Raw genomic sequence first — 56,119 nt, 5'->3', positions numbered from 1 at the left:
GAGCTTGGCCGATGCGCTCAAGACCATCTCCGGCGAGGTCGAGGATCAACACGGCGTGACGGTCCGTCCCATCACGGTCGGGGACGTGCATCTGTTGCCGGACGACGTCGAATCGGGGCTGTCGCGCGAGAGCTTCACCGCGCTGCTGGGGGCCACTCGTGAAGCTCTGGTCAACGCGGCCAAACATTCCGGTGAGACCAAAATCGATCTGTTCGCCGAAACCGAACCCGAGCAGGTCAGTGTCTTCGTCCGCGACCGCGGTACGGGCTTCGACGAGTCTGCGGTGCCCGAGGACCGACAGGGACTGGCCAAGTCCATCCGTGGACGAATCGAACGCCGCGGCGGTTCCGTACAGGTGCGGTCCACAGTCGGTAAGGGAACCGAAGTACGAATCTTCATGCCTCGCAACTGCGGGGCAGTGACCACCGAATCCGAATCCAATCATCAGGAGCAGCCGACGTGACCGACCCTTTCCGCGTTTTTCTGGTCGACGACCACGCGGTGTTTCGCTCGGGAGTACGCGCCGAACTGGGCCGTGAGGCGGATATCGACGTCGTCGGGGAAGCAGGCGGAGTCGCCGAGGCGGTGGCGGGGATCGATTCCACCAAGCCCGACGTGGTGCTGCTGGACGTGCACATGCCCGACGGTGGTGGAGTGGCCGTGCTCAACCGAATCGCCGAGGGTCCGGTGTGCTTGGCGCTCAGCGTGTCCGACGCAGCGGAGGACGTCATCGCCGTCATCCGGGCCGGCGCGAGGGGGTATGTCACCAAGACCATCTCCGGCTCGGAACTGGCCGATTCCGTCCGACGCGTAGCCGGGGGAGACGCGGTGTTCAGCCCGCGTCTGGCCGGCTTCGTCCTCGACTCGTTCACCGGCCGCAGCGCAGCTCCCGAGCCGCCGTTGGATTCGGAATTGGATTCTTTGACGCCCCGTGAACTCGAAGTGCTGAGGTTGCTGGCGCGCGGCTACACGTATCGGGAGATCGCCGAGGATCTGTTCATCTCCGTCAAAACCGTCGAAACGCACGCGTCCAATGTTCTTCGGAAGACCCAGCAATCGAACAGGAATGCACTGACGCGGTGGGCGCACAAGCGTCGAATCGACTAGGCCGTCTGCGTTGGGCTTGACCTTCGACCGACGCGAAGCTTCAGGATTTCGGCATGACTGATTCGGACGAAGAATTCCTGACCATCGGTGTGTTCGCGCGCGAGAGCGGGCTGACCCCCAGCGCGCTGCGGTTCTACGACGACTGCGGGTTGCTGGCCCCGGAGTCCATCGATGCACAATCGGGCTATCGCTACTACACCCGCGCACAATCGCAGCGGGCGAACATCATTCGCCAGCTGCGCGAGATCGGGCTGCCACTCGACAAGGTTGCCGCTGCCCTCGACGGCGATGGAACTGCCGCCATCGAAATCGTGGATCGACACGTCGAAGCTCTGGCTGCACAGGCGCGGGCGGCAGCCGAGGCAGCAGTGTCGATTCGCCGGTTGTTCGACGAAAAATACTGCACGGCAACGGTATCCGCCGAGGACTTGGCCTCGGCGATGGCGCAGGTCTCGTCGGCGGCCGGGGTGAGCGAAGAATTTCCGGTACTGCAGGGCGTACTGATCGAGGTGGACGGAAGCAGTGTCACCCTCACCGCGACGGATCGGTATCGATTGTCCACGCGCAGTTTCATCGCGCAGTGCTCGCCCGGATTACCGTGGTCGCGAATCGTGGCCGTCGGATCCCTCGAGGCCGTCCCCGCCTCGGGCACCCTCGTGCTGACGCGAACCGACGAGTCGATGGTGATCGACTCCGACGGTTCTCGGGTGGCGGTGAACACGGTCGACGGTGAATTCCCCGACTGGCGCACGATGATGGACGGTCTGGCTCCGACTGTGACGAGGGTTGTGCTGCAACGAGATTTCATTCCCGTTGATGGCGGTACCCTGCGCATCGAGGCCGGGCACGACGGTTTCTCGATCGATGGTGTTCCGGTTCCTGCACGGGTGACCGGTTCACAGAGTGTGGTGTTCTTCGATGCGGCCGTTCTGCAGGCCGCCGTCGCCTCGGCCGTCGGACCGGATCTGATGCTCGATATCGCTGCACCGGATCAACCGATGCTGGTGCGTTCCGCGGTCGACGGCGCTCTGACGACGTTGGTGATGCCGGTTCTCGGCTGAACGGACGGACTGCGCGGGAGTTGTTACAGCAACAGGACGACGGCCAGGATCAGAAGAATCACGACCACGACGAGTCCGGCGAGGATGGCCGTCGCCGGGATGGACGTCCGGTCGCCGATAACGTCCTCGATGCGCATGAGTGCGTCCTGGACCGGGTTCTTTCTCTTCTTCGGCAGGTCGAACGGCGGCGGTGAGTACGAGGAGGGAGTCGGATCCGTTCGGCTCTCTCCCGGTTGCACGGCGGGCAGACCGGCGATGGTGCGTCCGAATTCTCGGGACGGTCGACGAGATTCCGAGACGGGAGTCGACCGTCTCGCCCAGGCGGGGACGACGCCGTCCGCTGAGGTCAGAGGTACTCCGCGCAACTGAGAGATGGTGCCGCGCTTGCTTATTGCGGCAAGAATGATCTCGTCGCGGGCCTGCGCCATGGTGGGGCGTCGAGCTGGATCGGGCTCGAGCATGTGCAGTAGTGGGCCGGTGAGGTCTCCGCTGCGAGTGGGAGAGATGATCTGCCCCTTGGCAACTCGGTGCAGGAGCGCAATCGAATCGTGATCGATGCCGAAGGGCGGCGCACCTTCCATTGCGGTGTACAACGTGGCACCGAGGGAGAACACATCGCTGGCCGCAGTGGGGTCCTGGCCGCGGGCGACCTCGGGGGCGAAGTATGCGGGGGTGCCGGTGATGACGCTGTCGTCGGCTTCCTCCACGTCACCCTTGGCTCGAGAGATGCCGAAATCGCTGATCTTGACGATGCCCAGATCCTTGCCGCGGTCGGCGATCAGAATGTTGCCCGGCTTGATGTCGCGATGCACGATTCCGGCGTCGTGTGCTTCGGTCAGGGCGTCGGCGATCTGCGCACCGATCTGAGCGACCTCGAACGGTGGTAGTGAGTCGGTGGCGCCGAGCGCCTGCGCGAGGCTGCGTGAGGACAGGTATTCCATGATCAACCACGGCTCGCCGTCGACGAGAGCGACGTCGTGCATCGCGATGGCGTGGGGGCTCGACAGGCGGGCCGCGATCCGTCCTTCGCGCATGGCCCGGTTGCGCACGTCCTTTGCCTGTTCCGGGGTCAATCGGGTGGTGGAGGTGACCTGTTTGACGGCCACCTGCCGGTGCAGAAGGGTGTCGGTGGCGAGCCAGACCGCGCCCATGCCGCCACCGCCGAGCTTGCCGGCGAGACGGTATCTGCCGGCGAGGAGGTAGTCGGGCCCGACTCCCCGTCGAACACGCTGCTGATCGGTCACGTCCACAGGTTAGTGGACGATGCCGCGGTGTGCCCGCAGCAGCGGTACTACCGCCTCTACCAGGGGCTACGGCATCGCCTTGACGAGTTGCCGTCCGAACGGCTTTACTGGGTGCAGATCGAAATTGTGTTCGAATACGTCACTTCCCGCGTCCGTCGAACACCGGTGTTTCGGCTCGATTTTTCATGCAGTGAAGGGGAGTGACATGTCTGTTTCCGAGGCTGCAGCACAGGCTTCCGTACCGCCGGATGCGCTCGACGGGTTGTCGCTTCCCGAGCGGGTGGCGCTGCTGCGCAGTCGGATGGCTGCCGTACCGTCTCGCGGTGAAACGGCCTCGGTGCGGATCGAGAATTCTGCTCCCGTTCGTCCCCGCCCTACCGACCCCGATTCCGACCCCGAATCCGACGTCGTCGACAGCTCGGAACAGGTGTCGGTACCGACCCGTAGGCGGCCTGTTCTTCCGGTGCCGTCGGCGCTGATGGAGGTTCTTCCGCACGGTGGTCTGGTGCGCGGAACGGTGGCCTCGGTGTCCGGTGCCGGTTCGTTGTTGATCGGGTTGGTGGCCGCGGTGACCGGTGCCGGTGGCCATGTCGCCGTCATAGGTCAGCCCCGCTTCGGGCTGCTGGCTGCGGTGGAGATGGGCGCGCAACTGAGCAAGTTGGCTCTGATTCCCGATCCCGGCCCCGACCCGGTGGAAGTGGCGGCGATCCTGCTCGACGGCGTCGATCTCGTCGTCCTCGGTCTCGGTGGCCTGTCGGTACCACCGACTCGGGCCAGGGCCGTGGTCGCGCGCGCCCGCAGTAAAGGGTCGACGTTGGTGGTGACCGACGGGCACTGGGACGGAGCCGAGCTACGACTCGACGCGTCGGTGCACGGCTACGACGGCCTCGGCACAGGCCGTGAGCTGGGGCGTGGCCGGCTGCGCGGGGTTCGATTGTCGGTGTGCGCGCGGGGTAAAGCGATGCGTCCTCGTACGGTTCGATTCGACTTGCGTGCGGAGAACGGCCGCATCGAATGGCATGCCGAACAGCAGGAGTCGAATCCGTTGTCGATCGCGGTCTCGACATGAGTACCGGCCAGTCCAACCGTGTTCTGGCGCTGTGGTGTCCCGACTGGCCTGCCGTCGCCGCAGCAGCTCAGGCCGATCTACCGGCGACGCATCCGGTGGTCGTCACGTCGGCCAACCGGGTCGTCGCCTGCTCGGCCACGGCACGGGCGTCGGGCATCAAGCGTGGCCTACGTCGCCGGGAGGCGCAGGCGCGGTGCCCCGACGTGCATGTGGCCGTTGCCGATACCGATCGTGATGCACGCCTGTTCGAGCCCGTGGTCTCGGCTGTCGCGGCCATTGCCCCCGGCGTCGAAGTGCTGCGGCCGGGCCTGTTGGTTCTTGCAGCGCGTGGTGTCGGACGGTACTTCGGTACCGAGCATCGCGCCGCGGAGCGGTTGATCGACGAAGCGTCGGCTGCCGGTGTCGAATGTCAGATCGGGATTGCCGACGAGTTGTCCACCGCAGTCGTCGCCGCGCGGTACGCACAGGTGGTGCCGCGCGGCGGTGGTGCCGGGTTTCTTTCGCCGTTACCGATCGCCGAACTCTCGGCGGAGCCCAGTATGGCCGCGGCCGATCGTGGTGAACTCGTGGATCTGTTGCACCGCTTGGGTTTACGCAGAATCGGGGACTTCGCTGCCCTGTCTCCGTCGGATGTGGCATCGCGATTCGGTACCGATGCCGTACTGGCGCATCGCAGTGCCCGCGGTGAGCCCGAAAGGCCGCCGTCTGCCCGTGCTCTGCCTCCCGACCTGGATGTGGAGTATCTGTGCGATCCGCCGATCGATCGGGTGGATGCAGCCGCGTTCGCCGGGCGCGCATTGGCCGAACAGCTACACACCAAGCTCGCCGCGGCTGCTGTTGCGTGCACTCGGTTGCTGGTGCACGCCAGTACCGGCAACGGTGAGAATCTGTCGCGAATCTGGCGGTGCGCCGAGCCGTTGACGCCGGAGGGCACGGCCGATCGCGTGCGGTGGCAACTCGACGGCTGGATCACCGGACGCAGCGAGAACAAGCCGACGTCGGCGATCACCGTCCTGCGCCTCGAGCCGATCGAAGTGGTGGCAGCAGGGGAGTTGCAGCTGGGTTTGTGGGGCAGTGTCGGTGACGAGGACGACAGGGCGCGTCGGGCGTTGGTACGCGTTCAGGGTCTGCTCGGTGGCGAATCGGTGTTCGGGGGTGTTCTCAGCGGTGGACGCGGGCCGGCCGAGCGGATCACGTTGCGTCCACTGGGAGACGAGCTGGTGCCGCTGTCCGATCCATCGGCCCCGTGGCCGGGCCGACTACCCGAGCCGGCACCGGCAGCGGTGATCGAGACACGCCCGGCAGTGACGCTGATGAATCGAGCGGGTTCGGGAATCGGCGTCACCGACCGCGGTGTGTTCGATGCGCCGCCCAAGAGATTGCGGTGGGGGACCAAGGAATGGGAGTTGACGGGCCTGGCCGGGCCGTGGCCCGTCGACGAACGGTGGTGGGACAGCGGGCAAGGATCGACGGGGCCGACGGCGCGGGCACAGGTGGTACTCGACGACGAGAGGGCGTTGCTGCTGGTGTTCGACGACGGTCTGTGGCGGGTGGAAGGAATCTACGAGTAGGAACCGCTACCGTCGGGGAAATGCAGATGATGTCCGAGACGGTCGACCTCGATGGCGTCGACATCGCGTATCGCTCGTTCGCGCCGCAGGAACACACGAGTGCGGCGCCGGTGATGCTGGTGCACGGCATGGGCGGAGACAGCGGAACCTGGGATCGCTTCGCTCGGGCTCTGACCGCGCACGGTCGCCGGGTGATCACCGTCGACCTCCGAGGGCACGGCAAGAGTGCCCACACGCCCACGTACGAGTTCGACATGTTCGGCGGTGATCTCCTCGCCCTGATCGATCACCTCGGGCTCACCGAAGTCGATCTCGTCGGGCATTCACTCGGTGGATACGCGGTCTCGCTCGTGGCGCAGCGTCGTCCGTCTCTCGTTCGCCGTCTGGTTCTCGAAGAACTTCCGATACCGATCAGGCCGGGGGACGCCCCGCCGACCCTGACCGGTCGGATGCCGTCGGTCACCGAACTCTGGCATGCGGCGACCAGCGTTGTTCTGCATCCCCGTGCGGTACTCGCGTTCGATCGATCGATGACCGCCACTGCTCTCGAGCAGTTCCGTCGGCCGAACCCGCGGTGGTGGGAGTCGTTGGCCGACATCACTGCTCCGACGTTGGTACTTCGTGGAGGTCCGGGCGGCATGGTCGATCCGGTTCGGCTCGACGCGATGGTGGCGAGCATTCCGAACTGTCGAGTGGAGGCATTCAGGACCGGACACAGCATCCACCGCGATGGCTACTCAGCCTTCGAAGCGGTAGTTCGTCCATTTCTGGCGCAGTAATCTGCTCTCATGTCGCTGACTGTGCTGGATCGGAAGCTACTGGGATGGTCGGCGTTGTTCGTCGTCTCCCAGGCCAATATCGCCCGGTTGCTCGGGCCCGCGGCACCGAAAGTGCTTGCCGTGCAGACGGCCTGGTCCGAACAGCGGTACCGGCAGATTCTGGCGAGCATGGACGAGACGGAAATCGCCCGCTTCCGCAGTCATTATCTGCCCGACTTCGTCCACCCGGCCATCTATGCCATCGCACTGCGTGCGGGTGCGAGGAGTTTGGCTGCGAAGACTTCGCTGAGCCCTGCAGTAACGGCGGCATTGGCCGTCGCTCCGGTGGCCTCCGCTGCCGGTGACTACATCGAAAACGTCGTCGGGCTGATACTGGTGGACAACCGAGAACAGATCTCCGACACCGTTGTCCGCGCCACCACCGTGGTCAGCACCGTCAAATGGATACTGGCCATCGGCTCATTGACATACCTGAGTCAGGGATTTCTGCGAGTGTGGGCAAGAGCTCTGTTGCGCTGAGGAAAAACCAGGCTAGAAAACGAAGGGCACCAATCGTTTCGAGCGTGCCATGTAGTCGGCGTACGCGTCTCCCAATCCCTCGAGCATGGCCTTCTCCTCCGATGGGATTCTGCGTACGTATCCTCCGGCCAGAAATGCCACCATGGCGGGGGAACCGCCCACTCCATGGTCGAGTGTTGCTATGTCAGCGCGGTGAATCACCGACTGACAGCGTGAAGGTGGGCGGTCTATCGACTCCGCCCGAGCAACTCTTCCCCCAGCGATGTGCGTACGTACAACACCGATCGTCCCTGTCTGACGCGTCGCACCACCGCTGCTTCGCGCAGAACGCGAAGATGCTGGCTCGCTGCGCTGGGTGAGACGGCCAGTGCCGCAGCGAGTTCCCCGGTGGTGGTGGGCGCATCGAGCAGCGTGAGAATCGTTGCACGTTGGGTGCCGAGAAGATTGGTCAGCGCCCGGTTCGGAGCTGTCCGCCCCATGTCCCACACTGCGCCTCGCCCGCGGGCCGGATACACCAGGGAGGGAGCTCGCGTCGGGCTCGTCTGCGTGATCGCGCCGTGCACGAACACCGACGGAATGAGAGGAGGTCCACGTCCGTCGACGTCGACCCACACCTGGTCCTCTAGCCTGTCGACCCACAGCACGCCATCGTCCCATCGGACACGAGAATCGAGATGCTCGAACATCTTTCGTGCCCCGAAGTGCGAAAGCTGTTGCGCGCGGTAGTCCAGATCGCCATCCAAAACTGCTCGGATCCTGGACCAGTCGGGTTCGAGGCACGTTGCCCAGTAGTACGAGAGCGCATGGACTGCACGGGTACGCACCGCTCGGGCCGGACCGACGAGGACCGCAGGAATGTCAGCGGAGAAAGCGGCCGCGATATCGCGTCGCATCTCGGTTGCCGGTGTTGCCCCGACAACAGCGATCTCGTCGTCGAAAGCCGGCGACTGAGTGGGCGGTCGGGGTGCGAGGAAATCCGGGATTCTCCCATCGGGAGAGACCAGCGCCGTCAGCATCTCGGTGTCACACTGCTGCCATGCCGATCGGACGCGTCGTCGCCAGGGCTCGTGCAGTGGGTGCCGGTTCGGAGCGGTCCATGTGCGCAGGCTCAGGACCGTCTCGAACAGAGGCGAGACGGTCAGTGACGTGTCCGCCAAGTCGGCGGCCCGAAGATGCATAGCCAACATGTAGCCCCACACTAAATGGTGGACGCCCTCGGTGTGGCTCGCTGTACTCGTTCACATGCCTATCGACTTTCGTGATCCGCGCAACAACAACACCTACTCGAACCGTGAGGCCGACTCCTCTTGGATCGACGCCGTCGTCCGTATCGTCGATCCGGTCGGAGCGCACGTGGTCGATCTCGGGTGCGGCGGCGGAACCTATGCGCGGGCCTGGCGTTCGATGGGGGCGCGTGTGGCGGCGATCGATTCGAGTCCGCCGATACTCGAATCGGCCCGACGCTCGTCGCCCGAAGATATCGAATTCGTCTGCGCTGGTGCCGAGCACACCGGCTTGCCCGACGGACAAGCCGACATCGTGTTCGCTCGCGCCCTCGTTCACCATCTGCCCGACGCCTACACAGTGGCGCTCGAGTCTGCTCGGCTTCTACGACCGGGTGGGACGGTGATCATCCAGGACCGCACGGCCGAGGACGCCGGGCTGTCCGGCTCTGCAACCAACCCGCGCGGCTATTTTTCGACGCCTTTCCACGGCTGATGGACATCGAACTTCGACGACGGCATGGCGTCGACGATGTCCGTGACGCGTTGTCCCGAGCTGGATTCGTCGATGTCGCTACGCAGCAATTCTGGGAAACCCGTCGCCGCTACTCCGGCCTTGACGAATACCTCGACGAAATCGCGGGCAGAACAGGCCGCTCGATCCTGCACGAACTCTCCGACGTCGAACTTACGGAGTTGGTCGAGCATCTGAGGGCTCGCCTGGCCGAAGGTGAGTTGATCGAACGCGATCGCTGGACCCTGTGGACTGCCGTGGCCCCCTGACGTGCACGTCACCAACTGGTGCCGGGTACCAACCTGCCGATGCGGCGGACGACCTTGCCGATACGCGCGCTGGGGGTCGACGGGTCGTACGGCCGAACCCGATAGGGCACTTTCCCGTCCTCGACGGGTACCGGCGTTTCGCCCTTGGCGGCGGCCGACTCGGCGAATTTTCGGTAGTGCTGATGCATCGTGCGATCTTTGCCTTTGGGGCTGAAGATGGCCCCGAACTGTCCGAGTGTTCCCAGTGGGGTGTCGATTCGCTTCGGCTTGTCGCTCAATGCGCGGATGACGATCGCGGCTGCCTTCTCCGGTGAGAAGACAGTGCCGACGTTCTTGTCGCCCGTCGGGGTGATCATCGGGGTGTCCACCAGCGGCATGTGAATGGTCGTGTAGGTGATTCCATCCGAGAGCGTCTCTGCTGCAGCAACATCGGTGAAACCGTCGAGTGCTGCCTTGCTCGCCACGTACGCCGAGAACCGAGGAGGGTGCCCCAGCACTGCAGCGCTGGAAATGTTGACCACATGCCCGAAGCTGCGTTCGCGCATGTGCGGCAGTAGCGCCAACACCACACGAATCGCTCCGAAGTAGTTGACGGCCATGGTGCGTTCGTAGTCGTGCAGTCGGTCGGTGGAACGGTAGAGCGCGCGGCGAATGGATCGGCCCGCGCTGTTGACGAGCATGTCCACGTGCCCGTGGTCGTGCAGTATCGCTTTCACTGTTCGTTCGACCGACTCGCTGTCGGTGACATCGCACGAATACCCATGAGCGACATGGCCGTCGGCGCGAATCTGCTCGACGACCTCGTCCAACTGATCTTGGCCGCGCGCGAGCACGATGACCACCGCTCCTTTTCGCGCTGCGGCCTCGGCGCTGGCCCTGCCGATACCGGAGGACCCGCCGGTGATGACGATGTGACGTCCGAACAGCGGACCGCGTGGGTCGTCTCGGCGGTTGCGCTTGGGGTCGAGATTCTCGATCCAGTATTGCCACAGGCGGTCGGCGTACGTCCGCAGCGGCGGCGGTGCGATGGAGCTGCCCTGCAATGCTTTCTGTGTCGTTGCGGACTCCAAGACGGTCGGCAGAGTCAGATGATCGAGCATCACCGGCGGCACGCCCAGATCGCGAAGCGCAGCGTTGCGTTGTTTCCGAACCGCTGCGGATGTGGGTGACACCACGGGGGCAACCAGCTTCCCTGGGATGTCGACGATTCTGGCGCGGGATCCGGCAGCCGAAGAGAATGCGGAGTACACCTCGGCCATCGACTGAGGCTCCGGATTCACCAGGTGAAAAACGCTGCCGGACGGGGTGTCTCGGTGAACCAGTTCCACAATGGCGTCCGCGACGTAGTCGACCGGAACCAGGTTGGTGTGTCCGATCTTGGGTACCGTGATCGGCAGGACCGCAGGCAGTTTCGCCAGCTCGGCGAACAGTGGAAAAAAGTAGTACGGGCCATCGATCTTGTCTGTCGCGCCGGTCTCGGAGTGCCCGACCACGGCAGCAGGGCGGTACACCCGCCAGTCGGCGGAGCTGCCGCGAACCAGTTTCTCGGACTCGAACTTGGTGCGGTGATACGCCGTCGGAAAGTTCTGCCCCTTGTCGAAATCGTTCTCGGAGAACGTCCCTCGGTAGTCACCTGCCACTGCGATCGACGAGATGTGGTGCAGACGAGCGCCGGTCCTTTTCGCCAGTTCGATCACCGACGCCGTTCCGGCGACATTGGTCGGGGTTTGCTCGTCTCCCGCCGTGAGGTCGTAGACGGCACCGAGATGCAGAATGTGATCGACGTCGGCCGGAACGTCTTTCAGACCGAGCCCGGGTTCGACGAGATCGCCGATCAGTGGGCGGATTCTGTCGCCGCCGTCCAGAGCGTCGGCCAGCTTCTCGAGTCGAGCGACCGATTGCGGTCGAACGAGTACATGGACGAGGGCGTCCGCATCACGTCCGAGAAGTCGGGGCAGCACGTTCTTACCCAGAAACCCGGTACCGCCGGTCACGATGTAGCTCGCCATGCGAGGCGACCTTACTCCTCGGTAAGTTTGACGGCTAGTGCCCCATACCGGCCTTTTCGTGCACCTTCTTCATCCACGCCGGGGCCCACCAGTTGGCTTCGCCCATGAGCTTGACCAAGGAGGGCACCAGCAGCATGCGGATGATGGTGGCGTCGATGATCAGCGCCAGAATCACGCCGAAGCCGAGGAACTTCATGATCGACAGGCCCGAGATCGTGAACGCACCGGTGACGACGATCAGAATCAGGGCCGCGGCAGTGACGATGCGCCCGGTGCGTTGAGCTCCGAAAACAACGGCCTCCTCGGTGGAAGCACCTGCCGAGCGAGCTTCGACCATCCGAGACATCAAGAACACTTCGTAGTCGGTCGACAGGCCGAAGATGACTGCGAGGATGAGTACGACGAAGGTCGACTCGAGCGGACCGGGCGTCACTCCCAGCAGGCTTGCACCGTGACCTTCCTGGAACACCCAGGTCAGTGCTCCGAAGGTCGCTGCCAGGCTCAGCCCGGCCATGAGAACTGCTTTGATCGGCAGCACTATCGAGCCGAAGGCCAGGAACAGCAGGACCAACGTCGAGATCACCATGATCGCGATCATCACCGGCAGCCATTTCGCTATCGCGGCATTACCGTCGTCGACGTTCGCGCGTCCGCCGCCGACGAGGATTTCGGTGCCGTCCGGTGGAGTGATCGCTCGGAGGGCAGTCACCGCATTCGATTGGGACCGAGCCTCGGTCGTTCCGTCGCTGGGTTCGCTGTAGGACGCCTGGAATGCCACCAAATCGTCCTTGGATCCGAGGAATTCGGCTCGGGCCACGCCGGGGGTGGTGTTCATCGCTGCGGTCAGTTCCGCAACGGGCGGGCCCTGAGGCTTGACGCCGTCGAGACCCCGCAGCACCACGGTGGCACCGTCGCCGGTGGACTCGAAGTCGGTGGCGAGGGTTTCGAAGGCTGCCCGTGCCGGGTCGTTCTTCGGTAGTGCGGTGTAGTCGACCTCCCCCAGGGAGACCTTCAGAATCGGGGTGGCGACAATCAACAAGCCGGCGACGATGACGGCGGCGACGATTCCTGGATTCTTCATCACTCGGGTGACGACACCACCCCAGAACTTGTGTGCGCGTGCGTCGCTGCGGTCCGAGGCGGTACGCGACCAGGTCCAGGAGTTGATGCGAGTGCCGAGAAGGGCGAGCAGGGCGGGCACCGCGGTCAGGGACAGCAGGGCGGCGCTGGCCACCGCGGCCATGGCACCGAAACCGAGGGATCGGATCACCGCCTGCGGGAAGACCAGCATGCCCGCGAACGCGCAGATCAGGAGCAGTCCGGAGAAGACGACGGTGCGCCCTGCAGTGGACACGGTACGTACGGTCGCCTCCATCGACGACGACCCAGTGCGGAGTTCCTCGCGGAATCGACTGACGATGAACAGTCCGTAATCAATGGCCAAGCCGAGGCCGAGCAGCGACGCGACGTTGATCGAGAACGAGCTCACCTCGGTGAATTCGGTGAGCACCCGCAGGATTGCCAGCGAGCTGAGCACACTGAGAATCCCGACGAATACCGGTACCGCTGCGGCGATCACGCCACCGAAGATGAAGACGAGAAGCAGAAGTGTGATGGGGACGGCGATGATCTCCGAGCGCACGAGGTCTCGCTCGAGGGTTTGGCTGAGCGAGACTCCCACGACCGATGCGCCGGCGAATTGCGACTCGATGCCGGGGACGACGAGTTGTGGAGGTAGCTCACCGAACGTGTTGAACGTAACTCCCGATTTCGCACCGAGGGAGATGGTCACCAGCGCCTTGGTTCGGTCTTTCGAGACCAGGAATTCCTTGGTCACTGGATCCGCGGTCCAGTAGGAGTTCACGTTTCCGAGGGTGTAGCGGCTGCGGAATTCGTCGAGTGTCGACTGCACCTGTGGTCCGATGTCGTCGATCGTGCGTCCATCGGGTGCGGTGTAGATCGCGACGATGTCGGGGGTCGGTTGGCCGATGCCCTGGACCAGCCGCGCGACCTGTGACGATTCGCTGCCTGCGTCAGCGTATCCGCCCTCACTCAGTTTCGAGAAGACGCCCAGTCCCAGCACGCCGCCGACGGCTACGACCGCGACGACGACGGCGAGCACCCATCGCTTGTGCGATACGACGAACGATGCCCAACGCGTCACAACTGTGCTCCGGCTCTGTGGAAGGGGTGAGTAGCGATTCGACTGTAGTTGATCGTGTCGGACCCTCGTGTTCTCATTAGAACAAGTGTTCGACGATGTGTGTGACGGTGTGAAGGAGGTGGTCTCGATGGGATGGAACGACGGGCCGCCCACCTGGTCGGAAATGGAGCGAGTCCTCTCCGGGCGCCCCAAGCCGGTCGTCGAAGGCGATGGGGGCGACAGCCCGGCGTGGTCGCGCAAACGCGACGCCTACCAGGGTCGCCGGCCCGATTCGGTGGGGCCGTCCACACCGTACGCAGAACTGCATGCGCATTCTGCGTTCAGCTTTCTCGACGGAGCATCGCAGCCGGAGGAAATGGTCGAGGAAGCGGTGCGTCTGGGACTCGAATCCATTGCGATCACCGACCACGACGGCTTCTACGGCGTCGTACGTTTCGCCGAGGCAGCACGAGCCCTCGGCATCGGAACAGTGTTCGGTGCGGAGCTGTCGCTCGACACCCACCGGTCCAGGGCCGGAGCGACCGATCCCGACGGTACGCATCTTCTGGTGCTCGCTCGTGGACAGGAAGGGTATCGGCGGCTGTCGCGTCGGATCGCGGCCGCGCATCTAGCCGGCGGAGTCAAGGGTGAGCCGCGGTACGACGTGGACGAACTCACCGAATCGGCGGGAGGGCACTGGCAGATCCTGACCGGTTGTCGCAAAGGGCATGTCCGCCAAGCGCTCTCGCGGGGTGGGCCGGAGGCGGCCGATCTCGCGCTGCGTGATCTGGTCGATCGGTTCGGGGCCGAGCGCGTCACCGTCGAGCTCACCAGGCACGGCACTGCCGACGACGACGAGCGCAACGACGCTCTCGCGGCCCTGGCTCGCCGGTACGGTCTGCCGATGATCGCCACCACGGCGGCGCACTACGCCAGTCCACGTAGCCGCAGATTGGCCATGGCGATGGCTGCGGTACGTGCCCGGAGCAGTCTGGACGAGGCGGCAGGGTGGCTGGCACCGACGGGCGGTGCACATCTGCGGTCGGGGGCGGAGATGGCGGAGCTGTTCGAGCACTATCCCGGTGCAGTGCGCGGTGCCGTCGAACTGGGTCGAGAATGCACGTTCGATCTGAAACTGATTGCGCCTCGTCTCCCACCCTTCGAGGTGCCCGACGGTTACACCGAGATCAATTACCTGCGGCGGCTCACGTTCGAGGGTGCTGCCCGGCGGTACGGCCCGCAGTCGGCGAACCCGGCTGCATATTCGCAGTTGGAGTACGAGCTCGACATCATCGAGCGGCTCGAATTTCCGGGTTACTTCCTGGTGGTGCACGACATCGTTCATTTCTGCAAGACCCACGACATCCTGTGCCAGGGGCGAGGTTCGGCGGCGAACTCGGCCGTCTGCTACGCCATCGGAATCACGAACGTCGATCCGGTTGCCAACAAGTTGCTGTTCGAGCGGTTTCTCGCACCCGAACGCGACGGACCACCCGACATCGACATCGACATCGAGTCGGATCGGCGGGAAGAGGCCATTCAGCATGTGTACGCCAAGTACGGCCGAACCCATGCCGCTCAGGTCGCCAACGTCATCACCTATCGCGGGAAGTCCTCGGTACGAGACATGGCCCGCGCTCTCGGGTTCTCCCAGGGACAACAGGACGCGTGGAGCAAGCAGATCACCCGGTGGTCCGGAATCGGCGATCAGGACGGCGACGGGATCCCCGATTCCGTTCTCGACCTCGCCCGTCAGATCGAGGGCTTTCCGCGTCACCTCGGCATCCATTCGGGAGGAATGGTGATCTGCGACCGACCGATCGCCGACGTGTGCCCGGTGGAATGGGCGACGATGGAGAATCGCAGTGTGCTGCAATGGGACAAAGACGATTGTGCCGCAGTGGGTTTGGTCAAGTTCGACATGCTCGGGCTCGGGATGCTCTCGGCTCTGCATTACATGATCGACCTGGTCGCCGAACACAAGGGCATCGAGATCGACCTCGCCTCGATCGACCTGTCCGAACATGCGGTGTACGAGATGCTGCAACGGGCCGATTCGGTCGGTGTGTTCCAGGTCGAGTCGCGGGCCCAGATGGCCACTCTTCCGCGGCTCAAGCCGCGTAATTTCTACGATCTCGTCGTCGAGGTCGCCTTGATTCGTCCCGGTCCCATCCAAGGTGGCTCGGTGCACCCGTACGTCAAGCGGCGCAACGGACTCGAACCGGTCACCTTCGATCATCCGTCGCTGAAGAAAGCTCTCGATCGAACTCTCGGCGTGCCGCTGTTCCAGGAACAGCTGATGCAGATGGCCATCGACGTCGCGGGCTTCAGCGCCGCCGATGCCGATCAGCTGCGTCGAGCCATGGGATCGAAACGGTCTCCGGAGAAGATGGAATTGCTTCGTGGACGGTTCTACGACGGAATGCGTGATCTGCACGGCATCACCGGTGCAGCCGCGGATCGAATCTACGAAAAGCTCTCGGCATTCGCCAACTTCGGCTTTCCCGAAAGCCATTCGCAGAGCTTCGCCTCGTTGGTTTTCTACTCGTCGTGGTTCAAGCTGCACCATCCGGCGGCATTCTGTGCCGGTTTGCTACGCGCTCAGCCGATGGGCTTCTACTCACCTCAGTCTCTGGTGGCCGATGCCAGACGGCACGGCGTGGTCGTGCACGGTGCCGACGTCAACGCCAGCCTCGGCCATGCAAATCTCGAGGCAGACGGTCTCGAGATCCGCATGGGTTTGGCGGACGTGAAGTTCATCGGGACGACACTTGCCCAGAAGATCGTCGATGCGCGAGACGCACACGGGCCGTACACCTCGTTTCTGGATCTGACGGGACGCGTCGAACTGTCGGTGGCGCAAGCGGAAGCACTGGCCACGGCCGGCGCGCTGGGGTGTTTCGGCATCACTCGTCGAGAGGCGTTGTGGGCTGCCGGAGCGGCCGCGGGGGAGCGGCCCGGTCTGCTCCCCGGCGTCGGCGCATCGACGAAAGCGCCTGCGCTGCCGGGTATGACGGACCTCGATCTGGCGTCGGCCGATGTCTGGGCAACGGGAGTGTCACCCAATTCCTACCCCACTCAGTTCTTCCGGGATCGGCTGGATTCCCTCGGCGTGGTGCCCGCGAATCGGCTGCTGAAGATCCCCGATGGCGACCGGGTCCTCGTCGGCGGTGCAGTGACGCATCGTCAACGTCCGGCGACCGCGGGAGGCGTCACGTTCATCAACCTCGAAGACGAAACCGGCATGGTCAACGTCGTGTGCTCGGTGGGGTTATGGGCGAAGTACCGCAAACTCGCAATCACCGCTCCGGCGTTGCTTATTCGAGGCAAAGTGCAGAATGCCGAGGGGGCGGTGACCGTGGTGGCAGACCATCTGCAATTGATGGATCTGCGAGTTGCGTCCCGATCCAGAGACTTTCGCTGATGAACTCGGCCTGCCCGCGCGTCATCGAGCAGGACGCCGGTGCAGAATCGAGGCGTGAAGCTACTGATCATTGCGGACACTCACTTGCCCACCCGAGCGAAAGTGCTGCCCGATCAGGTGTGGGCCGCCGTCGACGATGCCGATGTGGTGATCCATGCCGGCGATTGGGTGAATCTCGCGACGTTCGAGGCACTCTCGCAGCGATCTCGTTCGCTGGTCGCTTGCTGGGGAAACAACGACGGCGACGAGCTGCGTGCGGTCATGCCCGAACGTGCCGACGTGGTACTCGGCGGCGTGCGCTTCACCGTCGTCCACGAGACCGGAGCCGCCACAGGACGCGAGCGCCGGATGGCGGCCGAATACCCCGATACCGACGTCCTCGTGTTCGGACACAGTCACATTCCGTGGGATACGACGGCCGACAACGGTCTACGGCTGCTCAACCCTGGATCTCCGACGGACCGGCGTCGGCAGCCGTTCTGTACCTACCTCACCGCGGTTGCCGATGGCGGCGGGCTGACAGACGTCGAGCTGCATCGACTTCGGCCTCGCTGATCGGCATGCCGAGTGTCCGTCACATCCCGCCTGCGACTCGGACGACCGTTCCGGTGGCGTAGCGCGCATCCTCGGACAACAGCCACGACACCGCGCCGGCGATCTCGTCGGGTACTCCAGGGCGGCCGAGGGGGATGCTCGACGCCATCTTCCGTGGTCGCTCACGATCTTTGTGAAACTCGGTCTCGATGACTCCCGGCGCGACGGCGTTGACACGAATGTTCTGCGCGGCAAGCTCTTTGGACAGACCGACCGTCAAGGTGTCGACGGCTGCCTTGGCCGCGGCGTAGTGCACGTACATACCGGGACTTCCGATGGTGGCTGCCGCGGAGGAGATGTTGACGATGGCACCGCCGTGGTCGGCCATCGCGTGTATGGCGTACTTGCAGCAGGTCAGGACGCCGAGCAGGTTGACGTCCAAGTCTGCCCTGATCGTCTCGATGTCGTTGTTCGCCAGGGTCCCTATTGCACGCGCCGATCCGGCGTTGTTCACCAATCCGGTGGCAGTGCCGATCTCGGCAGCAGCAGCGAACAGATCGATCACCGACCGCTCGTCGGTGGTGTCGGCACGTATCGCGACGACCGTTCGGTCGGCGCTCGACAGTTCGTTCACCACTGCGTCGGCGGCCGCAGAATCGGAGCGGTAGGCGATCACGACGTCCTGCCCATCGGCCACGAGACGCCGAGATACTGCGGCTCCGATTCCGCGGCTGCCGCCGGTCACGATCGTCAAAGGGGCATTCATCGTTCGACAATAGCGAGCGGCTCGGCGGCGACAGCTAACCGTCACTGCTGGGTTCTCACTGCTGGGTAGGTGCGGGCTCTCTGGCATGGTCGACCAAGTCGTGCACCAGTCCGATGATGACGTCCATCTGTTCGATGACCTCCACGCGCAGTCGGTCCTGTTGCTCGTCGGGCATGACCGGGGCATTCGGGCCGTCGAGGGACATCAACAGATCGATGTTGGTGCGCAGCGCGGTCAACGGTTCCATCAGTTCGGCACCGGCGTCGACTATCAACTGTCCCTGTCGTGCCCGCGACCGCGAAAGCGCAGCCAGCATCTCGTTGAAACTGTTGGCGAGAGACGCCAGTTCGTCGTCTCCGTTGACGTCGATGGGCTCGAAGTCACCCGTCCTGGCCACTCGTTCCGTTCCGGCGCGCAACCGTCTGACCGGACGAAGGCCGGTGCGAGCGACGGCTGCGCCGGCCACACCAGCGAGGGCGACGAGAAATGCCCCGACGAGGATCAGGGCAAGCGTGAGTTTTCCGAGCAGTGGTGAGGTACCGCTCAGGGCTTCGGCCACCATGATCGTCTCACCGGAATCGGTGCGCTCGGCGGAGATGTAGTAGCCGCGAACCTCCCGCAGTGACCGATCGGTGCGGCCCTCGGTGACCGCCTTCTCCGGATCGTCGAGCCCACCATCGGAGTTGGTGAAGGGGTAGGTGCCGTTGGACGAGGACACCAAGGTGCCATCGGTGGTCATCAACGCAACTTTGACCGCGGTTCCTTCTGTGTCTTCGATCCCGAACCCGAACAGATCGGCCGGCACTCCCGACGCTGCGCTGGCGATCAGCGCATCGCTGTTTCGGCCGACACGGTCGATGATCTGCGAGCGAAGCGACTGCTCTGCGACGAGGTAGATCGCCAGAGCGCTGACCGCAACGGCGAGCGCGGCCAGGCTCATCGTCAACACTCGAATCCGTCCGTGCAACGACAGCGCCCTCGGGCGGGTGTGCGCACGTGAATACCTCATGGATCGAGTATGCCGGTCGGCAGCGACCAGAATTCGCGAGGCCGCCATGAGTAGGCACTGCAGAGCGCACCGATACTCAGAATGGCGGCTCCTCGTCTTCTTCGTTGGTCGATTCTGGTTCGGGGGTCGGGTTGTCGGGTGGGTCGGGGTAGGCGATGATGCCGGATCGTTTGGGTTGGGTGGGGATGTGTGGCCGGAGGTCGTTGCCGATGATGGGTACTGTGGTTCCGTTGGCTGGCAGGGTGATTCGGGTGGTCTTCGAGGTGGAGGTCCATAGGATGGCGCCGCCGGGGAGCATGGCTGCGGTCCAGTAGCCTGCGGTTTTGACGCTGTGGTGGTATTCGCAGAGGCATTGGAGGTTGTTGACGGTGGTCCAGCCGCCGCCGAGGGGGTTGGCGTGGTCGAACGGGTTGACGTGGTCGAGTTGGCAGCGTGCGGCGGGTCGGTGGCAGCCGGGGAAGCGGCAGTGGAGGTCGCGTAGTCGGACGGCGGCGGTGGTGAGGGCGTCGGGTCTGTAGATCAGGGCTCGGTCGGTGAGTGGGTCGCGCCCGAAAGATGTTCCGAGGGTGGGGTCGGCGGCGATGGCGGCTTCGAGTGCTGCGGCGAGGGATGCATTGCCGAGGTAGATGCCGGAGGGGGTGCGGTGTGCGGGTCCGTGGGCTGAGGGTGTGTGCGCTGCTGGGTAGATCGTCTGGTCTACGCGCTGGATTGCGGACGGCAGGTCGAGGGCAGAGCTGTGCCGTGAGCCCCGGCCGACGGGTGTGTGGGTACAGAACAGGGCCGCTGCGGAGGCAAGGGCATTCCGACGCCCTTGCCGGGTGTCGGGATCGGCGGACGGCTCGGGTGGGGCGTCTGTGGTGGTCGAATGAGGTTGTGGTGCAACCGAACCCGAACCTGAACGGAGCTGTGGGCTCGAACATGACCTGGGGTGCGGTTCTGGGTCCGGTGGCGACTGTGGTGGTGGTGCGGCTCGCTGCGCGCGACGTTGTGTGCCGGTGCCTGTGCCCGGAGTATTGGGTCGAGTGGCTGCGTCGATACCGGACTGCGAGCTGTCCGCGGGATCAGCGCCGGCACCGCCTGCGCGCTCGACATCGTCAGCAGCATTGGCATTTGCGTCGTCAGTAGTATTGGCACTGGATTCGTCAATCACGTTGCCCGCGTCTCTCGTTGGCCCAACCGCGCCGGTTCCCGCGGGTGTATCCGACGCTGCAGTACCTGTCGCGGGCGTTCCTGTGGTCGGACCCGTATCCGTCTGTGTTGCTGGCGCATTCGATTCCGCGGCGTTCGTTTCCACTGTATTCGATGCTGCCGAGTTCGGCTGTGCCGGCTCGGGGTCTGCCCTGTTCGGCTCGTCTGTGGTGTCTGTGGATTCAGCGGAGCGTCGTTCCCATTCCCCGGTCTCTGGGTTCTGCACCGCCAGTCCGAGTGTCTCGGCGAGGGTGACTGCTTCGGTGAGCAGGATCTGCCACTGACTGTTGCGCGCCAATTCCCGCGCGAGATCAGGATCGATGGAACCGTGCCCAGCCAGGTACGCAGGGTTCGCGAGCAGTCCGATCAGCGTCGCGATATCGACGGTGACCATCGTCAACGGCACCCGACGATCCGGCAATACGGTCTCGGTCTCGGTCTTCGGGCAGTCCGCGCGTTGGCACAGGCATGTCAGCCTGGGTTCTCCGTGCATTCGCGCCATGAACGCATCGCACAGTCGTTCCTGTTTGCCGCGGGGGTCTTTCGGGCAGAGCGTGTCGGCCATCTCCTCGAGGAGCTGCCATGCGGCTGCCGCTTCGGGGGCGGTCAATTCTGCTCGGATCCGCGCCAACTCCCCAGCCGGGGCGTAGGAAACATTGCGGAACCTCTTTGCGAATTCGCGTAGTGCTGCTGCTTCCTCGGGTGCGACGCGCAGCAGAATGTCCCAGATCTCGTTCTCCAGTGGACCCGGTGACGACCGTCGGGCTGCTTCGACGATGTCGCCCTCGACGGACTTGACGATGTCGTCGGAGAGGTTGTCGAGGATCCGGCACACCGTACGTACGCGGGGGAGGTCGATGTCACCGGCCTCGAATGCGGTTTTCACCAGAGGAAGCCGGGTGTGCAGTGCCACGCCGACGGACACGTACGCTTCGGCGACGGTGGCGGAGCAGCTCAACGCGAGTGCCATCTCGGTGCGTCCGTACCGGCTGTACTGCCGATGCTTCGCATCCTGCGCGATGCAGGTGAGGTGGAAGTCGTAGCAGGCAGCGATCTTTCGGGCCGCATGCCGATTCTCTTCCCGCGCGGCAGCGGTCAACGCATCCAACGACACCACTGGTGCAGCCATTTTTCACCCCCCGGTGACCCCCCAGTTCAGAACATGCGTTCGAACTGAAGAAAGAGTATCTCGACCCACCGACAAGAATGCAAAGGTGCCCGTTGAGCACTTGCCGAGACTGGTTACGTGCGGTGATCGGTGTGGTCGCTGTCCTCGTTCCATCGCTGTGCCCATTGCCATAGCGGTTCGAGTGCAGGTCCGAGTTCGTCACCGATCTCGGTGAGACGGTAAGAGCCATCAGGGCCCTTCGCCAGCACTCGTGCGTCGACGAGAGTGCGTAGCCGGGTGGCGAGCACGCTCGAGGATATGTCGTCGGTGCGTCGCCTCAGTTCGAGGAAGCCGAGCGGTCCGCTGCGTAGCTCGAACAGGATGCGCATGTTCCAGCGCTGCCCCAGAAGGTCGAGCGCGGCCATCATGGCACGGCGCGGTTCGTTTGCCTTTTCCATCTCGACTCATCATAGTGGTTCGAAAATCGAAGCAGTTCGAAATTCGAAGCACTACGAGGAGTGGAGAACGAATGACCGGGCGGGCGGATGGAAAGACGGTGTTGATCACCGGCGCATCTCGGGGAATCGGAGCAGAAACTGCATTGCAGTTGGGTGCTCTCGGTGCTGCGGTCGCGGTGAACTACCGCGAGAAGAAGCGTCGAGCCGAGGCCGTGGTGCGCGCGATCGAGGAGGGCGGCGGCACAGCACTTCCTGTGGGTGCCGACGTCACCGACGCTGACGCGATCGACGCCATGCTGAACGTTGTCGTTGCCGAGTTCGGCGCAATCGACGTTCTGGTTCTCAATGCCTCGGGTGGCCTGGAGTTCGGTGCAGAACCCGACTACGCGATGAGTATCAATCGCGACGTTGGCTCTGGCTCGCGCGAGTATCGCCCGTATGGAGCCGGGCTCGCGGAACGTCTTCCTCACCAGCCACCAGGCGCATTTTCACGGCAAGAAACCGGTCCCCGTCGAATACGAACCCGTTGCTGCGAGCAAACGGGCGGGGGAGGATGCACTGCGTGGGATGATTCCTGAATTGGATTCTCGGGGAATCGAATTGGTCGTGGTGTCCGGGGACATGATCGAGGGCACGATCGTGGTCACCCTGCTCGAACGCCGTAATCCGGACTCAGTCGCTGCGCGAACCGCGCAGGGTGCGCTCCCGACCATTGCGGAGTTCGCGTCGGCTGTGACGGAGGCTGCAATCGGACCCATCGAGAAGTCCGGCCGGACTGTCTACGTAGGTGGAGCCGACTACCTCGACGGGTCCGTGTCGGGGTAGTCGGCTCCGCTCGATCGGATGAAGAATCAGCTACCGAGAACGCAGAACTGACCGCTCGTGAGGTTCAGTGCCAACGACAGCGGCCCGACGCAGTCGACGCCGCGTGCCTCGGATGTGGCACCGGATCCCCATCCTGCGACCGCGAGGGTCGTCTGGCCGGCATCTGCCCACGAGTGCGCGATTCCGCCGCCGAGTGCGAGCGCGTATGCCGTGCCCGCGTTCTTGCTTGCTCCGAGCGCGACACCGTAGCCGTTGGCGTAGGTGTTGGTTGCGCCCGGCCCGTCGTTGACACTGACGGCAGTTCCGCTGTCAGCGGCACCGGCGGTGGCGGTTCCGGGTCCGTTCGAGGTGGCTCCGCAGCTCGCTGTGTCACTCACCTGGATGTCGTTGGCCGAGGGCGGCGACACGCACGTGACCGGTGCCGCCGACGCGGTGGCGGTGCCGGCGAAGGCGGCCACCGTCAGGCCCGATCCGATGGCGAAAATAGCTGCGGTGCGGGCGATTCGACTACCGAACCGACTGAACGTTCGCGCGGAGGAGGAGTTGGAAGAAACCGTACGGGGCAGGGAAACAGAGAACAACAGAAAGCTCCTTCACGAGCGAAACGGGTCGGTGCGGCACACGGTACCCCGCTCCGGGGGTCCGTGACAGCAAGCAGACACAGATTGTGTAACGGTGCCGATGGCATCGGGAGATGAATCGTCGTAGAAGTCCGATTTCTCGGACCCTGCGGTATCGGTCGAGCCGGTTCGTGCCGCCTTTGTACTGCCCAGGTTCTACGTGCGCAGTCCGGTCGATTCCGTTCCGTCAGTTCATGATTGGGGCTTGTTTGTCGGCTCGGTGCCGGTGTCCGAAGCGGGTGGCGATGCTCCGAGTCGGCATGCCCGGGCGACCGCCGAACGAAAGGAAATTGTTATCGGAGGGCTGGCGAGCCGTCGGACGCGGCTCGATAGTTGGGTCTCACAGCGCAGGTGCCGTTCCGACCAGATCGATTTGTCGACGCTCACAATCGATTTGACGTGCGAGGACGCAGACGTGCCCACCGGGCCGAACGGTCCTTTCGATGCGGGCCCCACGGCGACAGAGTCCGTCGTGCCCCGGGCACCACGGAATCGTTCAGTCGAGCGCACTCGAACGCAAATCGTTCAGACGCTGCCCTGATAGTCGTGTTGGCGCCAGGCCTCGTACATCGTCACTGCTGCGGCGTTCGCCAGGTTGAGTGATCGTCGTCCGGGGATCATCGGGATGCGCAGCTGATCGGTCACATGGGGGTCGTTCAAGACGTCGTCGGGGAGTCCGGTGGGTTCCGGTCCGAACAGTAGGACGTCACCGGGTTGGTAGGCGACGTCGGCGTAGGAGCGTGTTGCGTGCGCGGTGAAGGCGAAGACCCGTTCCGGGGCCAATGCGGACCACGCCGACGGCAGGTCCTGGTGCACGGTGACCGACGCGAGGTCGTGGTAGTCCAATCCCGCGCGTTTGAGCTTGGGTTCGGACATGTCGAACCCGAGGGGGCCAACGAGATGCAGTTCGCATCCGGTGCCGGCGACGAGGCGAATCGCATTGCCGGTGTTCTGCGGAATCCGGGGCTCGAAGAACATGAGTCGAAACACCCGGATCACTCTGCCACCACGAGCCCGGGGAGGATGGGGCAGGTGGACGACGAACAGACCATCGGCGAAGATTTCTCGGATTCTCGACTCGACGGGCGGGAGTGGTCGGGCAGGCAGTTCGTCCGGTGCACCTTCCGTGACGCGGACATGAGCAATGTGCGGACCGACTCGGTCGTCTTCACCGAATGCGACTTCACCGGTACCGACCTCACGGATTCGGTGCACACCAACTCGGCCTTTCGATCGTGCACGTTCACTCGAACCAATCTGCAGCACAGCGTCTTCCGTCACTCGACGTTGATGGGATCGGTGTTCGTGGACACTCGCATGCGTCCGGCCACCTACGACGAAGTCGATTTCACGTTGGCCTCGCTGGGTAATGCCGACCTGCGCGGCGTCGATCTGACCGGATGTCGGATGCGGGAGGCGAACCTGACCTCGACCGATCTTCGCAAAGCGGTGCTGCGGTCCGTCGATCTCGTGGGCGCACGAACCGTCGGTGCCAAAATGGAGGAGTCGGACCTGCGCGGAGCCGTCGCCGATGCGTCGCTGTGGGTCGGCGCACTGGTGCGCGGGGCCAAGATCGAACTGATGCAAGCAGTGGCCTTCGCGGCTGCGCAGGGCTTGATCGTCGAGAGCTGACCGCGGTGATCGGCCCGGCGCGCCGCCGGACGGGCAGAACCTGAAACAATGGCCCGGTGACTGCAACGATCCTCGATGGCAAAGCGACTCGTGACGAGATTTTCGTCGACCTCACCGCCCGTGTGGCACGTCTGCGGGAGCAGGGCATCACTCCCGGCCTGGCGACGGTGCTCGTCGGAGATGATCCGGGTTCTGCCGCGTACGTGCGGGGCAAGCACAACGACTGCGCGAAGGTGGGCATCACTTCCATTCGACGCGATCTTCCCGCGGATATCACTCAGTCCGAACTCGAAGCGGTCATCGACGAGCTCAACGCCAACCCCGACTGCACGGGGTACATCGTGCAGCTTCCGTTGCCCAAGCATCTGGACGAGAACGCCGCGCTCGAGCGCATCGATCCCGACAAGGATGCCGACGGTCTGCACCCGATCAACCTCGGCCGCTTGGTGCTGGGCAAGGACGCCGCATTGCCGTGCACCCCGCGGGGCATCGTCCACTTGCTGCGGCGCTACGACGTCGCACTCGACGGGGCGCGCGCTGTGGTCATCGGCCGCGGTGTGACGGTGGGCCGACCGATCGGACTGCTGCTGACCCGCCGTTCGGAGAACGCGACGGTCACGTTGTGCCACACCGGAACTCGTGATCTTGCCGCAGAGGTCTCCCGCGCCGACATCGTCATCGCGGCCGCCGGGGTTCCCGGTTTGATCACCGCAGACATGGTCAAGCCCGGGGCGGCTGTGCTCGACGTCGGGGTCACCCGCACCGAGGACGGATTGCGCGGAGACGTCGCGGACGACGTCGCCGAGGTGGCCGGTTTCCTGTCGCCCAACCCCGGTGGAGTCGGGCCGTTGACGCGCGCGTTTCTGCTGTCCAATGTCGTGGAGCGAGCCGAACGCACTGCGGCCCAGAGTTGAGCGAGCCGAGGTGAACGACGTACAGGATGCGCGAGGCGATCACGTGCCGGGTTTCCGAGCGGCGCTCGCTCGGAATCTACCGATGGTCGTGGTGTCGATCATCGTGCTCGCCGCGCTGGTCCTGGTTCTCGCCGACCGTTGGCGGCGCGGCTCGTTCATCTTCGGGTGCGCAGCGGTGGTGGCAGCGTTGCTGCGACTGTGCCTACCCGAGTCACGCGTCGGCACCCTGAAGGTGCGCAGCAGGGGATTCGACGTGTTGGCGCTGGGAGGCGTCGGCGGCGCCATCGTCTTTCTGTCGCTGTCGATCGATCCCCTGGGGACGGACTGACGTAGACCGATCGACTCGGGTCAGCGCCGTCCGAGGCGGGCGAGCTCCATTGTCTCGGCCAGCAACTTCGCCACCGAATCGGCCTCGGTGAGAAATCCGTCGTGGCCGTCTCGCGACTGGATCACTTCGAGCCCCCGGCACTGTGGGAGTTCACGCGCAATTTCTTTCTGCAGTCGAAGCGGGTAGAGGCGATCGGAATCGACGCCCCCGACGATGGTCGGAACCGGCACGGACGCAAGGGCTTCGGCGACTCCGCCGCGTCCTCGGCCCACGTCGTGGCGGTTCATCGCTTCGCTCAGAAGAACGTACGTCGCCGCGTCGAATCGATTGACCAGTTTGGCGGCCTGATGCTCGAGGTAGCTCTGCGCGGAGTACCTGCCGCCGGCCCACGGATCCTCGTCGTTCTGCGGAGAGTTTCCGAACCGAATGTCGAGTTCGCTCTCGGTTCGGTACGTCAGATGCGCGATGCGTCGAGCGATCCCGAGTCCGGCGGTCGGGGCGGTGCCGGTGTCGTGGTAATTGCCGCCGAGCCAACCCGGATCGGCCTTGATCGCAGCGATCTGGGTGGTTTGCGTTCCGATCTGGTCCGCTGTCGCGCGGGCACCGACGGCGAGCACCAGCGCGGCACCCACCCGATCCGGATGTCCCACAATCCATTCGAGGGTGCGCATGCCGCCCATCGACCCGCCCACGACGGCGGCGAACCGATCGATGCCCAGAACATCGGCCACCGCGACCTCTGCCGCCACCTGATCGCGAATCGAAATTTCCGGGAAGCGAGAACCGTACGGGGTGCCGTCGGGGGAGATGCTGCTCGGCCCGGTGGTGCCTCCGCATCCGCCGAGCACGTTGGTGGCCACGACACACCATTCGTCGGTGTCGATGGGGCTGCCCGGTCCGACCATCCCGTTCCACCAACCGGGCAGTACGTGGTCGGCATCCGGCGGTCCCGAAACGTGGGAATCACCGGTCAACGCATGTTCGACGAGCACGACGTTGCTGCGATCGGCCGCCATCTCGCCCCAACGCTGCACCGCCACGGTCACGTGCGGAATATGAGAACCGTTCTCGAGATCGAGACCACCGATGTCGATGGTTCCCAACCGCCCGTCCGGAGACGGAAGGACCGCCTCCGGACGAACGCCTGTGTTCAAACTGTGGCTCAAGACGCCGCCGCGCGGAAGCCGACCTCGAGATCGGCGATGATGTCGTCGATTCCTTCTATACCGACGGCCAGACGCACGAGGCCGGGAGTGACGCCGGAGGCCAACTGCTCTTCCGGGGTCAACTGCGAATGCGTGGTGGACGCGGGATGGATGACGAGAGAACGCACGTCTCCGATGTTAGCCACATGACTGTGCAGAGTGAGAGCGTTGACGAACTTCTTGCCCGCGTCCACTCCTCCTTTCAGCTCGAACGCGATGATCGCGCCCTGCCCCTTCGGGAGCAGCTGCTGCCCGCGCTCGTACCAGGGCGAGGACTCGAGTCCGGCGTAGTTGATCGAGACGACGTCGTCGCGACCGGCCAAGAAGGCGGCCACCTTCTGCGCGTTCGCCACGTGCCGCTCGATTCGAAGACTCAACGTCTCGAGGCCCTGGCTGATCAGGAACGCATTGAAGGGTGACACAGCAGCCCCGATGTCACGCAACAACTGCACCCGCGCCTTCAGGGCGAAGGCCGGAGCGCCGAGATCGGCGAAGACGACACCGTGGTAACTCGGATCCGGGGTGGTGAAGTTGGGGTGACGGCCCTGCGTCCAGTCGAACGTTCCGCCGTCGACGATGACGCCCGCGATCGCCGTGCCGTGACCGCCGAGGTACTTCGTCGCCGAGTGCACCACGATGTCGGCACCGTGCTTCAGCGGCTGCAGCAGGTACGGCGTCGCGACGGTGTTGTCGACGATCAGCGGAATGCCGTTCTCGTGGGCGATCGCCGAAATGCCGGGGATATCGAGAACGTCGTTCTTCGGGTTGGAGATCGTCTCACCGTAGAACGCTTTGGTCGACGGTGTGATGGCCGCGCGCCACTGCTCGAGATCGTCCGGATCGTCGACGAACGAGACGGTGATCCCCAGCTTCGGAAGCGTGTAATGAAACAGGTTGTAGGTGCCGCCGTAGAGCCGCGGGCTCGAGACGATGTGATCGCCCGCCTCGGCGAGATTGAGAATGGCGAACGTTTCTGCTGCCTGGCCCGACGCGAGCAGAAGCGCTGCGACGCCCCCTTCGAGAGCGGCGATGCGCTGCTCGACGACATCCTGCGTGGGGTTGATGATGCGGGTGTAGATGTTGCCCGGTTCCGCCAGGCCGAACAGTGCGGCCGCGTGATCGGTGTTGTCGAACGTGTACGAGGTGGTCTGGTAGATGGGCAACGCACGAGCCCTGGTGGTGCCGTCCGGTGTCTGACCCGAATGGATCTGCTTGGTCTCGAAGCTCCAGTCGGCTGCGGGATCGGTGAACGGATCCTCGGTGGGTGCTCCGGTGGCGTCGACGACGTCGGGGGTCGAATCGGTCATGGCTGGTGATACTCCGTTTTCTCAGACGTGTTTTCTGTCGAATGAAGCTCGAGAACTCGAGCGTTACGGGGCGTATCGGTACAGCAACACATGAGAACCTCCTGACATGCCTCGGCCCGTGGGGACCGAAGATCAGTGGGTCCGCTTCGGAGCGGACCCGCGCTTGTCGATACGACACGGATGTGTTGCATCGGCCTGGTCGTTCACCCGGGGCACCCCACCGCGGTTGGAGGGTTGCCGGCCAGCAAGCCGGGGCTCGATGCTGGCACTCATGACCTGGCAGGAATCTTAGCGGGTATGGGTGTCTCGGGGGAACGAGGGCGCTCACGACCCTCGAGCAGATGCTCTGGTGAGGACAATCACCGCCCGACGACTCGAAAACGAGTCGCCTCGGGGAAGACAATGAACACGACGAACGTTGTGCCGTCCGGTCGGGCTGTACTGAATCGATCCACCAGGTCGTCGATTTACCAGGTCGTCGATCCACCAGCCCCTGGCCCGCTCTGTAATCCGATTGCTTACGAAGGTTGTTCTGCTGTGACTGTCACCGATTCCGCTCTCGCCAGAAACGTCAGCGCCGTGCGCGGCAAGGTGTCGAGTGGGTTGAGCGTCGGCCATCGACCGCACTCGACCCGCCGCAGGCTCGCCATGCTGGCCCTGTCCATCGGCGGCTTCGGCATCGGCACCACCGAATTCGCCTCGATGGGCCTGCTCCCGGACATCGCGACGACGATGGGAATATCGGAGCCGTCGGCCGGCCACATGATCTCCGCCTACGCGCTCGGCGTCGTCGTCGGTGCGCCGACAATCGCCGCTCTTGCGGCGCGTGTTCCTCGGCGCATGTTGTTGCTGGCGCTGATGGTGGCGTTCACGCTCGGCAATCTCGGGACGGTCTTCGCGCCGAGTTTCAACGAGTTGGTGGCCTCCCGGTTCGTGGCCGGTCTGCCGCACGGCGCGTATTTCGGCGTTGCCGCACTGGTGGCGGCGCACCTCGCTGAGCCGGGCAAACGAGCCAAGGCCGTCGCGATGGTGATGATGGGTCTATCGGTGGCGAACGTCGTCGGTGTACCGGTGGCGACCTGGATCGGCCAGGCCCTCGGGTGGCGAAGCGCATTCGCCCTCGTCGCCGTGATCGGGTTGCTCACCGTCAGTGCGCTGGTCCTGTGGATGCCGCGACTCGACGCCATGCCGACCACCAGTCCGATCACCGAGCTCGGTGCCCTCCGCCGTGGCCAGGTGTGGATGACCCTGTTCGTCGGCATCGTCGGATTCGGCGGCATGTTCGCGGTGTACACCTACATCGCGTCGACCCTGACCGACGTCGCAGGCCTTGCCCGTGCACTGGTTCCGGTGGCCTTGATGATCTACGGCCTCGGCATGGTTGCCGGCAACTACGCAGGCGGTTGGTTGGCCGACAAGTACAAGCTCAAGGGCACCTTCATCGGGCTGGCCGCGACCGCAGTGTCCCTGGCCGTCTTCGTCGTCGCGGCTCACAACCCGGTGACCGCGCTGCTTCTCGTGTTCTTGATCGGCGCGTCCGGCTCGTCCGTCGTCCCCGGACTTCAGACCCGTCTGATGGACGTGGCGGAGGACGCGCAGACTCTCGCCGCGTCACTCAACCACGCGGCGTTCAACCTGGCCAATGCCATCGGAGCCGCGGTGGGCGGCGCGGTGATCGCCGCAGGTCTCGGCTACACGGCACCGGCCGCCGTCGGCTCGGGTCTCGCTGTTGCCGGCCTGGGCGTTCTGTCCGTCGCCATGTGGATGGAGAAGCGCTCGGCGGCATGAAAGTCAGGACGTGATGGTGGTGGCGGTTCCGCCGAGCGCCTCGGACATTGCCGGAGCCACCTTGTCGATCACGTACGGCAGGCTCAGCACACTCGTGAAGTAGATCGCCCCCGCCGTCACCCCATCGGTGAAGACGAGGTTGCCGTCCTTCACCGGCTGCAGAGCGTTGTACACCGGTTCCTTCTCCAACTGGCCGCGATCGCCCGGGTTCTCCGTTCCCCAGATCAGCACATCTGCAGTGTCGAGGACCGACAGGTTCTCCAGCGGGATGCTCGCCTGCGCACTGCCGTCGGCCGGCACGAACGCGTCGATGTCGTCGGGGATCACAAAACCGAGCTTCGTCAGGAAGTCGGTGCTCAAACCGTCCTGGTACGCGATGGCCTTGCCCTCGTAGAACGCGTTCTGCAGGAAGATCGCCTTCTTCCCTGCGAACTCGGGGTGAGCCGCCGCGGCATCGGCGAACTTCTGATTCACACCGTCGATGAGTCCGTCCACTTCGGCTTTCTTACCCAACGCCCGGCCGATCTTCTCCGCCTGTACGTCCCAGGGCTCGAAGTAGGCGGTCGACGCGTCGGACTGGGCGAGCGTGGGTGCGATGTTGCTCAGAGTCCGGTAGCTGTCCGCGGTGAGACCGGCGTTGGTGGCGATGATCAGATCGGGCTCGAGGGCGGCGATCTTCTCGGTCTCGAAACCGTCGCCGTTGTTGGTGAGCACCTCGGGCTGGGCATTTCCCAGCGCGGCCCGAGCCCAGGGCCAGGTCGCGTACGGCTGGTCGCCGTACCACTCCGTCACTCCGACGGGGATCACGCCGAGGGCCAACACCGTGTCCTGTTCGGTGTATCCCGCCACCACGACGCGCGTGGGTTCCTCGGGAACGACGGTCTCGCCGAACGCATGCTTTACCGAGACGGGAAAGACGCCCGAGCTGGCGGTCGTGGGGGAGTCGGGGCCGTCGGACGTGCCGTCGGAGTTCGAGCAGGCGCTCAGTAGTCCCGCCGTGGTCAGCGCGATCGCGCACACCGCCAAAGTTCTCCGAAGTGGTCGGGTACGCATCGAGTGGGCCTTTCGTCAGGTCGGGTATCGAAAGGAAGGGTAGCCCACCCTTAGTTCGACTTTCAGGTCAACCTTCACCGAACCTCCACATTTCCCGACGAAGTCCTCCATGTCCGACCTCTAGGGTCAATTCTCATGAGCCGCACAGTTCTCGTAGTCGACGATGAACCCACGATCTCCGACGCCGTGGCCGCTCGACTGCGAGGCGAGGGGTACGACGTGGTCACTGCCGCCGACGGCCCCTCCGCGGTGGAAGTGTGCGGCCGGATCGACCCCGACGTGGTGGTGCTGGATCTGATGCTTCCCGGTTTCGACGGACTCGAAGTGTGTCGACGCATCCAGGCATCCCGGCCGGTACCGGTACTGATGTTGACGGCCAAGTCCGACGAGACCGACATGCTCGTCGGGCTGGGCGTCGGTGCGGACGATTATCTGGGCAAGCCGTTCAGCATGCGTGAACTGGTCGCGCGTGTGCACGCTCTCATCAGGCGCGCCGAGCGCGTCGTCACTCCCGAGCAGTACACCACTCGAATCGGCGACGTGCACATCGATCACCGGGAGCGACGCGTCTCCACCGACGCGGGCGACATCCACGTCACCAGAACCGAATTCGACATCCTGGCGTATCTGGCCGCTCGACCTCGCACGGCGGTGTCCAGGGAGACCCTGCTGTCGGAACTGTGGGGTTGGGACGATTCGGCCAGCAGTCGTACCGTCGACAGTCATGTGAAAGCGTTGCGGCGCAAGCTCGGTGGCGACCTGATTCGTACCGTCCACGGCGTCGGATACGCCGTGGAGGCACCGCGATGAGGCCGATGCTGCCGCGTCCGCTCGATCCCTTGCGGTCGTTCAAACTCAAGGTCTCGCTCGTGGTGGGCATCGTGCTGGTGCTGGCGAGCGTCGTCTTCTGGATCGGGGCCGGCTGGCAGTTTCGCTACACACTTCTCGCCGCATTGATCGTGTCTTTGGCCGCAACACAATTCGTCGCGCACGGCATGACGTCGCCCCTGCGAGAGATGACCTCGGCAGCCAAAGCGATGGCGCGAGGCGACTATTCGACCCGGGTGCGTGCCACGTCCCGCGACGAGGTGGGCGAGCTCGCCACCGCGTTCAACACCATGGCGAGCGACTTGGAAGCCGCCGAGAAGTACCGCCGCGAGCTGATCGGAAACGTCTCCCACGAGTTGAAGACTCCCATCGCTGCCTTGCGGGCAGTGCTCGAGAACATGGTCGACGGGGTGACCGAACCCGACCCGGCCACGTTGTCTGTCGCCCTGGGCCAGACCGAGAGACTGGGAAACCTGGTGACCGAACTGCTCGATCTGTCGAGGGTCGAGGGCGGAGTGCTGAGCATCGTCCCGACGGAATTCCCGGTGCGCCCCTTCCTCGAGGAGGCGACCGGCGTTCACCGAGAACGAGTATCGATCGTCGTCTCACCCGGTGCCGGGACGGTCGTCGCCGACCGCGCTCGAATGACGCAGGTGATCACCAATCTCGTCGACAACGCCGTACGGCATTCGCCGCAGTCGGGCACGGTGAGTATCCGAGCGCATCGAACCGGGGACCGGTTCGCGTTCGATGTTCGCGACGAGGGTCCCGGCATCGCACCGGCCGACCGTCACACGGTGTTCGACCGGTTCACTCGCGGCGGATCCACCGACGGCGGAACAGGTCTCGGACTCGGAATCGCACGGTGGGCCACCGAACTGCACGGCGGGACCATCGACGTTCTCGACAGTGAGTCGGGCTGCCACATCAGAGTGGCCATCCCCGAGCGCTGACAACCCACCTTCTTTCACACACCCACTCACCTCGACTGCTCGTCCCTGGACCGCAGCCGCGGTTCGGCATGCCTCGAACACAGAAATGGATCCCAGCCATGACCACGATCGGAATACCCATGCACCCCAGAACGCGGCCTCGTCGGTCGCTGTGGAGCCCTCGAACCTGGCCGGTGCTGCGACACTCTCGGGCACCCCGCGCGGCACTTCTAGGAGCGCTTGCTGCCGGGCTCGTCGCGACAGTGATATTGGGCTACAACAACTTCGGCGTAACCATCACCGCCGCAAGCATCATGGCTGTCGTCGTAGCGGTACGGCGTGCGTCGTTGTCGCCGTGGGAGTGGGTGGGTGTGGCGGGGGTCCTCGCCTTGTCCAGCGTCGCGGCGCTACGAGAGGCGGAGTGGATCGTCGCTCTGTCCGTTGCCCTTGCGGTCGTCGTCGGGTCGGTCGTTCTCTCGCGGGCCTGGACTTGGACGGGCATCGCTCTCGGCGCCGTGCTGCCGCTGCTGCTGCCCTTGCGGGTCGTGCGGTGGACGCGACGAGGGGCGGGAACCATCGATCTCGACGGGCCCAAGCCGATCCGAATCGGCGTGGTCGCCGCCGTCACCGTCGCGCTCTGTGTGGTGTTCGCCGCGCTGTTCGGGGCGGCGGATCGACGTTTCGCGGATGCTCTGGGCTCGGTCACTCCGCAGTTCGATCTCGGATCGATCGTCGGGCGAGTGGTCGTATTCGTACTGACGGCTGCAGGTGCGCTCGCCGCCGCATACGTGGCCGTGCATCCGCCGCGCTTCGACCGCCTGGCGGCAACACCGCGTCGCACACTTCGGTTGTGGGAGTGGGCAATACCGCTCGGCGCTGTCGTCGGCCTGTTCGGCGTGTTCGTCGCCTTTCAGATTCCGAGCTTGTTCGGCGGCCAGGGACACGTTCTGAGCACCGAAGGTTTGACCAACGCCGAGTACGCACGGCAGGGCTTCTGGCAGTTGCTGACGGTGACGGTATTGACCTTGCTCGTCATCGCGGTCACCGTGACCAAGGCCGAACGAACGGACCTACGCGACCGACTTGCATTGCGGGTTCTGCTCGGCGCGCTGTGCGCACTGTCGGTGGTGATCGTGGCGTCGGCGTTGCATCGAATGTCGTTGTACGAGGAGCAGTACGGCTACACCACCCTGCGGCTGTTCGTCACCGCGGTCGAATGGTGGTTGGGTTCGGTGTTCGTACTGCTGCTCGTCGCGGGCGTACGGATGTCGGGTCGCTGGCTTCCGCGAGCAGTCGGCGTGGGAGCAGTGCTGACCGTTCTCGCGCTCGCGGCCGTGAACCCGGACGCGTACATCGCGCGGCAGAACGTCGAACGGTTCGAGGAGACGGGGCGGATCGACGTGTTCTACCTTGGCGGGTTGTCGGCAGACGCAGATCCCGAACTCGATCGCCTACCCCAACGTGTTCGTGAGTGTGTTCAGGCCCGAGGCCCGGTCTCGTGGGGAGACAGCTGGTACCAGTGCACAGACCCGACGGTATCTGTACCCTGAGCAACGACTCGACGATCGGTGACGAAGGACGGAGGTGCACGATGGGCTATCAGAACCTCGTCGTCACGTCGGTGCTGTTCTTCACGCTGCTGCTGACTACTCCGGCCGGACCGGCGGATCTCGCGCTGATCATCGTCGCTGCTCTGGCGGCGGCGGTGTTCTACGCGCATCGTGCCGGGGCGCTGAGCCTTCTGTACCGTCCGTCGAACGTCGGACCGAATGCGGAGGAGCGCCACCTTCGTGGCTCGTTCCGACGTCAACATCGCCCCGACGCACCCGGTCGCCCGCAGCCGCGAGCACCCGGTCTCCTGGTGGGAGCGCTGTAGTTCGACAGCTCTCCCACACCTCACGCGCCCCTGGTCCACGAGGTTCATCGGGAGAATCACTATGTTGTCCATCGACAACGCCACCCGCCGTGTCGGTTCGACGGCTGCATTCGACGTAATTTCCAGGCGTGCGGTGTCGCCGTGGCGAGCCGCAGTGGTCACCCTTGTCGGGGTGGCGGCAGTCCTGCTGGTCGTCTTCGCCGTCGTCGATGCCCAGCCCGCGGCCCAGATAGCGATGTTCGGTGCGTTGGTGGCTGCGGCACTGCTGGTGACGGGTGCATCGGCCGACGTCCTCGTCGTGGTGCCGCCCGCGTCCACAACCGCCGGATCCGACGGCGGCAGACTCCGCGGGGCCTACCGCAGACAAGAGCAACCCGACACGCCAGGCCGCCCTATGCCGAGAGCACCCGGATCGGTTCACGGACCGGATCGGTGGCTCCAGTTCCGCTGAGCCACTGCGAGATCCGGTCGAGACGTCATCCGACCGATTTCTCTCTCAGTGAGGCACTCCATCATGCTCGATTTCGTCTATTACCCCGTCTCCGCGGTGCTGTGGTTCTGGCACCGGGTGTTCGGTTTCGTGCTCGGCCCCGACAACGGCGTCGCCTGGGCCTTGGCCGTCGTATTTTTGGTCTTCACGCTACGAACGCTGTTGATCAAACCGTTCGTCGGTCAGATTCGTTCACAGCTCGCCATGAAGAAACTCCAACCCAGGCTCGAGGAGGTACGGAAGAAGTACTCCGGTGACCGGGCTCGACAGGCCACGGAAATCCGCACAGTGCAAAAGGAACACGGGGTGAACCCACTGATGGGTTGCCTCCCGCTGCTCGCGCAAGCACCGGTGTTCATCGGTCTGCTGCACGTGTTGCGCTCGTTCAACCGGACGGGAACCGGGTTCGGGCATCTCGGTATGTCGGCGCAGGAGAATGCGAGTACAGCCAACTACGTGTTCGGTGCGGGCGATGTGCAGTCGTTTCTCGACGCGCGGCTGTTCGGCGCACCGATCTCCGCTGCCGTCAGTAGCTCTCGAGATGTTCTCGAAGCGTTCGGTCCGTTCGGTGGGGTGCCGTCGGTGTGGAGCATCGCGGTCGTCGCGGTGCCGTTGATGATCGTTGCCGCGGTGGCTACCCACCTGAACTCCCGGGCATCGATCGCGCGTCAGGATGCGGCCGCCGCGGCGAACCCGCAGACCGCGATCATGAACAAACTCGCGCTGTGGGTCTTCCCGGCCGGGGTGCTGATCGGTGGCCCGGTGCTGCCCGTTGCGGTGCTGCTCTATTGGGTGAGCAACAACATCTGGACCTACGCCCAGCAGCACATCGTCTACCGACGGATCGACCGGGAGCCGGTCGCGGTGCCGTCGATGACTTCGGCGGTGACGGCTCCGAAGCCAAGAGCCAAACCGAAGAGAAGGTGAGCCTGCGGAGGCCACCTGCCGGTTGTCGGTGGCCTCCGCTACGGTCGTCGGCGTGCCGATCACTATTTCCACTGTCAACGTCAACGGGATCCGCGCGGCTGTTCGCAAGGGCATGCTTCCGTGGCTCGAGGCCACCGATGCCGACGTCATCTGTCTTCAGGAGACACGCGCCAACGACGGCGAGCTGACCACAGCACTGGCCCCGGCCCTCGATGCGGGATGGCATCTGGCGTCGGCGGAACCGTCGGCAAAGGGACGCAACGGTGTAGCCCTGCTGTCGAGGGCCGCGCCGGAGGCGATCAGAACCGGCATCGGCGTCGCTGAATTCGCCGACGCGGGTCGCTACATCGAAGGAGACTACGGTGACGTCACCGTGGCGAGCCTGTACCTGCCGTCGGGCGAGGTGGGGACCGACCGACAGGACGAGAAGGAACGCTTCATGGCTGCGTTCGCGAAGTATCTCGCCAAGACCGCCAAGGCAACGACGTCCGCCGAGCGCGACGTCGTGGTCTGCGGCGACTGGAACATCGCCCATACCGAAGCAGATCTGAAGTCGTGGAAGACCAACCGCAAGAAGTCGGGTTTCCTGCCCGAAGAACGTGAGTGGGTATCGCGATTGCTCGCCGAGAAGTCACTGTGGACCGACGTCGTGCGTGAGCTGCACCCCGGCGTCGAGGGGCCGTACAGCTGGTGGTCCTACCGCGGTAAGGCGTTCGACAACGACGCCGGGTGGCGCATCGACTACCAACTCGCCACCGGTGATCTGGCCGAGCGTGCGAAAGAAGCTGTCACCGAAAGAGCGGAGGCGTACGACCAGCGGTGGTCCGATCACGCGCCGGTGACGGTGCGCTACCGCTAGGAGCGGAGCCTGCGGAGTGACCGGGGTGTTAGGAGTGGAGCCTGCGGAGTGACCGGTGTGGTGAGGAGCGGAGCCTGCGGAGCGACTGGTGTGGCAAGGCAATCGGTACGGGTCGGGGACGGCGTGAAAAGATTGCCGCATGTCTTCTCCTGACTCGATCGACACGTCGCAGGGTCCGCGTCGTCGGGTGCTCTCGGGCATCCAACCGACGGCGGATTCGTTCCATCTCGGTAACTACCTGGGTGCTGTGCGGAACTGGGTGGAGTTGCAGGAGGAGTTCGATGCGTTCTACTTCGTTCCCGATCTCCATGCGATCACGGTTCCGCAGGACCCGAAGGAATTGCGTCGGCGCACCCGGATAGCGGCCGCACAACTGTTGGCGGTGGGTATCGATCCCGAGAAGTCGACGTTGTTCGTGCAGAGCCAGGTTCCCGAGCATGCGCAGTTGGCGTGGGTTCTCAACTGCATCACCGGGTTCGGCGAAGCCGGCCGGATGACGCAGTTCAAGGACAAGTCCGCCAAGCAGGGTCGCGATCACACCAGCGTCGGGTTGTTCACCTATCCCATTCTGCAGGCCGCGGACATCCTGCTGTACCGGCCGAATCTCGTTCCGGTGGGCGAGGATCAGCGTCAGCATCTGGAGTTGACTCGCGATCTGGCGCAGAGGTTCAACTCGCGGTTCAAGAAGACCTTCGTGGTTCCCGATGCACACATCATCAAGGGCACGGCCAAGATCTTCGACCTGCAGGATCCGACGGCGAAGATGAGCAAGTCGTCGTCGAATCCGGCGGGCATCGTCAACATCCTGGACGATCCGAAGCTGTCCGCGAAGAAGATTCGTTCGGCAGTGACGGACAACGAACGCGATATCGTCTTCGATCCGGAGAACAAGGCAGGCGTCAGCAATCTTCTGGTGATTCAGTCCGCTCTGTCCGGGAAGAGCATCGATGATCTGGTCGCCGGTTACGCAGGCAAGGGCTACGGCGATCTCAAGTCCGACACTGCCGACGTGCTGACCGAGTTCGTGGTTCCGCTGCGCGAACGAATGGACGGATTCATGTCCGATGTAGCCGAATTGGATCGCCTCCTCGCTGTCGGTGCGGATCGAGCCAGGGAGGTCGCGAGCAGAACGCTGGCTCAGGTGTACGACAGGGTGGGGTTCCTTCCTCCCGGCGCATAGCCCTGTCAGTACACGATATTCGCGCTACACGACATTTCGAGGACACGGCCCGAACAGCCGCCGACGACAGCGAAAAGGTGAGTGCCATGCCCGATTTCAAGGCCATGCTCGACGATCGGCGTGCTCGGTGGCCGTGGCTGGATCACACTGTTGTTGCCGCGCAGCGGTATCAGGGGCAGAAGGGTGATTACTACGCCGCGGGGATGACGTATTTCAGTGTGCTGGCGTTGTTTCCGCTGCTGATGGTTGCATTCGCCGTTGCCGGGTTCGTACTGGTGAATCAGCCCGAATGGCTTGCCGAGATTCAGTCGCAGATCGCGGAGAATGTCCCGGGCAGCTTCGGTGAGACGATCAGCTCGCTGATCGATACCGCGATCGAGTCCCGTACCGGTGTCGGTGTCATCGGTCTGCTCGGCGCGCTGTACGCGGGGCTCGGTTGGGTGGCCAATCTGCGTGAGGCCCTGACCGCGATGTGGGAGAGCCAGCACGAGTCGGGCGGATTCCTTGCGACCAAGGCCAAGGACCTCGCGGCTCTGCTCGGCCTGGGAGCAGCACTGGTGCTTTCTCTCGGGCTGTCCGCGTTGGCCGGGGGCGGCGTCATGCGTGGCATTCTCGAATGGTTGAACCTCGATTCCGTTCCCGGCGTCGGAGTGGCGCTGCGGGTCTTCTCGATACTGCTCGCGCTTGCCGGAACCTGGGCGCTGTTCACCTGGGTGATCTCACGTCTGCCCCGCGAACCGGTGTCGTGGCGCAGTGCGGCCAAAGGTGCACTGTTGGCCGCAGTCGGTTTCGAGATCTTCAAGCAACTCGGCGCGATCTACCTCGCGTCCGTCACGAGCGGGCCCGCCGGAGTCGTGTTCGGTCCCATCATCGGTCTGTTGGTGTTCGTGTTCACGACGTCGCGGTTGGTGCTGTTCTCGACTGCGTTCGCAGCCACCACTCGGGAGAGCCTTGCTGACGCCCATGTGCCGGCGCCGGACCCCGCGGTGATCAACACCCGGGTCGAGGTGAGCGACGGCCCGGGTGTCAAGGGTGGTCTGGCCTTGGTGGGCGCGGGCGCTCTGGCCGCTCTGGGTATCGCTGGACTTCGCAATCGGCGACGCTGATCCGAGGCAACCTACTTGCGAATGTGAGAGGCGGCGGGGGAGTTCAGGGGCGGCGAGACAGTGTGCGTGCGCCCCACAGCAAACCGGCCACGACCAGTGCACCGATGACCCCGATCGCGATGCGCACGACCGTGTCGCCCTGCGCCTGCAGATCGGATTGTCGGGTACCCGATTCGGCACTCGACGCCGACGCAGGGGGTTGAGCAAGGGTTGGCACCGCGCTGGTGGCACGTGTACTCGTCACCGGCGACGTGGAATCCGGTTCGACCAGATCGCCGACGCTGCTGCTCGTATCCAGGGCGAACCCGTAGTCGAGCAGCCGAGCCGCCTGTTCCCACGGCCGGATCGGTAGTACGTCACCCTTCATGAGCGTCACGACCAGACGGCGACCGTTGCGTTCGGCACCCGCCACGAAGGTCTGCCGGGCATCGTCGGTGTAGCCGGTCTTGCCGCCGAGAGCGCCCGGATAGTTGTAGAGCAGCTGGTTGTCGTTGGACAGCGTGAAACCGGGGCGGTCTTGGTCGTCGGGGATCGTGGGATCCTTCGGATAGCCGGGAAACTGCACGTTCTCGGTCGAAATCAGTTGCGCGAAGGTCGAATTGCGCATGGCCTCCCGGTAGAACAGTGCCAGGTCGTAGGCCGAGCTCGCCATGCCGGGCCCGTCCAGGCCGGAGGGGGTCGCGGTCCGTGTGTCGAGCGCGCCCAACTCTGCTGCCTTGGCATTCATCTTCTCGACGGTCGCGGCGTCACCTCCCAGCTGAGCCGACAAGGCATGCGCGGCATCGTTTCCCGACGCCATGACCAGGCCCTGCAACAGTTGCAGATTGGTGTAGACACCGTTCTTCCCGATGCCGACGGCGCTGCCTTCTGCGTCGGCGTCCTCGGCCGTCGCGGTGATCTGTTTGCCGAGGTCCAGCTCGTCCAGAGCGACGAGGGCGAGCAGTATTTTGATCGTGCTCGCCGGTCGGTGCCGACCGTGTGGATCCTTGGCGGCTACCACCGATCCGGAATCGAGGTCTGCCACCACGAACCCGGTTGCCGAGATGTCCGCGGGCAGTGGGGGCGCGCCGTCCGGCACGATCGCGCCGCACTCGGCCAGTCGGGATCCGCCCACCGGGTCCGCCGGGATCGGAACCGGTTGTGGCGCAGTGCTACCCGGAGCCGGAACATCCGAGGAATCGATCGCCGGGGGCGGCGAGGCCGCGAACGGGCACGCGTCGGTGTTCGGCGTCGTGAACGGTGGCGTCGTCGATACGACGGGTGGCTCGACTGCCGGCTGCGCCGATGCCGGGCCGCCGCCGACGCCGGCGAGAGCGAGAGCTGTCGCCCACACGGCTACGAACTTTCGAGTCCTTTTCATCGCGAATTACCATAGGCGCTGCAGAGGTCACCGAGGCCGCGACCCACCGGGGAGCGGGCCGGTTCGAAGGCCCTGCCAAACTACGTCCATCGTCTGTGATCGGCATTACGTTGTACAGACAGTGATCCGCCGAGCTGTACTACCGACAGCTCGGTCGCCCGAGAGGAACCCGGATGACATTTCGACAGGCGGCCCGTACCGGCTCGCTCCGCTCGGTTCGACGCCGCGCCGGTGGGGCGGGTGTCGCACTCGGGTTGGTGATGGTGCTGACGCTGACGGCCTGTTCGAGCACCGGTGGGGCTCCACGATCTACCGACAACGGCAGCAATGCGGGAGTGGCGAACACGCCTGCGGCGACGGTAGCGATGATCACGCACGAGGTACCGGGCGACACGTTCTGGGATCTCATCCGAAAGGGAGCCGAGGCCGCAGCCGCCAAGGACAACATCGAGCTCCGCTACTCGGCCGATCCGGAGGCACCCAATCAAGCCAATCTCGTTCAGAGCGCGATCGACTCGAAGGTGGACGGCATCGCTCTGACACTGGCCAAGCCCGAGGCCATGGCTCCGGCTGTCGAGGCGGCAACCGCAGCGGGCATCCCGGTCGTCGCCTTCAATTCCGGCTACGACGCATGGAGCGCAATGGGGGTGCAGCAGTACTTCGGTCAGGACGAAACCATCGCGGGTAGGGCTGCCGGGGCGCGGCTCACCGAAGACGGTGCGCGAAAGACCTTGTGCATCATCCAGGAGCAGGGTGCAGTAGCGCTCGAAGCGCGCTGCGCAGGAGTTCGACAGGGCTTCACCGGGGGCAGCACCGAAATTCTGAACGTCAACAGCAAGGACATGCCGTCGGTCGAGGCGACGATCACCGCGAAGCTCCAGCAGGACCCGAGCATCGATCACGTGGTATCGCTCGCAGCCCCGATCGCACTGACCGCGGTGCAATCGAAGACCAATGCCGGTAGCGACGCCACCGTCGTCACGTTCGACACCAACGCGGCCCTCGTCGACGCGATCGAGTCAGGCGACGTCGCCTGGGCCATCGATCAGCAGCCCTATCTGCAGGGTTATCTCGCCATCGACTCCCTGTGGCTGTACCTCAACAACGGCAACACCATCGGCGGCGGCACCCCGGTGCTCACCGGCCCGGCCTTCGTCGACTCGACCAACATCGAGGCCATCGCCGAGTACGCCCGCAACGGAACTCGCTGAGCGTCGTCCGGACGCGGAAGGAACATCATGCCAACACAGGCCGACCCGGCTTCGGGAACGCACGCCGTGATCCTGGACGAGCGGGTGAAGAAACAGAAACCGTTGCAGCGCTTGCTGATCCGCCCAGAGATGGGTGCCCTGTTCGGTGCGATCGCCATCTTCGTCTTCTTCTGCATCGTCGCGCCGCCGTTTCGGTCTCCCGAAGCACTGGCGACCGTGCTGTACGCGTCGTCGACGATCGGAATCATGGCGATCGGTGTCGCGCTGCTGATGATCGGCGGCGAGTTCGACCTGTCCACCGGGGTCGCGGTCACGTTCTCCTCGATCATGGCCTCGATGCTCGCCTACAACCTGCATCTCAACGTGTGGACCGGAGCTGTGCTGGCGCTGGGCCTGGCATCGGCGGTCGGCTTCGTCAACGGGTATCTGGTGACGAAGACGAGAATTCCGTCGTTCCTGATCACGCTGGCGTCGTTCCTGATGCTCACCGGCATCAATCTGGCCGTCACCAAACTCGTCACCGGACAGGTTGCGACCCCGTCGATCTCGGACATGCAGGGCTTCGATTCGGCGAAGGCAGTGTTCTCCTCGTCGTTCTCGCTGTTCGGGGTCTCCATCCGCATCACCGTCGTGTGGTGGGTCGTGTTCACACTCGTGGCCACGTGGGTGCTGATGAGAACTCGCATCGGTAATTGGATCTTCGCTGTCGGCGGCGATCAGGAATCGGCCAGGGCCGTCGGTGTTCCGGTGACCAAGGTCAAGATCGGCCTGTTCGTGTTCGTAGGGTTCTGCGCGTGGTTCGTCGGGATGCACCTGCTGTTCGCGTTCGACACCGTGCAGTCCGGCCAAGGCGTCGGCAACGAATTCCTCTACATCATCGCGGCAGTCATCGGAGGGTGTCTGCTCACGGGTGGGTACGGCACCGCCGTCGGAGCCTTCATCGGTGCGTTCATCTTCGGAATGACCAACCAGGGCATCGTGTACGCCGGGTGGAATCCCGACTGGTTCAAGTTCTTTCTCGGCGCGATGCTTCTCTTCGCCGTGATCGCCAACAACTCCTTCCGTAACTACGCGGCGAAAAGGTGAGCATGACTACCTCCTCGGACCAGCCCGTCCAGTCGCCGTCGGCGCCGCTCATCGAGCTGAAGAACGTCGGTAAGAACTACGGCAACATCGTTGCGCTGCACGGAATCGACCTACGCGTCGGTGCCGGTGAGGTCACCGGAGTTCTCGGTGACAACGGCGCAGGCAAGTCCACGTTGATCAAGATCATGGCGGGCCTGCACAAGCAGTCCGAGGGGGAGCTGTTCGTCGACGGCACACCGAGGACGTTCGACTCGCCGAGGGATGCTCTCGACCTGGGTATCGCGACGGTGTACCAGGATCTTGCCGTGGTCGCGCTGATGCCGGTGTGGCGCAACTTCTTTCTCGGCCAGGAGCTCACGAAGGGCAGATTCTTCAAGACTCTGGACACGAACGCCATGCGCGCGACGACCATCGAAGAGCTGCGCAAGATGGGCATCGATCTGCCCGACGTCGATGCCCCCATCGGGGCGCTGTCCGGCGGTCAGCGGCAATGCGTGGCAATTGCGCGCGCGATCTTCTTCGGAGCCCGTGTGCTGATTCTCGACGAGCCCACCGCGGCGCTGGGAGTCAAACAATCCGGGATGGTGCTGCGCTACATCTCCGCCGCCAAAGAGCAGGGACTGGGCGTCGTGTTCATCACCCACAATCCTCACCACGCGTACCTGGTGGGCGATCATTTCGTCCTGCTCGACCGCGGCCGCCAGAAATTGGATTGCACCTACGACGACATCTCGCTCGACGAGCTCACGACCGAAATGGCCGGGGGCCAGGAGCTCGCAACCCTCACCCACGAACTCGGTCGCTGACGACCCGCGATGGGTGAGACAGGGGCGCGGCGGGTAGAAGAGCAGTAGTGGTGCCCGAGCGCGGCACCGGACGAAGGAGTCGACCATGAGCAAGCACGAGCCCCTCGGGCCACTGTCGCCGGACTTCCTCGAATCGGATTTCTACGGGTATCAGGGCTTGCTCGACGAGGCCGAAGTCGACGTGGTGCTGCGTACCCGCCGGTTCCTCCAGGAGCAGGTTGCGCCGCGAGCCAACGAGTTCTGGGAGAAGGCCGTCTCACCGGTACACCTGATGCCGGCCATCGCCGACCTCGAAATCGCGGGTCTGGGATACGCCTTCAAGGAACCGGGTCGTTCCGCAGGCTCCACTCCTGTTGACCGCAAGGCCTCCCGCAAACTACTCACCGGCTGGCTCGAGATGGAATTCGCGCGGGTCGACCCATCGACCGGAACGATGTTCAGCGTGCACAGTTCGCTGGCCATGAGCAGTATCTCCATCCTCGGCTCCGAGGAACAACGGCAGCGCTGGTTGCCCAGCATGCGGCGGATGGAGACGATCGGGGCGTTCGGACTCTCCGAACCGCACGGCGGATCGGACGTCGCCGGCGGGTTGGAGACCACGGCTCGCCTCGATGGAGACCATTGGATTCTCAACGGAAGCAAGCGATGGATCGGTAATGCGACTTTCGCGGACCTGACGATCGTCTTCGCCAAGGACGAGGCCGACGGCGAGGTCAAGGGCTTCGTGGTCGAGAAGGAATTCGAGGGGTTCCGGGCCGAGAAGATCGAGGGGAAGTACTCGCTTCGCGCCGTGGAGAACGCCGACGTCCATCTCGAGAACTGCCGCGTCCCGGTGGCCAACAAGCTGGCCGATGCCAACTCGTTCGCCGACACCGCCAAGGTGCTGCGGCTGACCCGCGGAGGGGTGGCGTTCCAAGCCGTCGGCGTCATGATGGGCGCGTACGAGCGAGCCGTCGCCTACGCGCGCGAACGGGAGCAGTTCGGGTCTCCGATCGCCTCGTTCCAGCTCATTGCCGATCTCATCGCGCGGATGACGGCGAACATCACTGCGTCCCTCGGGATGGCCGTTCGCGTCGCACAACTGCAGGGCAACGACGTCCATCACGACGAGCATGCGGCGCTCGCGAAAACGTTCTGCACGACGCGTCTGCGCGAGGTGGTCGGATGGGCCCGAGAGATCATGGGCGGCAACGGAATTCTCATCGAGCACGAGGTCATCAGGTTCTTCTCCGATGCCGAGGCGTTGTACTCGTACGAGGGCACCGCTCAGATCAACAATCTCATCGTCGGTCGCGGCGTGACGGGCTACAGCGCGTTCGTGTGACGGACAGACGAAAGCGCCCCTTCGCGTCTGCGAAGGGGCGCTTTCGTCGTAGCCGTGGAGATCAGCGAGCGAACAGCAGTGCGCGCTTGACTTCCTGGATGGCCTTGGTCACCTGGATGCCACGAGGGCATGCGTCGGTGCAGTTGAACGTGGTGCGGCAGCGCCACACACCCTCGACGTCGTTGAGGATGTCCAGACGCTCGGTGGCACCCTCGTCACGGCTGTCGAAGATGAACCGGTGCGCGTTGACGATGGCCGCCGGACCGAAGTAGCTTCCGTCGCTCCAGAACACCGGGCACGAGGTGGTGCAGCACGCACACAGGATGCACTTGGTGGTGTCGTCGAAACGGGCGCGGTCCGCAGCCGACTGAATGCGCTCGCGGGTCGGCTCGTTGCCCGTCGTCATGAGGAACGGCTTCACGGCGCGGAACGCGTCGAAGAAGGGCTCCATGTTGACGATGAGATCCTTCTCCACCGGCAAGCCACGGATGGGCTCGATGGTGATGTTGAGGGTCTTCGACGAATCCTTCGGCAGCATGTCGCGCATCAGCACCTTGCAGGCGAGACGGTTGACGCCGTTGATGCGCATCGCGTCACTGCCACAGACGCCGTGGGCGCACGAGCGACGGAACGTCAGAGTTCCGTCGAGGTAGCCCTTGACGTAGTGCAGCAGGTTGAGCAGACGGTCGGTGGGCAGCGTGGGGACCTGGAAGGTGTCCCAGTACTGGCCGTCGCCGCTCTCGGGGTTGAAACGAGCGATCTTGAGCGTGACCATGACCGCGCCGTCGGGCACGGGAGGCAGATCGTTCTGTTCGGACTTCTTGTCCAGTGTGGGTGCGCTCATGTCAGTACTTCCGCTCCATCGGCTCGTAGCGGGTCTGGATTACCGGCTTGTAGTCCAGGCGGATCTCGGTGAGCAAACCTTCGCCCTCCTTGTAGGCCATGGTGTGCTTCATGTACTCGGCGTCGTTGCGATCGGGGAAGTCCTCGCGAGCGTGTCCGCCGCGCGATTCCTTGCGATTGAGCGCTCCGACGACGGTCACCTCGGCCATCTCGAGCAGGAAGCCGAGTTCGATGGCTTCGAGCAGGTCGCTGTTGTAGCGCTTGCCCTTGTCCGCGACGGTGATGTGGTTGTAGCGCTCCTTGAGGGCACGCACATCCTTCAGCGCCGTCTCGAGGCGTTCCTGCGTGCGGAAGACCGACGCGTTGTTGTCCATCGACTGCTGCATCTCGGAACGGATGTCGGCCACCCGCTCGTGACCGTGGTCGGACAGGATCAGCTCGAGCCAGTCCTGCACCATCTTCGCCGGCTCCTCGGGGAGCGGGGTGAAGTCCACCGAGTTGGCGTAACCGGCCGCGGCGATGCCCGCACGACGACCGAAGACGTTGATGTCGAGCAGCGAGTTGGTTCCCAGACGGTTTGCGCCGTGCACCGACACACAGGCGCACTCACCTGCCGCGTACAGGCCGGGGACGATGTCCTCGTTGTTGCGCAGCACCTCACCGCGAATCTTGGTGGGGATACCGCCCATGACGTAGTGACAGGTCGGGTAGACCGGCACCGGCTCCTTGACGGGGTCGACACCGAGGTAGGTGCGCGAGAACTCCATGATGTCGGGGAGCTTCTCGTCGAGAACTTCCTCGGGAATGTGGGTGACGTCGATGTAGACGTAATCCTTGTTGGGACCACCGCCGCGTCCCTCGAGAACCTCGAGCACCATCGACCGCGCCACGATGTCGCGCGGAGCGAGGTCCTTGATGGTCGGGGCGTACCGCTCCATGAAGCGTTCACCCGACTCGTTGCGCAGAATGCCGCCTTCGCCGCGGACGGCCTCGGAGATGAGGATGCCCAGGCCTGCGAGGCCGGTCGGATGGAACTGGTGGAACTCCATGTCCTCCAAGGGAAGTCCCTTGCGGAACACGATGCTCATGCCGTCGCCGGTCAGAGTGTGCGCGTTGGAGGTCGTCTTGTAGATACGTCCCGAGCCGCCGGTCGCGAAGATGATCGACTTGGCGTGGAAGATGTGCAGTTCGCCGGTGGCGAGTTCGTAGGCGATGATGCCGGTGGCAACCGGCCCGTCGTCCGTCTCGGTCAGGCAGAGATCGAGCGCGTAGAACTCGTTGTAGAACTCGACGTCGTGCTTGACGCAGTTCTGGTACAGCGTCTGCAGAATCATGTGACCGGTGCGGTCGGCTGCGTAGCACGCGCGGCGAACGGGTGCCTTGCCGTGGTCACGGGTGTGGCCGCCGAAGCGTCGCTGATCGATCTTTCCTTCGGGTGTCCGGTTGAACGGAAGACCCATCTTCTCGAGGTCGAGGACGGCGTCGATGGCCTCCTTGGCCATGATCTCCACCGCGTCCTGGTCGGCGAGGTAGTCGCCGCCCTTGACAGTGTCGAACGTGTGCCATTCCCAGTTGTCTTCCTCCACGTTGGCCAGGGCGGCACACATGCCGCCCTGAGCTGCTCCGGTGTGGGAGCGGGTGGGGTAGAGCTTGGTCAATACGGCTGTCCGAGCACGGGGTCCGGCTTCGATCGCAGCACGCATTCCGGCACCGCCTGCGCCGACGATCAGTACGTCGTAACGATGTTCCTGCATGTAAGCGTCAGTGTCCTTAGCTCGCCGAGATGTTGGGATCGAAGGTGAAGATGACGTAGGTGCCGACGCCCATGATGAGGATCATCGACAGCACCAGCAAGGTCGTCAGCCAGAATCGCGTCGAGTCCTTGCGGGAGTAGTCGGCGATGATGGTGCGCAGACCGTTGCCGCCGTGCAGCTGTGCCAGCCACAGCATCGTCAGATCCCAGAACTGCCAGAACGGGCTGGCCCAACGGCCGGCGACGAAGGCGAAGTTGATGCGGTGCACGCCGTCGTCGAGCATCAGCATGATGAACATGTGGCCCAGGACCAGCACGACTAGTGCCAGGCCGGAGAACCGCATGAACAGCCACGCGTAGAGCTCGAAGTTGCCCTTGCTCTGACGCCGCGGCGAACGCGGGTTGGCCAGGCTGGCCGGACGGTCGTAGTTCGTGCCGAGGACCTTCGCCTCGGGACCCTGCGTCGACATCAGTGACCACCCGCCGTGAACATGTTGTAGAAGATTCGTCCCGCGCCCGGGATCATGACGACGAGCCAGACGACTGCGATGACCCAGAGCATCAGCTTCTGGTACTGCGGTCCCTTGGCCCAGAAGTCGATCAGCATGACTCGGATGCCGTTCAACGCGTGGTACAGCACTGCCGCGACGAGGCCGAGTTCCATCAGTCCGACGAGCGGGGTCTTGTAGGTTTCGATGATGGCGTCGTACGTCTCGGGATTGACCCGAACCATCGCCGTGTCGAGAACGTGGACGAACAAGAAGAAGAACGTCAACACGCCTGTGATGCGGTGCAGAACCCAGGACCACATTCCCGGGTCCCCGCGGTACAGAGACCGCTTGCGCTCCTTGACCGGAGCGGCTTCCGTCGTGCTACTCATCGAGTGCAATGCCTCCAACGTCGTTGGTGGACGCGTCGAGCCCGGTGGCCGGGCTTAACCTGGCTCGATTTGTCGCGATTCGGCCCTAGTGCTGGTTGTACTAGCCGCTTGATAGAAACTGTAAACCCATTCGAAACACGGAACTAATTCGACTCGAGGTTCGTATGGTGCCGAAATCCCGTGTTAGGTTTGCCTTCCCAATTCAATCGGGCGGTTTCGGGTAGATCTCTGCATCAATTCAGACAGCGTGATTGGATGGGTGACCATGAACGAAATCGACTGGAATGCGTTGCGCGACAATGCCCATGGGGCCATGAGGCACGCATACGCCCCGTACTCCAATTTTCCGGTGGGCGCGGCAGCTCTGGTGGACGACAATCGCATTGTCACCGGGTGCAATGTGGAAAATGTCTCATACGGTTTGGGCCTGTGCGCCGAGTGCGGGTTGGTGTCGAACCTGCACTCGACCGGCGGGGGCAGGCTCGTTGCCTTTTCCTGTTGCGATTCCCGACGCGAGATCCTCATGCCGTGCGGGCGGTGCAGGCAGTTGCTGTACGAGTTCGGCGGCGCGGATCTGCTCGTCGATACCGCCACCGGGCCGCGTCGGCTGGCAGAGTTGCTCCCGGACGCATTCGGCCCCGACAACCTCGACGAAGGACGCGTGAACAACCATGCCTGACGCCGTATCGATCATCAGCGCCAAACGCGACGGACGCGTTCTCGACGACGAGCAGATCGAGTGGGTGATCGCCGAGTTCACCCGCGGAAGCGTCGCGCCGGAACAGATGTCGGCGTTGGCGATGGCAATTCTGCTGCGCGGATTGTCGCGCCGGGAGTTGAGTACGTGGACGAACGCCATGATCGCGTCGGGCACGCGAATGGACTTCTCCGCGTTGCCGCTCCCTACCGTGGACAAGCACTCGACCGGTGGCGTCGGAGACAAGATCACGCTGCCGCTCGCACCCTTGGTCGCTGCGTGCGGAGCGGCGGTGCCGCAACTGTCGGGCCGCGGGCTTGGGCATACCGGGGGCACCTTGGACAAGCTCGAGTCCATCCCCGGATGGCGAGCTGATCTCAGCGGCGACGAGATGCACCGGATTCTTGCCGACCCGGCCGTGGGCGCGGTGGTCTGCGCGGCAGGCGCAGACCTGGCTCCGGCCGACAAGAAGCTCTACGCCCTGCGCGACGTCACCGGAACCGTCGAGTCGATTCCGTTGATCGCCAGTTCGATCATGAGCAAGAAGATCGCGGAGGGCACGGGCGCGTTGGTGCTCGACGTGAAGGTCGGGGCGGGCGCGTTCATGAAGAACGTCGACGATGCACGCGAACTGGCAACGGCGATGGTCGAACTCGGAACGGATGCGGGCGTACGGACCCTGGCGGTGCTGACGGCGATGGACACACCGCTCGGCCTCACCGCGGGCAACGCGCTCGAAGTGCAGGAGTCGGTGGAGGTTCTGGCCGGCGGCGGGCCGGCGGACATCGTGGAACTCACGATCACCCTGGCACGCACCATGCTCGCCGCGGCCGGGATCGAGGGCATCGATCCGGCAGACAAGCTTGCCGACGGGTCCGCCATGGACCGGTGGCGCACGATGATCGCGGCGCAGGGCGGCGACCCCGACGCCGCTCTGCCCGTCGCCCGTGAGAGCCAGGAATTCACTGCGACGCAGGACGGTGTCGTCACCGGCTTGGACGCGATGGGAGTCGGCCTCGCGGCGTGGCGGCTCGGCGCGGGCCGGGAGCGGCAGGGCGAGCCGGTACAGAGCGCAGCCGGCGTGCGTCTGCATGCCAAGCCGGGCGATCGGGTTCGCGCCGGGGATCGGTTGGCCACCTTGTACACCGACACCCCGGAGAAGTTCGACTACGCGCAGCAGGCCCTCGAGGGCAGCTGGGAGATCGGCACCACCGCCGCGCAGCCGACCCCCCTCGTCATCGACCGGATCGGGCTGTAACGCCGTCGCTCAGATCAGGTTGCCCGCCTCGGTCAGCACGCTGCGCAGGATCTGTTCCATCTCGTCGAACTCCTTCTGCCCGCAGATCAATGGCGGAGCCAGCTGTACCACCGGGTCGCCGCGGTCGTCGGCCCGGCAGTACAGCCCGGCGTCGAACAGGGCGGTGGACAGGAACCCGCGGAGGATGCGTTCTGCTTCGGCGTCGCTGAACGTTTCCTTCGTGGCCTTGTCCTTCACCAACTCGATGCCGTAGAAGTACCCCTCGCCGCGCACATCGCCGACGATGGGAAGATCGTGCAGTTTTTCGAGCGTCGAGCGGAACGCGGGTGCGTTGTCCGCAACGTGTGCGTTGAGCCCCTCGCGCTCGAAGATGTCGAGATTGGCCATGGCGACGGCTGCGGAGACGGGGTGCCCGCCGAAGGTGTAGCCGTGGGCGAAGCTCGACGTGCCGTCGTCGAACGGCTCGAAGAGCTTGTCGGAGGCGATCATCGCACCGATGGGGGAGTAGCCCGAGGTCATTCCCTTGGCGCAGGTGATGATGTCGGGCACGTATCCGAAGTCGTTGCAGGCGAACATCGATCCGATGCGCCCGAACGCGCAGATGACCTCGTCCGAGACCAACAGGACGTCGTAGCGATCGCAGATCTCGCGGACGCGCTCGAAGTATCCGGGTGGAGGAGGGAAGCAGCCACCCGCATTCTGGACCGGTTCGAGGAACACGGCGGCCACCGAGTCGGGGCCCTCGAATTCGATGGCCTCGGCGATGCGGTCGGCCGCCCAGATTCCGAACGCCTTGGGATCGGTGTCCATGGGGGCCGCCGCCCGATAGATATTGGTGTTCGGCACCCGGAATGCGCCCGGGGTCAACGGTTCGAACGGTTCTTTGAGTGCCGGGATACCGGTGATGGCCAGAGCGCCCTGCGGGGTGCCGTGGTACGCGATGGCACGCGAGATCACCTTGTGCTTACCTGGTTTGCCGACCTTCTTGAAATACTGTTTGGCCAGCTTCCACGCGCTCTCGACTGCTTCGCCACCGCCTGTGGTGAAGAAAACTCGGTTGAGGTCCCCAGGGGCGTATCCGGCGAGCCGTTCGGCGAGTTCGATGGCAGGCTCGGTGGCGTACGACCACAGTGGGAAGAACGCCAATTCCTTGGCCTGCTTGGCCGCGGCCTCGGCCAGTTCTTCGCGGCCGTGCCCCACCTGCACCACGAACAGGCCCGACAGTCCGTCGATGTAGCTCTTGCCGTTCGAGTCCCAGATGGTCGAACCCTCACCGCGGGTGATGATCGGGGGAGTGACCCCGCCGCCGTGACGGGTGAAGTGGCCCCACAGATGCTTGGCCGCGGAGGCGTCGAGTTCGGATGTGGATCGCGTCATCGTGTTCCCCAATTGTATTGCTGCTTGACGAGTTTCAGATAGACCAGGGTTTCGGTACTGGTGACCGCGTCGAGGCTGCGGATCTGCTTGTTGAGAATCCGTAGTAGTTGTTCGTCGTCCTCGCACACCACTTCGACAACGATGTCGAAGGAGCCTGCCGTGAGGACCACGTAGTCGATCGCGTCGATCGCCGAGAGTTGCTCGGCCAGTGCATGACTGTCTCCGGTGCACTTGATGCCGATCATGGCCTGCCGCTTGAATCCGACCTGTACCGGATCGGTGACGGCGACGATCTGCATGACGCCGGAGTCCGTCAGGCGTTGAACACGTTGCCGCACGGCAGCTTCCGACAACCCGACGGCTTTGCCGATCGCGGCGTAGGAGCGTCGCCCGTCCTCCTGAAGTTGTTCGATGATCGCCTTGGAGACGTCGTCGAGTGCGATGGGTGACTGATCCGGCATCGGTCGATCTTGTCACCGACACCGCCGCCGACACAAGCGATAGGCGATGAAATTCGCAATAAATATCTGTGTCGACGACAGAATCGGTTGTTGCGGGATCGGAAACCGGGCGAATCCGTGGATCGGTCGGTATCGTGCAGTCATGGCGAACATTCCTGGTTGTTGGATCGACGGACGCGCAGTGGACGGCAGCGGCGACCGCTGCGGCGTCGAGAACCCGGCGACCGGAACCGTGGTGTCCGAGTTCGGTCTCGCCACGGCAGAGGACGTCGAAGCGGCTCTCGTTCGAGCGCGCTCGGCGCTACCGCAGTGGGTCACCGCAACGCCGGCCCAGCGCGGCGCGGTGCTTGCCGACTTGGCGCGATCGGTGGCGGCCGACGCCGAATTCGCCACCGAAGAGGTGGCCCAGACCGGTAAAACCGTGCGTCTGGCAACGGAGTTCGACGTTCCGGGCAGTGTCGACAACATCGAGTTCTTCGCCGGAGCTGCCCGACATCTGGACGGCAAGGCGGCGGCCGAGTACTCGGGCGAACACACCTCGGCCATCCGACGGGACCCGGTCGGCGTGGTCGGATCGATCACGCCGTGGAACTATCCGCTGCAGATGGCCGTCTGGAAGGCGATCCCGGCGTTGGCGGCCGGGTGTTCCATCGTGCTCAAGCCCAGTGAACTCACGCCTCTGACCACGCTGCGTCTGGCGCGTCTCGCCTCGGAGGCCGGCCTGCCCGACGGGGTGTTCAACGTGGTCACCGGAACCGGAGCGGAGGCCGGAGTCGCGTTGTCCTCGCATGCGGGCCTGGACCTGATGACTTTCACCGGTTCCACTCCCGTCGGGAGGCAGGTGATGTCGCAGGCAGCCGTGCACGGCACCCGGGTGCAGCTCGAACTCGGCGGCAAGGCCCCCTTCGTGGTGTTCGACGATGCCGACCTCGAGGCTGCGATTCACGGTGCCGTCGCCGGTTCGTTGATCAACGGCGGACAGGACTGCACGGCAGCCACCCGCGCCATCGTCGCGGACTCGCTGTACGACGATTTCGTCGCCGGAGTAGCCGAGGTGATGGAACGCGTCGTCATGGGAGATCCGACGGATCCGGCGACCGACATGGGATCGCTGATCTCGATCGCGCATCGGGATCGGGTTGCCGCCATGGTGGATCGGGCTCGCGATACCGGAGCGAGGATCGTCACCGGAGGCCGTGTCCCGGACGGTAGGGGTGCTTTCTACCCGCCGACGTTGATCGCCGATGTGGGTGAGCAGGACGAGATCTACCGCGACGAGGTGTTCGGACCGGTGCTCACGGTGTCGCGGCACTACGGCGACGACGATGCGATTCGGCGGGCCAACGACACCGCGTTCGGACTGGCGGCCTCGGCGTGGACCCGCGACGTGTACCGCGCGGGCCGAGCGTCGCGGGAGATCGCGGCCGGTTGTGTGTGGATCAACGACCACATCCCGATCATCAGCGAGATGCCGCACGGCGGATTCGGAGCCTCGGGGTTCGGCAAGGACATGTCGAGCTACTCGCTCGACGAGTACCTCACCGTCAAACACGTGATGACCGACATCACCGGTGTGGCCCGAAAGTCCTGGCATCGCACCGTTTTCGCTAGCGCAGGACCCCAGGATCAGGAGCTACGACGATGAGCGCATCCTGGGCGACCGAACCCACCGATCGCGGCGTGGCGATGGTTCTCGGAGCAGCGCCGCAGCCCTTCTGGCTCGACCGACCGGAACGACCGACGCCCAGACCGCGGCACTCCGGTTCGACGTCTGCGGATCTGGTGATCGTCGGCGGCGGGTTCACCGGATTGTGGGCGGCTCTGCAGGCGGCAGAGGAGAACCCCGACAGATCGATCGTGTTGCTCGAAGGCGACCGCATTGCCGAGGGCGCCACCGGACGCAACGGCGGCTTCTGCGCGGCCAGCCTGACGCACGGACTGGGCAACGGACTCGACCGGTATGCCGACGAACTACCCGAGTTGCTGCGGATGGGAACCGAGACGCTCGACGCGATCTGCGCGACTGCGAAGAAGTACGGAATCGACGCCGACATCGAACGCACCGGCGAGCTCGACATCGCCAATTTCGACTGGCAGGTCGACGACCTCCGTGAGCTCGGCGACGAGGGGAGACGACTGTCGCAACCGATGGAATACCTCGACGCCGCTGCAGTGAGAGCCAAAATCACCTCACCGATGGCGCGCGGTGCCCTGTTCGACCCCGACGTCGCGATGATCGATCCTGCCAAATTGGCCTGGGGCCTGGCCGACGCGGCGGAGTCGCTCGGCGTACGCATCCACGAGAACACTCGTGCCTTGTCGATCGACAAGTCCGGCAACGGTATTCGGGTGAAGACGGGCTACGGCACCATCGAGGCAGCCAAGGTTCTGCTGGCCACCTCGGCATCGAAATCGTTACGCCGCAAGCTCCGTCACTGGATAGTCCCGGTGTGGGACTACGTGATCATGACCGAACCGCTGACGTCTGCGCAGCTCGCCGCAATCGGCTGGTCCGGCCGCGAAGGATTGGCCGACTCCGGCAATCGATTCCACTATTTCCGGTTGACGGCGGACGATCGCATCCTGTTCGGTGGGTGGGACGCGCACTACTTCTACGGTAGCGACACCGACCCACGTCGAACCCAACATCCAGAAGAGTTCGCGTTGCTCGCCGAACATCTGCTGCAGATGTTCCCAGCCCTCGAGGGAATCCGTGCGACCCACGCGTGGGGCGGATCGATCGACACGTGCTCGCGGTTCAGTGCCTTCTGGGATCTCGGCATGAACGGACGGGTGGCCTCGGTGGCCGGGTTCACCGGCCTCGGCGTCGGCGCGTCGCACTTCGGGGCCCGAACGGCACTGGATTTGCTCGACGGGCGCGACACCGAACGAACCCGCCTGAAGATGGTGCGTACCAAGCCGTTGCCGTTTCCACCCGAGCCCCTCAAGTCGATCGGGATCAACATCACTCGTGCGCAATTCGCTCGTGCAGACCGCAACGAGGGACGGCGGGGATTGTGGCTGAAGGGAATGGACGCGTTGGGTCTGGGCTTCGACAGCTGACCGAGCGGCTGCGCCGCACGTGCGTGGAAACTCGGGCTCTGCTACGTGTGCTGTCTTGATACATGTGGGACACGGGTGTCTCGATACATGTGAGACACGATTCTAGGCTGCGGGGCGGTGGAGTTGTCCTTGGTA

General features: G+C 64.4%; 54 protein-coding genes, 1 pseudogene and 1 riboswitch (1 of these 56 cut by a window edge). Of the genes and pseudogenes, 34 read left to right on the top strand and 21 right to left on the bottom strand.

Annotation, left to right across the window (positions count from 1 at the left end; genetic code table 11):
* The 3 genes in view from AB0P23_RS11105 to AB0P23_RS11095 are tightly spaced (at most 53 nt apart) and all read left to right on the top strand, a layout consistent with a single transcriptional unit that may run on beyond the window.
* A protein-coding gene (locus tag AB0P23_RS11105; protein WP_363797681.1) for a PspC domain-containing protein crosses the window boundary here: on the top strand, positions 1–463 show its 3' end. 785 nt of this gene lie to the left of the window's left edge; the window shows 463 of its 1,248 coding nt (coding positions 786–1,248); its start codon lies beyond the left edge, outside the window; the stop codon is at positions 461–463.
* Positions 460–1,107 carry a response regulator transcription factor gene (locus AB0P23_RS11100; RefSeq protein WP_283550068.1) on the top strand — a complete coding sequence of 216 codons (648 nt, stop codon included), beginning with the start codon at positions 460–462 and terminating at the stop codon, positions 1,105–1,107. Before AB0P23_RS11105 ends, AB0P23_RS11100 begins: the two co-directional genes overlap by 4 nt.
* A 53-nt stretch (positions 1,108–1,160) precedes the next feature.
* Entirely contained in the window at positions 1,161–2,168 is a 1,008-nt protein-coding gene (locus AB0P23_RS11095; RefSeq protein ID WP_363797598.1) for a MerR family transcriptional regulator, read from the top strand.
* A 23-nt stretch (positions 2,169–2,191) separates the two neighbouring features.
* On the opposite strand, the gene AB0P23_RS11090 is transcribed toward AB0P23_RS11095, so the two are convergent.
* Positions 2,192–3,412, bottom strand: a complete 1,221-nt coding sequence (locus AB0P23_RS11090) for a serine/threonine-protein kinase (RefSeq protein ID WP_283550070.1) — start codon at positions 3,410–3,412, stop codon at positions 2,192–2,194.
* Positions 3,413–3,617: 205 nt separating this feature from the next.
* On the opposite strand from AB0P23_RS11090, the gene AB0P23_RS11085 reads away from it, so the two are divergent.
* Genes AB0P23_RS11085 through AB0P23_RS11070 form a run of 4 tightly spaced genes read left to right on the top strand, consistent with a single transcriptional unit; the run spans position 3,618 to position 7,350 of the window.
* Positions 3,618–4,481 carry a hypothetical protein gene (locus tag AB0P23_RS11085; protein WP_032387024.1) on the top strand — a complete coding sequence of 288 codons (864 nt, stop codon included), beginning with the start codon at positions 3,618–3,620 and terminating at the stop codon, positions 4,479–4,481.
* Positions 4,478–6,052 (top strand): DNA polymerase Y family protein, encoded by a 1,575-nt coding sequence (locus tag AB0P23_RS11080; protein WP_204846465.1) that lies wholly within the window; start codon positions 4,478–4,480, stop codon positions 6,050–6,052. Before AB0P23_RS11085 ends, AB0P23_RS11080 begins: the two co-directional genes overlap by 4 nt.
* Before the next feature lie 26 nt (positions 6,053–6,078).
* Positions 6,079–6,831: an alpha/beta hydrolase gene (locus tag AB0P23_RS11075; RefSeq protein WP_167329919.1), complete on the top strand. Its 753-nt coding sequence runs from the start codon at positions 6,079–6,081 to the stop codon at positions 6,829–6,831.
* A 9-nt stretch (positions 6,832–6,840) separates the two neighbouring features.
* Complete coding sequence (locus tag AB0P23_RS11070) at positions 6,841–7,350, top strand: hypothetical protein (RefSeq protein ID WP_283542205.1); 510 nt, start codon at positions 6,841–6,843, stop codon at positions 7,348–7,350.
* A gap of 12 nt (positions 7,351–7,362) precedes the next feature.
* Here the strand turns inward: AB0P23_RS11070 and AB0P23_RS11065 are convergent, their stop codons facing one another.
* Positions 7,363–7,551 carry a hypothetical protein gene (locus AB0P23_RS11065; protein ID WP_155288656.1) on the bottom strand — a complete coding sequence of 63 codons (189 nt, stop codon included), beginning with the start codon at positions 7,549–7,551 and terminating at the stop codon, positions 7,363–7,365.
* Between the two features lie 26 nt (positions 7,552–7,577).
* Entirely contained in the window at positions 7,578–8,537 is a 960-nt protein-coding gene (locus AB0P23_RS11060; protein WP_363797595.1) for a helix-turn-helix domain-containing protein, read from the bottom strand.
* A 55-nt stretch (positions 8,538–8,592) separates the two neighbouring features.
* On the opposite strand from AB0P23_RS11060, the gene AB0P23_RS11055 reads away from it, so the two are divergent.
* Positions 8,593–9,069 carry a class I SAM-dependent methyltransferase gene (locus AB0P23_RS11055; protein WP_283542202.1) on the top strand — a complete coding sequence of 159 codons (477 nt, stop codon included), beginning with the start codon at positions 8,593–8,595 and terminating at the stop codon, positions 9,067–9,069.
* Positions 9,069–9,356, top strand: coding sequence for a hypothetical protein (locus tag AB0P23_RS11050; RefSeq protein WP_283542201.1), 288 nt, complete (start codon positions 9,069–9,071; stop codon positions 9,354–9,356). Before AB0P23_RS11055 ends, AB0P23_RS11050 begins: the two co-directional genes overlap by 1 nt.
* Before the next feature lie 8 nt (positions 9,357–9,364).
* Here AB0P23_RS11050 and AB0P23_RS11045 read toward each other — a convergent pair whose 3' ends face one another.
* Together AB0P23_RS11045 and AB0P23_RS11040 are read right to left on the bottom strand one after the other, a co-directional pair.
* A complete protein-coding gene (locus tag AB0P23_RS11045) occupies positions 9,365–11,365 on the bottom strand; it encodes an SDR family oxidoreductase (RefSeq protein ID WP_363797593.1) in 2,001 nt (666 codons plus the stop codon).
* Between the two features lie 34 nt (positions 11,366–11,399).
* A complete protein-coding gene (locus AB0P23_RS11040) occupies positions 11,400–13,529 on the bottom strand; it encodes an MMPL family transporter (RefSeq protein ID WP_167327208.1) in 2,130 nt (709 codons plus the stop codon).
* A 127-nt stretch (positions 13,530–13,656) separates the two neighbouring features.
* On the opposite strand from AB0P23_RS11040, the gene AB0P23_RS11035 reads away from it, so the two are divergent.
* Together AB0P23_RS11035 and AB0P23_RS11030 are read left to right on the top strand one after the other, a co-directional pair.
* Positions 13,657–16,932 carry an error-prone DNA polymerase gene (locus tag AB0P23_RS11035; RefSeq protein ID WP_283542199.1) on the top strand — a complete coding sequence of 1,092 codons (3,276 nt, stop codon included), beginning with the start codon at positions 13,657–13,659 and terminating at the stop codon, positions 16,930–16,932.
* A 54-nt stretch (positions 16,933–16,986) separates the two neighbouring features.
* Positions 16,987–17,487: a metallophosphoesterase gene (locus AB0P23_RS11030; protein ID WP_283542198.1), complete on the top strand. Its 501-nt coding sequence runs from the start codon at positions 16,987–16,989 to the stop codon at positions 17,485–17,487.
* Between the two features lie 19 nt (positions 17,488–17,506).
* Here the strand turns inward: AB0P23_RS11030 and AB0P23_RS11025 are convergent, their stop codons facing one another.
* The 4 genes from AB0P23_RS11025 to AB0P23_RS11010 form a co-directional block, all read right to left on the bottom strand.
* Positions 17,507–18,232 (bottom strand): SDR family oxidoreductase, encoded by a 726-nt coding sequence (locus AB0P23_RS11025; protein WP_283542197.1) that lies wholly within the window; start codon positions 18,230–18,232, stop codon positions 17,507–17,509.
* A gap of 55 nt (positions 18,233–18,287) precedes the next feature.
* Positions 18,288–19,241 carry a HAMP domain-containing protein gene (locus AB0P23_RS11020; protein WP_032400176.1) on the bottom strand — a complete coding sequence of 318 codons (954 nt, stop codon included), beginning with the start codon at positions 19,239–19,241 and terminating at the stop codon, positions 18,288–18,290.
* A 76-nt stretch (positions 19,242–19,317) separates the two neighbouring features.
* Entirely contained in the window at positions 19,318–21,558 is a 2,241-nt protein-coding gene (locus tag AB0P23_RS11015) for a DUF222 domain-containing protein (protein ID WP_363797590.1), read from the bottom strand.
* Positions 21,559–21,671: 113 nt separating this feature from the next.
* Positions 21,672–21,995, bottom strand: a complete 324-nt coding sequence (locus AB0P23_RS11010) for a helix-turn-helix domain-containing protein (RefSeq protein ID WP_032400124.1) — start codon at positions 21,993–21,995, stop codon at positions 21,672–21,674.
* Between the two features lie 71 nt (positions 21,996–22,066).
* Between AB0P23_RS11010 and AB0P23_RS11005 the strand changes: the two are divergent.
* Positions 22,067–22,291 (top strand): annotated as a pseudogene (locus tag AB0P23_RS11005) (SDR family NAD(P)-dependent oxidoreductase); the annotation flags it as partial.
* Positions 22,292–22,433: 142 nt separating this feature from the next.
* On the top strand, positions 22,434–22,820 hold the full coding sequence (locus AB0P23_RS11000) for a hypothetical protein (protein WP_346772350.1): 387 nt from the start codon (positions 22,434–22,436) through the stop codon (positions 22,818–22,820).
* Positions 22,821–22,846: 26 nt separating this feature from the next.
* On the opposite strand, the gene AB0P23_RS10995 is transcribed toward AB0P23_RS11000, so the two are convergent.
* Entirely contained in the window at positions 22,847–23,401 is a 555-nt protein-coding gene (locus AB0P23_RS10995; protein WP_176456807.1) for a DUF6764 family protein, read from the bottom strand.
* Positions 23,402–23,965: 564 nt separating this feature from the next.
* Positions 23,966–24,430 carry a tRNA (cytidine(34)-2'-O)-methyltransferase gene (locus AB0P23_RS10990; protein WP_179284834.1) on the bottom strand — a complete coding sequence of 155 codons (465 nt, stop codon included), beginning with the start codon at positions 24,428–24,430 and terminating at the stop codon, positions 23,966–23,968.
* Between the two features lie 33 nt (positions 24,431–24,463).
* Between AB0P23_RS10990 and AB0P23_RS10985 the strand changes: the two genes are divergently transcribed.
* The 3 genes from AB0P23_RS10985 to AB0P23_RS10975 all read left to right on the top strand — a co-directional run bounded on the left by AB0P23_RS10985 (position 24,464) and on the right by AB0P23_RS10975 (position 26,314).
* Positions 24,464–25,072: a pentapeptide repeat-containing protein gene (locus AB0P23_RS10985; protein WP_283542195.1), complete on the top strand. Its 609-nt coding sequence runs from the start codon at positions 24,464–24,466 to the stop codon at positions 25,070–25,072.
* Between the two features lie 56 nt (positions 25,073–25,128).
* Positions 25,129–25,986 carry a bifunctional methylenetetrahydrofolate dehydrogenase/methenyltetrahydrofolate cyclohydrolase gene (locus AB0P23_RS10980; protein ID WP_032400121.1) on the top strand — a complete coding sequence of 286 codons (858 nt, stop codon included), beginning with the start codon at positions 25,129–25,131 and terminating at the stop codon, positions 25,984–25,986.
* An 82-nt stretch (positions 25,987–26,068) separates the two neighbouring features.
* Complete coding sequence (locus tag AB0P23_RS10975) at positions 26,069–26,314, top strand: DUF3017 domain-containing protein (protein WP_045842095.1); 246 nt, start codon at positions 26,069–26,071, stop codon at positions 26,312–26,314.
* Between the two features lie 20 nt (positions 26,315–26,334).
* Here AB0P23_RS10975 and AB0P23_RS10970 read toward each other — a convergent pair whose 3' ends face one another.
* Together AB0P23_RS10970 and AB0P23_RS10965 are read right to left on the bottom strand one after the other, a co-directional pair.
* Positions 26,335–27,468: a homoserine O-acetyltransferase gene (locus tag AB0P23_RS10970; RefSeq protein ID WP_027496400.1), complete on the bottom strand. Its 1,134-nt coding sequence runs from the start codon at positions 27,466–27,468 to the stop codon at positions 26,335–26,337.
* A gap of 8 nt (positions 27,469–27,476) precedes the next feature.
* A complete protein-coding gene (locus AB0P23_RS10965; RefSeq protein WP_080730083.1) occupies positions 27,477–28,826 on the bottom strand; it encodes a bifunctional o-acetylhomoserine/o-acetylserine sulfhydrylase in 1,350 nt (449 codons plus the stop codon).
* A gap of 154 nt (positions 28,827–28,980) precedes the next feature.
* A riboswitch (SAM riboswitch) is annotated at positions 28,981–29,103 on the bottom strand.
* Positions 29,104–29,474: 371 nt separating this feature from the next.
* Here AB0P23_RS10965 and AB0P23_RS10960 point away from each other — a divergent pair.
* A complete protein-coding gene (locus AB0P23_RS10960; protein ID WP_032367243.1) occupies positions 29,475–30,614 on the top strand; it encodes an MFS transporter in 1,140 nt (379 codons plus the stop codon).
* Positions 30,615–30,617: 3 nt separating this feature from the next.
* Here AB0P23_RS10960 and AB0P23_RS10955 read toward each other — a convergent pair whose 3' ends face one another.
* Positions 30,618–31,667 carry an ABC transporter substrate-binding protein gene (locus tag AB0P23_RS10955; protein ID WP_045841986.1) on the bottom strand — a complete coding sequence of 350 codons (1,050 nt, stop codon included), beginning with the start codon at positions 31,665–31,667 and terminating at the stop codon, positions 30,618–30,620.
* A 135-nt stretch (positions 31,668–31,802) separates the two neighbouring features.
* Between AB0P23_RS10955 and AB0P23_RS10950 the strand changes: the two genes are divergently transcribed.
* The 9 genes from AB0P23_RS10950 to yhjD all read left to right on the top strand — a co-directional run bounded on the left by AB0P23_RS10950 (position 31,803) and on the right by yhjD (position 39,865).
* Complete coding sequence (locus AB0P23_RS10950) at positions 31,803–32,477, top strand: response regulator transcription factor (protein ID WP_032371022.1); 675 nt, start codon at positions 31,803–31,805, stop codon at positions 32,475–32,477.
* Positions 32,474–33,448 (top strand): ATP-binding protein, encoded by a 975-nt coding sequence (locus AB0P23_RS10945; protein WP_032400119.1) that lies wholly within the window; start codon positions 32,474–32,476, stop codon positions 33,446–33,448. Before AB0P23_RS10950 ends, AB0P23_RS10945 begins: the two co-directional genes overlap by 4 nt.
* A 98-nt stretch (positions 33,449–33,546) precedes the next feature.
* On the top strand, positions 33,547–34,977 hold the full coding sequence (locus AB0P23_RS10940) for a DUF4173 domain-containing protein (protein ID WP_052061441.1): 1,431 nt from the start codon (positions 33,547–33,549) through the stop codon (positions 34,975–34,977).
* Between the two features lie 41 nt (positions 34,978–35,018).
* Positions 35,019–35,303: a DUF6412 domain-containing protein gene (locus AB0P23_RS10935; protein ID WP_032366681.1), complete on the top strand. Its 285-nt coding sequence runs from the start codon at positions 35,019–35,021 to the stop codon at positions 35,301–35,303.
* A gap of 61 nt (positions 35,304–35,364) precedes the next feature.
* Entirely contained in the window at positions 35,365–35,754 is a 390-nt protein-coding gene (locus AB0P23_RS10930; protein WP_052061440.1) for a DUF6412 domain-containing protein, read from the top strand.
* A 63-nt stretch (positions 35,755–35,817) separates the two neighbouring features.
* The gene (yidC, locus tag AB0P23_RS10925) at positions 35,818–36,720 is read left to right on the top strand and encodes a membrane protein insertase YidC (RefSeq protein ID WP_052061439.1); all 903 of its coding nucleotides are present in this window, start codon (positions 35,818–35,820) and stop codon (positions 36,718–36,720) included.
* A gap of 52 nt (positions 36,721–36,772) precedes the next feature.
* On the top strand, positions 36,773–37,579 hold the full coding sequence (locus AB0P23_RS10920) for an exodeoxyribonuclease III (RefSeq protein WP_206497975.1): 807 nt from the start codon (positions 36,773–36,775) through the stop codon (positions 37,577–37,579).
* A gap of 139 nt (positions 37,580–37,718) precedes the next feature.
* Positions 37,719–38,759 (top strand): tryptophan--tRNA ligase, encoded by a 1,041-nt coding sequence (gene trpS / locus AB0P23_RS10915; RefSeq protein WP_032366680.1) that lies wholly within the window; start codon positions 37,719–37,721, stop codon positions 38,757–38,759.
* Positions 38,760–38,845: 86 nt separating this feature from the next.
* Positions 38,846–39,865 carry an inner membrane protein YhjD gene (yhjD, locus tag AB0P23_RS10910; protein ID WP_027496411.1) on the top strand — a complete coding sequence of 340 codons (1,020 nt, stop codon included), beginning with the start codon at positions 38,846–38,848 and terminating at the stop codon, positions 39,863–39,865.
* A gap of 43 nt (positions 39,866–39,908) precedes the next feature.
* Here the strand turns inward: yhjD and AB0P23_RS10905 are convergent, their stop codons facing one another.
* Positions 39,909–41,225 (bottom strand): D-alanyl-D-alanine carboxypeptidase family protein, encoded by a 1,317-nt coding sequence (locus tag AB0P23_RS10905; protein WP_032374652.1) that lies wholly within the window; start codon positions 41,223–41,225, stop codon positions 39,909–39,911.
* Between the two features lie 260 nt (positions 41,226–41,485).
* On the opposite strand from AB0P23_RS10905, the gene AB0P23_RS10900 reads away from it, so the two are divergent.
* The 4 genes from AB0P23_RS10900 (at position 41,486) to AB0P23_RS10885 (ending at position 45,652) form a co-directional block, all read left to right on the top strand.
* Complete coding sequence (locus tag AB0P23_RS10900; protein WP_032400171.1) at positions 41,486–42,436, top strand: sugar ABC transporter substrate-binding protein; 951 nt, start codon at positions 41,486–41,488, stop codon at positions 42,434–42,436.
* 27 nt (positions 42,437–42,463) lie between these two features.
* On the top strand, positions 42,464–43,522 hold the full coding sequence (locus tag AB0P23_RS10895; protein WP_032366677.1) for an ABC transporter permease: 1,059 nt from the start codon (positions 42,464–42,466) through the stop codon (positions 43,520–43,522).
* A 2-nt stretch (positions 43,523–43,524) separates the two neighbouring features.
* Entirely contained in the window at positions 43,525–44,328 is an 804-nt protein-coding gene (locus AB0P23_RS10890; protein ID WP_032371015.1) for an ATP-binding cassette domain-containing protein, read from the top strand.
* 85 nt (positions 44,329–44,413) lie between these two features.
* Positions 44,414–45,652: an acyl-CoA dehydrogenase family protein gene (locus tag AB0P23_RS10885; protein ID WP_283542194.1), complete on the top strand. Its 1,239-nt coding sequence runs from the start codon at positions 44,414–44,416 to the stop codon at positions 45,650–45,652.
* A gap of 61 nt (positions 45,653–45,713) precedes the next feature.
* Here the strand turns inward: AB0P23_RS10885 and AB0P23_RS10880 are convergent, their stop codons facing one another.
* The 4 genes from AB0P23_RS10880 to sdhC are packed head-to-tail and all read right to left on the bottom strand — an operon-like array spanning position 45,714 to position 49,128.
* Entirely contained in the window at positions 45,714–46,496 is a 783-nt protein-coding gene (locus tag AB0P23_RS10880; protein WP_027496417.1) for a succinate dehydrogenase iron-sulfur subunit, read from the bottom strand.
* A gap of 1 nt (position 46,497) precedes the next feature.
* Entirely contained in the window at positions 46,498–48,249 is a 1,752-nt protein-coding gene (sdhA, locus tag AB0P23_RS10875) for a succinate dehydrogenase flavoprotein subunit (protein ID WP_363797583.1), read from the bottom strand.
* 16 nt (positions 48,250–48,265) lie between these two features.
* The gene (locus tag AB0P23_RS10870; RefSeq protein ID WP_027496419.1) at positions 48,266–48,718 is read right to left on the bottom strand and encodes a succinate dehydrogenase hydrophobic membrane anchor subunit; all 453 of its coding nucleotides are present in this window, start codon (positions 48,716–48,718) and stop codon (positions 48,266–48,268) included.
* Positions 48,718–49,128 carry a succinate dehydrogenase, cytochrome b556 subunit gene (gene sdhC / locus AB0P23_RS10865; protein ID WP_072692119.1) on the bottom strand — a complete coding sequence of 137 codons (411 nt, stop codon included), beginning with the start codon at positions 49,126–49,128 and terminating at the stop codon, positions 48,718–48,720. The genes AB0P23_RS10870 and sdhC overlap by 1 nt, the downstream gene beginning before the upstream one ends.
* Before the next feature lie 265 nt (positions 49,129–49,393).
* Here sdhC and AB0P23_RS10860 point away from each other — a divergent pair, with 265 nt between their 5' ends.
* Together AB0P23_RS10860 and AB0P23_RS10855 are read left to right on the top strand one after the other, a co-directional pair.
* Positions 49,394–49,807 (top strand): cytidine deaminase, encoded by a 414-nt coding sequence (locus AB0P23_RS10860; RefSeq protein WP_027496421.1) that lies wholly within the window; start codon positions 49,394–49,396, stop codon positions 49,805–49,807.
* Positions 49,800–51,083 carry a thymidine phosphorylase gene (locus AB0P23_RS10855; protein WP_094650073.1) on the top strand — a complete coding sequence of 428 codons (1,284 nt, stop codon included), beginning with the start codon at positions 49,800–49,802 and terminating at the stop codon, positions 51,081–51,083. Before AB0P23_RS10860 ends, AB0P23_RS10855 begins: the two co-directional genes overlap by 8 nt.
* A gap of 9 nt (positions 51,084–51,092) precedes the next feature.
* Here the strand turns inward: AB0P23_RS10855 and AB0P23_RS10850 are convergent, their stop codons facing one another.
* Together AB0P23_RS10850 and AB0P23_RS10845 are read right to left on the bottom strand one after the other, a co-directional pair.
* Positions 51,093–52,460 carry an aspartate aminotransferase family protein gene (locus AB0P23_RS10850; protein WP_283542193.1) on the bottom strand — a complete coding sequence of 456 codons (1,368 nt, stop codon included), beginning with the start codon at positions 52,458–52,460 and terminating at the stop codon, positions 51,093–51,095.
* The gene (locus tag AB0P23_RS10845) at positions 52,457–52,921 is read right to left on the bottom strand and encodes an Lrp/AsnC family transcriptional regulator (RefSeq protein WP_027496424.1); all 465 of its coding nucleotides are present in this window, start codon (positions 52,919–52,921) and stop codon (positions 52,457–52,459) included. Before AB0P23_RS10845 ends, AB0P23_RS10850 begins: the two co-directional genes overlap by 4 nt.
* A gap of 142 nt (positions 52,922–53,063) precedes the next feature.
* Between AB0P23_RS10845 and AB0P23_RS10840 the strand changes: the two genes are divergently transcribed.
* Both AB0P23_RS10840 and AB0P23_RS10835 read left to right on the top strand, forming a co-directional pair.
* Positions 53,064–54,566, top strand: coding sequence for a gamma-aminobutyraldehyde dehydrogenase (locus tag AB0P23_RS10840; protein WP_283542192.1), 1,503 nt, complete (start codon positions 53,064–53,066; stop codon positions 54,564–54,566).
* Positions 54,563–55,984: an FAD-dependent oxidoreductase gene (locus tag AB0P23_RS10835; RefSeq protein ID WP_032393309.1), complete on the top strand. Its 1,422-nt coding sequence runs from the start codon at positions 54,563–54,565 to the stop codon at positions 55,982–55,984. Before AB0P23_RS10840 ends, AB0P23_RS10835 begins: the two co-directional genes overlap by 4 nt.
* The last annotated feature ends 135 nt before the right edge of the window (positions 55,985–56,119 follow it).

The organism is Rhodococcus sp. NPDC077669 (assembly GCF_040686915.1).
GTDB classification, from domain to species: Bacteria; Actinomycetota; Actinomycetes; order Mycobacteriales; family Mycobacteriaceae; genus Rhodococcoides; species Rhodococcoides fascians.
The sequence above is the reverse complement of the archived record's forward strand: the minus strand, read 5'-3'. Positions and strand labels throughout refer to the sequence as shown.

Coding starts and splice junctions, on each gene's coding strand:
- AB0P23_RS10880 (WP_027496417.1), bottom strand. CDS start 46,496: ATGAGCGCACCCACACTGGACAAGAAGTCCGAACAGAACGATCTGCCT.
- sdhA (WP_363797583.1), bottom strand. CDS start 48,249: ATGCAGGAACATCGTTACGACGTACTGATCGTCGGCGCAGGCGGTGCC.
- sdhC (WP_072692119.1), bottom strand. CDS start 49,128: ATGAGTAGCACGACGGAAGCCGCTCCGGTCAAGGAGCGCAAGCGGTCT.
- AB0P23_RS10900 (WP_032400171.1), top strand. CDS start 41,486: ATGGTGCTGACGCTGACGGCCTGTTCGAGCACCGGTGGGGCTCCACGA.
- AB0P23_RS11095 (WP_363797598.1), top strand. CDS start 1,161: ATGACTGATTCGGACGAAGAATTCCTGACCATCGGTGTGTTCGCGCGC.
- AB0P23_RS11020 (WP_032400176.1), bottom strand. CDS start 19,241: ATGAGGTATTCACGTGCGCACACCCGCCCGAGGGCGCTGTCGTTGCAC.
- AB0P23_RS10890 (WP_032371015.1), top strand. CDS start 43,525: ATGACTACCTCCTCGGACCAGCCCGTCCAGTCGCCGTCGGCGCCGCTC.
- AB0P23_RS11070 (WP_283542205.1), top strand. CDS start 6,841: ATGTCGCTGACTGTGCTGGATCGGAAGCTACTGGGATGGTCGGCGTTG.
- AB0P23_RS11015 (WP_363797590.1), bottom strand. CDS start 21,558: ATGGCTGCACCAGTGGTGTCGTTGGATGCGTTGACCGCTGCCGCGCGG.
- AB0P23_RS10955 (WP_045841986.1), bottom strand. CDS start 31,667: ATGCGTACCCGACCACTTCGGAGAACTTTGGCGGTGTGCGCGATCGCG.
- yhjD (WP_027496411.1), top strand. CDS start 38,846: ATGCCCGATTTCAAGGCCATGCTCGACGATCGGCGTGCTCGGTGGCCG.
- AB0P23_RS11035 (WP_283542199.1), top strand. CDS start 13,657: ATGGGATGGAACGACGGGCCGCCCACCTGGTCGGAAATGGAGCGAGTC.
- AB0P23_RS11060 (WP_363797595.1), bottom strand. CDS start 8,537: ATGTTGGCTATGCATCTTCGGGCCGCCGACTTGGCGGACACGTCACTG.
- AB0P23_RS10835 (WP_032393309.1), top strand. CDS start 54,563: ATGAGCGCATCCTGGGCGACCGAACCCACCGATCGCGGCGTGGCGATG.
- AB0P23_RS10945 (WP_032400119.1), top strand. CDS start 32,474: ATGAGGCCGATGCTGCCGCGTCCGCTCGATCCCTTGCGGTCGTTCAAA.
- AB0P23_RS10935 (WP_032366681.1), top strand. CDS start 35,019: ATGGGCTATCAGAACCTCGTCGTCACGTCGGTGCTGTTCTTCACGCTG.
- AB0P23_RS10860 (WP_027496421.1), top strand. CDS start 49,394: ATGAACGAAATCGACTGGAATGCGTTGCGCGACAATGCCCATGGGGCC.
- AB0P23_RS11025 (WP_283542197.1), bottom strand. CDS start 18,232: ATGAATGCCCCTTTGACGATCGTGACCGGCGGCAGCCGCGGAATCGGA.
- AB0P23_RS11045 (WP_363797593.1), bottom strand. CDS start 11,365: ATGGCGAGCTACATCGTGACCGGCGGTACCGGGTTTCTGGGTAAGAAC.
- AB0P23_RS10965 (WP_080730083.1), bottom strand. CDS start 28,826: ATGACCGATTCGACCCCCGACGTCGTCGACGCCACCGGAGCACCCACC.
- AB0P23_RS10985 (WP_283542195.1), top strand. CDS start 24,464: ATGGGGCAGGTGGACGACGAACAGACCATCGGCGAAGATTTCTCGGAT.
- AB0P23_RS10840 (WP_283542192.1), top strand. CDS start 53,064: ATGGCGAACATTCCTGGTTGTTGGATCGACGGACGCGCAGTGGACGGC.
- trpS (WP_032366680.1), top strand. CDS start 37,719: ATGTCTTCTCCTGACTCGATCGACACGTCGCAGGGTCCGCGTCGTCGG.
- AB0P23_RS11050 (WP_283542201.1), top strand. CDS start 9,069: ATGGACATCGAACTTCGACGACGGCATGGCGTCGACGATGTCCGTGAC.
- AB0P23_RS11085 (WP_032387024.1), top strand. CDS start 3,618: ATGTCTGTTTCCGAGGCTGCAGCACAGGCTTCCGTACCGCCGGATGCG.
- AB0P23_RS10850 (WP_283542193.1), bottom strand. CDS start 52,460: ATGACGCGATCCACATCCGAACTCGACGCCTCCGCGGCCAAGCATCTG.
- AB0P23_RS11080 (WP_204846465.1), top strand. CDS start 4,478: ATGAGTACCGGCCAGTCCAACCGTGTTCTGGCGCTGTGGTGTCCCGAC.
- AB0P23_RS10975 (WP_045842095.1), top strand. CDS start 26,069: ATGGTCGTGGTGTCGATCATCGTGCTCGCCGCGCTGGTCCTGGTTCTC.
- AB0P23_RS10905 (WP_032374652.1), bottom strand. CDS start 41,225: ATGAAAAGGACTCGAAAGTTCGTAGCCGTGTGGGCGACAGCTCTCGCT.
- AB0P23_RS10870 (WP_027496419.1), bottom strand. CDS start 48,718: ATGTCGACGCAGGGTCCCGAGGCGAAGGTCCTCGGCACGAACTACGAC.
- AB0P23_RS11000 (WP_346772350.1), top strand. CDS start 22,434: ATGGAGCCGGGCTCGCGGAACGTCTTCCTCACCAGCCACCAGGCGCAT.
- AB0P23_RS11055 (WP_283542202.1), top strand. CDS start 8,593: ATGCCTATCGACTTTCGTGATCCGCGCAACAACAACACCTACTCGAAC.
- AB0P23_RS10895 (WP_032366677.1), top strand. CDS start 42,464: ATGCCAACACAGGCCGACCCGGCTTCGGGAACGCACGCCGTGATCCTG.
- AB0P23_RS10845 (WP_027496424.1), bottom strand. CDS start 52,921: ATGCCGGATCAGTCACCCATCGCACTCGACGACGTCTCCAAGGCGATC.
- AB0P23_RS10930 (WP_052061440.1), top strand. CDS start 35,365: ATGTTGTCCATCGACAACGCCACCCGCCGTGTCGGTTCGACGGCTGCA.
- AB0P23_RS10960 (WP_032367243.1), top strand. CDS start 29,475: ATGCTGGCCCTGTCCATCGGCGGCTTCGGCATCGGCACCACCGAATTC.
- AB0P23_RS10940 (WP_052061441.1), top strand. CDS start 33,547: ATGACCACGATCGGAATACCCATGCACCCCAGAACGCGGCCTCGTCGG.
- AB0P23_RS11010 (WP_032400124.1), bottom strand. CDS start 21,995: ATGGAAAAGGCAAACGAACCGCGCCGTGCCATGATGGCCGCGCTCGAC.
- AB0P23_RS10950 (WP_032371022.1), top strand. CDS start 31,803: ATGAGCCGCACAGTTCTCGTAGTCGACGATGAACCCACGATCTCCGAC.
- AB0P23_RS10855 (WP_094650073.1), top strand. CDS start 49,800: ATGCCTGACGCCGTATCGATCATCAGCGCCAAACGCGACGGACGCGTT.
- yidC (WP_052061439.1), top strand. CDS start 35,818: ATGCTCGATTTCGTCTATTACCCCGTCTCCGCGGTGCTGTGGTTCTGG.
- AB0P23_RS11075 (WP_167329919.1), top strand. CDS start 6,079: ATGATGTCCGAGACGGTCGACCTCGATGGCGTCGACATCGCGTATCGC.
- AB0P23_RS10885 (WP_283542194.1), top strand. CDS start 44,414: ATGAGCAAGCACGAGCCCCTCGGGCCACTGTCGCCGGACTTCCTCGAA.